Genomic DNA, 57,671 nt, shown 5'->3' with positions numbered 1-57,671 from the left:
ATTTAAGTGGAAAAGTTTAATTCCAGCGGTTTCTGCTTACGTAGGTATGAATTATGTAAATACAGATAACGCTTTTACTTTTCCAACGGATGCCACTATAAGTCCGAAAATTGTAATAATGACTCAAAACAACTGGTGGACGAGCAATGCCGGTAGTTGGGTATTAGTTACAAATCTTATTGTAGATAAAATTACTACGGATAACCCTGCTTATGGGTGGATTATCACGAGTACCCATACCCTAAATGACAAATGGGCCATATTTGGTGAATATCAAGGACAAAAGAGTGATTTCTATAGTGATAACATTATAAGACTTGGTGGTGCCTATTTATGGAACCAAGATTTGCAAATAGATGCTAACATCGCCACCAATTTTAAAGATACTCCATCCATATTTAGAGTAAGTCTTGGTGCTTCCTACCGGTTTGATTGGCATCGCAAAGATGAAATTATTGAAAAACCAGGATTCGAAAGCGGTATCAAAAAGGATGAAAACGAAGAAGAGGAAGAAGATAAAGAAAAAGATAAAGATGGACTGGAGTTAGATGAAGAAATAGAAGAAATTGAAAACGACAGTTTAAAACAAGAGCAAACTCCATTCATTAATGATTTTGAAGATGGTAGTCATCGTGATGCGATGGAGAAAGATCTAGATGAAAGAAGAACGGCGCAACGTTTAGAACGTGAACGAATTGAAAAAGAGAAGCAGGATAAAAAAGACGAAAAGAAATTTAAGAAAGAAGAAAGAAGACGTCTAAAACGTGAAGCTAAAGCTGCTAAACAAGCCGAAAAGGCAAAATTAAAGGCAGAAAAAGAAAAGCAAAAAATGATTGAGGACATCGATGCCGAATTGGATAAGATGGAGCAAGATGAAGGTGTGGATGATGAGCTGAAACAGATAGACGAAGAACTCAAGAAGCTGGAAGAAATGGAAAAAGAGCTTGGTTCTGATACAAAACCTGATGCTAAAGAAGATAAAGCAGATGACAAAAAAGACGCAGAGGACGAAGAAGATATAGATGCTGCTTACGAGAAATTACAGAAAGAACAGGAAAAGGCTAGAAAGGAAGAAGAGAAGCGTAAAAAAGCAGAAGAAAAAAGAAGAAAGAAAGAAGAAAAGAAAAGAAAAAAGGAAGAAGAAAAGCGTAAAAAAGCTGAAGAAAAGAAGAGAAAAAAAGAAGAAAAGGAAAAAGAGGAAAATGATAATAATGATAATTAATCATTAATACATTCCAGAAATAAAATCCGAGTTTGTATACCATATAAAAAAGGCTGAGTGCTATTGTACTCAGCCTTTTTTAATTCCATAATTTCCTTAATTAATGATTAAAACATTTACGCAACAAAATGATAATTCCTAATAAAATGATGTACTAAATTAGTATTTCCATCATTTTTTAACATAAAAAATACGCAGGTTAAAATAATTACCTTATATTTGGTTAACCAATTTGGTTGACCAATTATAAACTATGAAAACTAACTTGAAACCAGAATCATTATCTCCTAGAGATGAAATAGAAACGGTTATTTCTAAAATAAGAGAATTAATTATAAACCGTCAACTCGAACCAGGAGACAAATTACCTTCAGAAAGAACCTTATCGGAAAAATTTGGCGTTAGTAGAAGTCAATTAAGACTAGCAATTCAAAAATTAGAGTTTTACGGACTTGTAAAAAAATATCCTAAAAGTGGAACTTTTGTTTCCAAAATAGGTGTAGGTGCATTGAATTCTATGATGGCCAATATCCTACATTTACAAACACCTGATTTTAAATCATTAGTAGAAACCAGATTGATCTTAGAAACAAAGGCTGTTAAACTAGCTGCTGTTCGCAGAACAGAGCAACAACTTTATCAAATAGAGCTTGCTCATGAAGCTTACATAAATAAATCTATTAATGGAGAGAATGCTATCGATGAAGATCTACTATTTCATCTAAAATTAGCAGAAGCTAGTTGTAATAGTGTCATTAACTCATTAATGCTCGTTATAACACCTGAAATAATAACAAATTTCGTTACAAATAAAATTTGCGATAAAACCAACTTTTCTACGCTAATTAAAGAACACCAAGATATCGTAAATGCAATAAAAAATAATGATCCGGATCAAGCTACAGAAAGCTTGAAAATACATTTTAATGATTTATACCAATACTGTAGAACCTAATAATCCTTGCCTATGTAAATTAAAACATTAAATGAAAAAAGGACAGGTGAAACCTATCCTCTTAAATTATTCTATTTATCACTTCAAGTTTCGAGAGAGAAGTCTGTTAAAATGAATAATACGCTTTATTACTTAAACAAATACGCATTGACAAAGGTAACAAATAATATAGAGTTAAACCTTTACTCTTGTTAATGTTTAGTTAAGTAATAGCAATACACACAAATTAAAAATAGCCGGTAATGGCTATGTGCTTATTTCTAAAATAAACTAAACAATGAAACGATTACTTGTAAAATTTAAAAGCTTTTTAATGTTTACGCTATTGTTATTGTATCATTTTAACTCCTATGCTCAACAAGGTTATGAGTTAACTGGTATTGTAACATCCGTAGAAACAAATACGCCTATACCGGGCGTCAGTGTTCTGGTTAAAGGGACCTCTAACGGTACAGTTACAGATTTTGATGGAAAATATACAATTCAGGTATCCTCAGGAGATGTACTTCAGTTTACCTACATAGGACTTACCACCCAAACTATTACAATATCCAACCAAACAACTTTAAATGTGAAAATGGAAGAAGATTCCGAAGCATTAGAAGAAATAGTTGTTGTAGGATATGGAACTAGAAAGAAATCGCACAATACAGGCGCTATTGCTCAAGTTAAAGGGAGCGATGTTGCAGCAATACAAGCAACCCGTGTGGATGAAGCCTTGGCGGGTAAATTATCTGGTGTACTTATACAAAATCAAAATCCTGAGCCAGGTGCCAATCCAAAAATTCAAGTACGTGCGGCTTCTTCTCTTTCCGGAGATTCTGGACCATTAATCATCGTAGATGGTTATCAAATCTCAGGAAATTTGGCTACTGTAAATCCTAGCGACATTGAAAGTTTGGAAGTATTAAAAGATGCAGCTTCTGCTGCTATTTACGGAGCAAATGGTGCGAACGGAGTTATTTTGGTAACAACAAAAAAGGGTAAATCTGGAAGACCACAATTTAGTTATAATTCATTTATTAGTATTTCCAATAAATACCGCAAAAACATCTTAAAATCAGGACCTGAATGGGCTGCATTTTCAAGACAGGAAATTGCTGCTGGTAATTGGGATTTATCACAAATTGACCCAGCTTTCGTAGAATACCGATTAAGAGCATATGAAAATTCTCCTGGAGCCATTAGTCCAGAAGACTGGTTGTTCAGAACTGGTGTTACCACTAATCATGATTTTAGTATGTCCGGTGGTTCCGAAAACTCGAAGTTTTTCGGATCTGTAGGATATCAAAATGCAGAAGGGGTAGCAATAACCCAAGGGTTTGAAAGATTTAATGCACGATTAAATATCGACACCCAATCTGGTGAAAAATTTAAGGCTGGATTAAGCTTTAACGGTTTTGCATCTAGAAGAGACATCTTAGCGCACGATATGAGAGATCTATTAAGAGCGTATGGTGTTCATCCTGTTTATCATACAGCAGAATCTATAGCATTCGTGCAAGCATTAGATGCAGAGGCACAAGGATTAGGTTTATCACCTTTTGATGACGGCTATAGAGGTGGTATTGGTCCAACAAGTATCTATGAATTACAACCAGGAGATAGAGTTGATGATTGGCATTACGGTAGAGATAATAATGGAATTGGGGGTTCAGGTGATGCTGGACCTGCTCAAAAATTAGATAATGCAGATGCTTGGCAAAAAGTTTATTTCGCAAATCTTTCATCCTATATACAGTATGAAATCATGGATGGTTTATTTTTAAAGACCGCCTTAGGAGGAGATTTTAATAATACCCAAAACTACTATTATCAAGGTTTAGGAGCAGATTCCAGAGCTCGTACCGATCAAACGGATTTAGACGAAAGTACTAGAAACGCCTCATCTATTTTAAGCACCACCACATTAAACTATAATAAACTTATAGGCAAACATGATATTGATGCAGTGATTGGTTACGAATTTTTAAATAACTACATTACTGGCACTTCACTTGTAGGTACTAATGTTCCCAATAGTGATATTATCAACTACAATCTATTAAATCCAGAAGATATTACTACAACGGAAACTGAAATCACGAGAGCACGAAAAAGTGTTTTTGGTAGAGTACAATATGCATATGACAATCGTTATTTAGTATCCGCTTCACTTAGAAGAGATGGAGATTCTCGTTTCGGAGCCAATAAACAGTATGGAGTTTTTCCTGCTATGTCCTTAGGTTGGAATGTTCATAACGAGAACTTTTGGAAATCAAATGCTTTAAGTCTTCTAAAATTAAGATTTAGCACAGGTTCTCTAGGAACCAGTTCATTCTTAAATGATTTTGATGCGCAAAGTCTTTTAAATCCTATTCCTACTGTTTTCGGTACTGGATTTGGAATTTCTGGAAATGTAAATAACCCTGATTTAACCTGGCAAACGAATACAGAAACAAATTATGGTATTGATTTAGGGTTTGTTAATAATCGTTTTAGACTAAGCGTAGACTATTATAATTCTGACATCGAAGACATGCTAATAGGGAGCACTGTGTCCTACACTACTGTTGGTCAACCTTCTATAATAGTAAACAACGGTGATATGACGAGCTCCGGACTAGAGCTTGAACTTTCAGCTAGTCTTATTCAAAATGAAAATTTTACATGGGATATTAATGCAAACCTAGCTACGGTGAATACAGAAATTACTGATCTAGACAATGTTGATGAACTACCTCAAATTCAATATGGTCAAAGTGGTAGAGGTCCTATATTTAGAAATTATGTAGGTGGAGAAATTGGTGAAATGTGGGGCTTAGAAACTATTGGTGAAGTAGAAATGAGGTTTTTAGAAGATCCTACAAGACACCCTAATAATACTTCGGGAGAATCCTATGTAGTTGATCAAAATGGAGATGGAGTTATCGATAGCGATGATTATGTAAAAATAGGTCAAGCAACACCCGATTTTTATTGGGGATTAAATTCCTCTATAAGCTATAAGGCTTTTGATTTCTCTATGCAATGGCAGGGATCCCACGGAGCAGAAGTCTATAATATTGATCCTCTTTACTATGAATCACAATGGTCTGGTAGGTTGGTAGATACTTTTGATGCAAATGATGATGGGATCGCAGATCATAATGGAGAGCACTATATAGGTAATAGAAGGCAAACCGATCATGGTATTCAAGATGCTTCGTACATAGCGTTAAGAAATTTAACTATAGGCTATACTTTAAATAGAGAATTAATAAGCAAAATAGGTTTGAATTCTCTTAGAATTTATGCAGCCTCTACCAACCTATTATACATCTGGGGAGATGATTACACTTCATATAATCCAGAAGGTATTGAAACCGGAAATAGCGGTTACGCAGGTCCGACGACATATGGAGTTCAGGTTGGTGCAAGCCCTATCATAAGAAGTTTTACGTTTGGCTTGAATGTTAATTTTTAAAAAAGAAAAAAATGAAAAAAATCATTTTATTATTGGCAATGTCCTTATTCATCACTGCTTGTGAAGATTTAGACCAGGTGCCATCAAATATCGCAAATTCAGACTCATTAACTGATTTTGAAGGTGTCCTAAATGCAGCATACTTTTATCAATTAGGTTCAGTAACTCCAATGGCAGTAATGGGAGATTTTAGAGCTGATAATGCATTAATGATAGAAGAACCTTTCCCATCTTTTGATAGATTTAATAGTGATCTCATTGTTATGGAAGATCAGTTCTTTGAACCGTTTTATATTGCCTTGTATAGATCAATTTTAAGTGCAAACAATGTTATTGAAAATTCAGCAAATACAACAGATGTTGGTGAAGCAAAGTTTTTAAGAGCTTTATCATACTTTAAGCTAGTGCGTGTTTTTGGAGATGTTACTGTAAATCTAAGTTCTGGAGATCTTAGCTTAGATTTAACAAGACAGCCAGCTGCGGACATTTACAATAATATTATTATCCCAGACTTACAAGATGCCATATCAGTTCTAAATAATTCTGGCTTATCAAACGGTAGAGCTACCCAAATAGCTGCTCAAGGTTTATTAGGGAAAGTTTACATGCAAATAGGCGACTTTACTAGTGCAGAATCTCATCTCGCAGCTGTGGTAAATGGTGCAGCAGATGCAGGCGTAACTTTACAGGCTAACTTTGCTGATATTTTTGGGGATGCCAATGATTTAAACTCTGAGATTCTTTTTGCTACTCAAGTATCAAGCTCAATTCCAGATGAATATGGTTTTACAGAGTTTACAGGTTGGTATATTGGTAATGATTCAAAATCTTTTGAACCATTGGACTTAGATTTAGTCGCTGCATTTGATGCGGCAGGTGATGTTAATAGAAAAGCTCTCACGGTGGATGAAGATGCAGTTAGAGGAATAAAGTATCTATCCGAAAATCCAGATCAAGATTGGATCGAATTGAGATTAGCAGATGTTATTTTATTGTATGCAGAAGCACTTAATGAAAATAATAATGGAGATGGATCTCAATCAGCAACTATTTTAAGTCTACTAGATGATATTAGAACTAGAGCTGGTTTAGCCAGTTTAAGCGGTACCGCAAATACACAAATAGAAGTTAGACAAGCTATCGCAGATGAAAGAAGATTAGAATTAGCCTTTGAAGGACAACGATGGTTTGATCTTGTTAGAACAGGTACCGTGGATGTGGAAATGGGAGAAACTGTTAATCCTAACTATTATGTGTTCCCAATTCCCGATTCCGAAATACTTGCTAGTAATGGTATCATTACTCAAAATCCTGGATACTAAAGTTGTGTGTGTTAAAAAACAATAGGTGAAATTATTGTTTGTTCAGTATCCTATACTCCATTAATCATTAATTTGATTAATGGAGTTTTTTTTTAAAAACATTTAAATTTCTAAATACAATAAACTTATTCTGTAATTTATTAAAATGATACAAATACGTTAAGATGTTTGACAAAAGCGTTATATATTTGCTATGAACTAGCGAAGTTGTATGATTACCATAAAAGAAATTACCTCCAAAGCAGATTTGACCACATTTGTTAAGTTTCCCTTTGAATTATATAAAGACTCTCCTTATTACGTTCCTTCGATTATTAAGGAAGAATTGGATGTAATGAACCCAAAAAAGAATCCTGTTTTTAAAAATGCAATAGCAAAATACTTTTTAGCATATCGCGACAATAAAATTGTAGGTAGAATAGCAGCTATTATCAATTGGATTGAGGTAAAGGAACAAAAAAAGGCAAAAGTACGTTTTGGTTGGTTTGATGTAATTGATGATATCGAAGTTACAAAAGCACTTTTGGAAAAAGTTACTGAATTTGGAAAACAACATTCTTTAGAATATATGGAAGGGCCAGTAGGTTTTTCTAATATGGATAAAGCAGGTATCCTTATTAAGGGGTATGAAGAGCTTAATACCATGATCACTTGGTATAATTATCCATATTATAAAGAACATATGGAACAACTTGGTTTTGAAGATGCTGCAACTTGGGTTGAATATAAAATTAAAGTTCCAAAAGAAACTAAAGAAAAGGTTATTAAGTTTGCGAAAATAATTAAGGAGCGTTATCAACTTCAACTATTAAAGTTCAGGAAGAGTAAAGAGCTATTAAAATATGCTGATGATATGTTTGATCTACTTAATAAAACATATAGCAGTCTGCAGACCTTTGTGCCTATACAACAATATCAGGTAGAAATGTACAAGAAAAAGTACCTACCCTACTTAAATCCAGAATACATTACCTGTATTGCGGATAACACTGGAAAACTCATCGCTTTCTCCATTGTAATGCCTTCTTTTTCCAAAGCTTTAAAGAAAATGAATGGTAAAATCTATCCCTTAAAGTTTTTACATATCCTTAAAGCGCAACGCAGAAATGATACCGCTGCTTTCTACTTAATAGGGGTTGATCCAGAATATCAAAACAAAGGTGTTACTGCTTTGATATTTAAGGAAATGAACGAAACCTTTATTCGTAACGGAATTGAAATGGTAGAAACCAATCCCGAATTAGAAGAAAACAAGGCTATTCAGGCTCTTTGGAATGACTACGAACATGAGCAGCATAAAATGAGAAGGACTTACAGAAAATATTTTTCTTAACAAATCTTCAGTTATTTTAATAGATTTTTAATACAAAAAGTTTAAAATTTCCCCATTTATAGACTATTTTGGAAAGAAATATTATCTCTTTAAACCAAATAGTTATGATCAAAAACATTTTAAACTTAAACGGAGTTAAAGAACTCCAAAAACAACAACAATTATCTATTAACGGTGGTAGCAGTCCATATTGTGATTTTGGACCTTTAACCTTAGACTGTTCTATTAATACAGATGGTCGTTGTACTTGTATTAATGGAAGATGTGTACAAGGTCCAGAATATCACTGCCGATAAGAAATAGGTAGATCACTATTGTTTCATTACAAATCATTTTTAAACTTAAAATTCTCAATTATGTTACTCAACATTCTAAAAATTCAAGGTGTACAAAAATTAAATAAAACGGTACAAGAAAATATTAAAGGAGGTGATCATCTAAACACAGGCCGTTCCTTATGTTATAACGACTCTGATTGTATTACAAACCATATTTGTTGTACTGGAGTTTGTTTTAATCCCTTGATCGCATTTGAATTACCAAACTGTTAATTTCATTTGCATCGCTATCAGAAAACAAACATTTTGATAGACTTTCTATAAATAACTCTTAATCATTTTTTAAAATCAATATTATTGATTCGAAAACCTTTTAATAATGTTCAAAAAATATTTTAAAAATTGAAAATACGAGAATAAAAAAATAGGAGTTACAAAAAATTAAATGTGGAGATGGAGAAGTCATCTCTAATAGTTTGTTATGTTCTAGAACTTATATTCGTTATTGAGGAGGTTTTATTGATACATTGTATGTGATTTTAAGCTATCCATAACGAAACTAAAAAGCGCTATTTTATTAAATAGCGCTTTTTTTTGTTATATAATTGGTTATACGTTATTCTCCCATTGCTTCTGCAAGAGCAGCTGACATCTTTTTATAGGTTCCATTTTCTAAAGATTCTCGAATAGCCGAAAAAGCATTCAATGTATCTTCTACATCTTCTAAGGTATGAGAAGCGGTAGGTATCAATCTTAATAAAATCATTCCTTTAGGGATCACTGGATATACAACTATAGAGCAAAAGATTCCATGATTCTCTCTAAGATCTTTAACCAATGCCATTGCTTCAGGTATACTACCTTTCAAGTATACTGGTGTTACGCAACTTTGTGTAGTTCCTAAATCAAAACCTCTATCTCGTAGTCCGTTTTGTAAAGCGTTTACATTTCTCCATAACTTTGCTTTTAGTTCTGGCATAGTTCTAAGCATATCTAAACGCTTAAGTGCACCAACAACTAATTGCATCTGTAATGATTTTGCAAACATTTGAGATCTTAGATTATACTTTAAATAATCTATAATTTCCTGATCTGCAGCGATGAATGCTCCTGTACTAGCCATAGATTTCGCGAAAGTTGCAAAATACACATCGATATCGTCTTGTACCCCTTGTTCTTCACCTGTACCGGCTCCTGTAGCACCTAAGGTTCCAAAACCATGAGCATCATCTACAAATAATCTAAAGTTATATTTCTCTTTTAGAGCTACAATTTCTTTTAATCGTCCTTGCTCACCACGCATTCCAAAAACACCTTCAGAGATTAATAATATCCCTCCTCCTGTTTTCTGAGCCATTCTAGTAGCTCTCATAAGGTTTTTTTCGATACTTTCTATATCGTTATGCCTGTACGTATATCGCTGTCCTTGATGCAATCTAACTCCATCAATAATACAAGCATGAGCATCTACATCATAAACAATAATATCATCTTTACTAACCAATGCATCAATGGTAGACACCATTCCCTGATATCCAAAATTTAACAAATAAGCAGCCTCTTTATGTACAAATTCTGCAAGTTCATTCTGTAATTGTTCATGAAGATCTGTGTGACCACTCATCATTCTAGCGCCCATTGGATATGCCGATCCATAAGCAGCAGCGGCCTCAGCATCAATTTTACGGACTTCCTCCATATTTGCCAGTCCTAAATAGTCATTGATACTCCAGGTAACTACTTCTCTACCCTGAAACTTCATTCTATTTGATATTGGACCTTCTAATTTAGGAAATACAAAATATCCCTCTGCTTGATCCGCCCATTTCCCTAGAGGCCCTTTGTCTTTGTATATTTTATCAAATAAATCTCTCATCTACCGTAAATTTGATTTCTTTAAGTGTGCGAAAATACAGAAAATTGACGTGATACCATAATAATATACCAATTCACTACAATATCTATTTTTCACAAAAAAAGCATCTGTAAACTATCAGATGCTCTAGTTTATTTTTTATTAAATTTTATTTCACAAACTGGACTTTCGTAGCATCTTCTTCATGTACACTATCAAAAAATCCTTGTTCCATCATCCAATCATCGCTAAATACTTTACTCATATAACGAGATCCATGATCAGGCAATATTACAATTACATTACTATTTTCGTCAAACTCGCCTTGTTTAGCTAATTGCTTTATACCCTGTATTGCCGCACCACTGGTATATCCCAGAAACATCCCCTCTTTTCTAACCAATTCTCTGGCAGTATGCGCACTATCCTCATCACTTACCTTTTCGAATTTATCAATAATATCAAAATCCGTAGCGGTAGGTATTAGGTTTTTCCCTAAACCTTCTATTCGATAAGGATAAATCTCGTCTTCATCAAACTCCTTAGTTTCGTGATATTTTTTTAATACTGATCCATAAGCATCAATACCTAGAACACGTATGTCACTATTTTGTTCTTTTAAATATCTTGCAGTTCCAGAAATAGTACCTCCTGTCCCACAGCAAGCAACAAAATGAGTAACATTACCTCCAGTTTGTTTCCATATTTCAGGCCCCGTAGAATTATAATGAGCATCAATATTTAACTCATTAAAATACTGATTGATATAAACAGAACCTTTTATTTCTTCATGTAACCTTTTTGCAACTTGGTAATAAGATCGAGGATCATCCGCGCTAACATGTGCTGGGCAAACATAGACCTTTGCTCCCATGTTTTTAAGCATAGCGATTTTATCTTTTGAAGATTTGGAACTAACTGCAAGAATACAATCATATCCTTTAATCACGCTTACCATTGCCAGACTAAATCCAGTATTACCGCTTGTAGTTTCAATAATGGTATCACCTGGTTTCAGTATACCTTTTCTTTCTGCTTGTTCTATAATGTATAATGCTATCCTGTCTTTAGTAGAATGCCCTGGATTAAATGATTCTATTTTCGCATAGAAATTCCCAGGATAGCCTTTCATAACTCTGTTTAATTTTACAAGTGGTGTGTCACCTATAAGCTCTAAAACATTATTATAAGCTTGTATATTTTCTTTCATAAGGGTTGTGTTTTAACAAGTAAATAGAACTTAGTGAGGGGAGTCTATATACTGCTAGAAAAACATTACGAAGTTACGTTAATTTTTTTAATTAATGATTTATACCTTCTAAATCTAATAAAAAAGCATATTCCTCAGCTACCTCTTTTAAAGCTTCAAATCTTCCCGAAGCTCCACCATGACCTGCTTCCATATTTGTATGTAATAACAATAAGTTTTCGTCTATTTTTAATTCCCGAAGTTTAGCAACCCATTTTGCAGGTTCCCAATATTGAACCTGAGAATCATGTAAACCTGTCGTAACCAGCATATTAGGATAACTTTGAGCTACAACATTGTCATACGGAGAATACGATTTCATATATTCATAATATTCTTTTTCATTAGGGTTTCCCCACTCATCGTACTCGCCAGTAGTTAACGGAATTGTATCATCTAGCATAGTAGTCACTACATCTACAAAAGGAACTGCTGCTACAACTCCATTATATAACTCAGGAGCCATATTCACGATAGCTCCCATTAATAGGCCTCCTGCAGAACCTCCCATAGCATAGAGATGTTTTGTAGAAGTATATCCTTCATCTATTAAAAACCTCGAACAATCTATAAAATCAGTAAATGTATTCTTCTTTTTAAATAGTTTACCATCTTCATACCACGAACGACCAAGATACTCTCCGCCTCTAATATGAGCGATTGCATAGATAAATCCTCTATCTAATAAACTTAATCTCACTGTAGAAAAATACGGATCTATCGTAGAGCCATAAGATCCATAAGCATATTGTAACAAAGGATTACTCCCATCTTTTTTAATTCCTTTTTTATAAACTAATGAAATCGGAATCCGAGTTCCATCTTTGGCATTTGCCCATACACGTTCGGAAACATAATTAGCTTTATCAAATTTTCCACCTAAAACTTCTTGTTCTTTTTTGACATGTTTTTCTTTTGATTCCATATCAAAATCAATTACAGAATTTGGCGTAGTCAAAGAATTGTAAGCGTATCTAAGGATTTTAGTATCAAAATCGACATTTGTGCTAACGTAAGCGGTATAAGTTTCATTATCAAAAGGAAGATAATAATCTTCTTTACCATCCCATCTTTTAATATTTATCTTATTTAAACCATTATGTCGCTCACTGATTACCAAATACTCCTTGAAAATATCTACATCTTCTAGCAATACATCTTTGCGATGAGGAATAAGATCCTTCCAATACTTTTTTGAAGTATTTTCTTCGGAAACTTGCATCAATTTAAAATTCTTAGCTTCATCTGCATTCGTAAGCACATAAAAGTTACCTTCATAATGTGCTATTCCATATTCTAAACCTCTAATACGCTCCTGAAACACCTTAAAATCACCTGTAGGGTCATCTGCCTTGAGAATATGATATTCTGATGTTAAAGTGCTACTGGAACCGATTACCAAATATTGTTTAGATTTGGTTTTGTACACAAAAGTATTAAAGGTGTCGTCAGACTCATGATACACTTCTATATCCTTAGATGAATCTGTATTAAGAATATGCCTATATATTTTATGTGACCTTAAGGTCTCATCGTCTTTCTTTGTATAGAATAAGGTTTTACTATCTGCAGCCCAAGTACTTCCCCCTGTTGTGGTTTCAATTATTTCAGGATATATCTCTCCAGTAATCAGATTTTTAATTCTAATAGTATATTTCCTTCTACTTAAAGTATCTACACCAAATGCGATTAAAGTATTATCTGGACTTACATTTAGACCTACCATTTTAAAATAGGAATGTCCTTCAGCCTCTTTATTACAATCAAATAAAATTTCTTCTTTTGCATCGAGACTTCCTTTTTTTCTTGCATAAATAGGATAATCCTTTCCAGTTTCATAACGAGTTATATACCAATAACCATTTAGTTTGTATGGTACCGAGGAATCATCTTCTTTGATACGACTTTTCATTTCTTCAAAAAGGTTTTTTTGAAAATCATTGGTATGCCCCATCATCTTTTCGTTATACTCATTCTCTTGCTCTAGATACTTAATTACTTCAGGATTTTCCTTATCATTTAACCAAAAATAATTATCAATACGAACATCACCATGTTTTTCTAAATGAGTAGCTTTCTTTTCTGCAACGGGATTCTTAATTTTTATCTGCAATTTCTTGATATTTATTTGAACTATACGAAGATGCAAAAGTAAGAGTTACCATTTATATAACCCTTAGACTTTTAGCATAAATCTCTTAGTTTATTAACAGGTAAAATACTAATTTTGTTCTTAATAAATTCTAAAAAAATAAAATCGATGTTTGGAGATATGATGGGAATGATGGGTAAGTTAAAGGAAACCCAGAAAAAAGTTGAAGAAACTAAAAAAAGATTAGATACTGTTATGGTAGATGAATCTAGTTCTGATAATCTACTTAAAATTACTATTACAGCAAATAGAGAAGTTAAAAGCATTTCTATTGCAGATGAGCTGTTAAATGACAAAGAACAATTAGAGGATTATCTAATTCTAACAATGAATAAGGCAATAGCCAAAGCTACATCTGTTAATGAGACAGAATTAGCTGCAGTTGCTAAAGAAGGAATGCCTAATATACCAGGGTTAGATCTTTTTAAATAAACTGAATCTATACAAATAAAAAAAGGAAGCAAATTGCTTCCTTTTTTTATTCCTTTAACCGTAAATTAGTTGTTAATCAATCTAAATTCAGTTCTACGGTTAGCCGCATGCTGACGCTCAGTACAAGAAACACCATCAGAACATCTGTTCTTTAATCTTGTTTCTCCATATCCGTTAGCTACTAATCTACTTCCGTTTATTCCTTTAGACAATAAATAAGTTACAACTGCTTGCGCTCTTCTTTCAGAAAGACTTTTGTTACTAGACTTTGATCCTCTAGCATCCGTATGCGATGCAATCTCCATTTTAGCTCCTGGATTATTTGCTAATACTGGCATTAATCTAGTATCGATTATACTTTTTGCCTGAGAAGTAAGCGTAGCACTACCTAAATTCCAGTTGATTGGTAAAGCAGAATATTCTACTAATGAACACTCAACTTCTTTCCAAGTAGTTAAACCTCCTTTTTGAGTAAGTACTTCTTTGCTTACTGATTTAAAAGTAGCTGGAACTACTACTTCTTCGCTATATGCATCTTTTACCATTACTGTTTTAGTAATTGTTGCATACTCTGCAGGAATAACTTCTTCAATCACTTTTGCAGGCTCAGCAATTACTCTTTTAGTATAAGTACTTGTTAGTTCATCTATTGGAGTACTACTTGTAGATGCATCTGAAGTCAATGTTTGTACTGCAACTGTAGTAAATTCTGCAGGATACCCTTTATAACACCAGTAACGACAATCATCTGGGTTACTAGATGCACAATCAGGTGCAGGAGAACCAAGTTCCCATTGAGCATAGGCAGGCTTAATTTCTAAAGTTTCTGAACCTTTTCCAAATTTTGCAGGAATCACAGATAACTTAGATGCTTTTTGCTTCTTAATAAAAGTTACTGTTTCATTTTTATATTTTGCAGGCACGTAAGTAAACTTCTTAGTTTCCTCTTTTACTAGAACTCTTTCAGTTACCTTTTCGAATGTAGCAGGAAATGTTTTTAATTTTCTGTACTCAGGTGTTAGTTGTACTTGTACTGTTTGATTTTCATAAATATCAGGAGTGGTACAACGTACATAACATTTTCCAGGTTCTGGATTTGCAGGAAGGTCTTGAGCCTGTGCAGCTACACCTACGAATGCAAGGAAAATAAGTAAAATACGATTTTTCATGTTTGATGATTTTTGTGGTTATTATTATGTTACACTTAAAGGTACAAATTTATCCACATCAAAAAGAAATGTTAAAATTAAGATTCCAAAAAAAGAAAGCATTTTCGACGTATTGTTTTTTTACTCGATAAAATGCTCAAAAAGGTACTTTTTTGAAGTTTTAATCATTTTTGTTTTTCCTTTTATTTCTATACTTTTATAGAAATCAGTTAACATTTTAAAAAACAACTATAATATGTTTGAACTCAAAAATAAAGAGGGATCTAATTTTCATTTTACGCTTAAAGCTAAAAACGGACAGGTAATTCTGAGCAGCGAAGTATATAATAGCAAGGCGGCGGCTGTTAATGGAATTGCTTCTGTACAGAAAAACTCATCTGAAGATGGTAGATATGAAAGAAAAACTTCAAAAGACGGTAAGTTTTATTTTAATCTAAAAGCAGGAAATGGTCAAATAATTGGAAGTAGTCAAATGTATACTTCTGAATCAGGAATGGAAAACGGAATAAATTCTGTAAAAGAAAATGCTCCTGGAGCGGACACAAAAGAGATATAAAATTCTTAATTAGAATTAAAAGGCTGTTTGAGATCATCAAACAGCCTTTTTTATTTTAAACTTTCGTCAACACATCGTTTACAAAATATTCATGCATTTGGGTAGTGTAATCTAAATGAGTAACGAACCTAAGCTTTCCTTGCCCCATCCCATAAAAATGAATGTTTTTTTCTGCCATCTGTGCTATAAATTCTTCTTCATTTCTATCTATAGTGAATATAATTATATTCGTATCTATTGGTTCCACACTTTTCACAAAGGATAACTTTTCCAACACTTCACCTATTTCTGTAGCTTTTTTATGATCTTCAATTAATCGATCCATATGATTATCTAAGGCATAAATCCCAGCTGCAGCCATGTACCCTACTTGCCTCATTCCTCCACCTAATACCTTTCTAACTCTTATAGCGTTTTGCATATATTCTTTTTTCCCGACTAGTACAGAACCCATAGGAGCTCCTAAACCTTTGCTTAAACATACAGATATCGTATCAAACACTTCTCCATACTGTTGAAAACGCTGATTTTTAGCAATAATCGCATTCCATAATCTTGCTCCATCCAAATGATATCCCAAGTTATGTTCTTTACAAACACTTTTTATCCTTAAAATTTCATCAAAATCGTAACACGCTCCTCCTCCTTTATTAGTAGTATTTTCTATACACACCAAACTTGTTAGTGGACTATGGTAAAAATCTGGTGGGTTGATAGATGATTCCACTTGATCTGCAGTAATCATTCCTCTATGCCCATCAATCAACTTACAGGACACACCACTATTAAACGAAACACCTCCACCTTCATAATTATATACATGAGCATATTTATCTGCAATAAGTTGTTCACCAGGTTGTGTATGTAATTTAATTGCCGCTTGGTTAGCCATACTACCAGAAGGAAAGAACAAAGCCATATCCATACCGAACATGGTCGCTATTTTTTCTTCTAATAAATTTACTGTTGGGTCCTCTTTATATACATCATCTCCTACTTTGGCATTCATTATTGCTTCAAGCATTTGAGAAGTTGGTTTAGTGACAGTATCACTTCTGAGATCAATAATCATATTTTAGAATAAGTAATTTAGTTCTTAGATTTATTTTGGTAATACGCGAATACTATTAAAAATTACATTGGAAACTTCCTATAGGAGAACCATCAGGAATCTTAGGTGATGACATTGGTTTAAAATCTTTAGGATTAGCTATAAAATTCTCTATCTGTTTCACATAGTAGGCATTATAAACTCTATTTAATACGTTTGCATTTTGAGATTTTAATAGAGAACTTATTTTTTGCAACGAATTATAAGCGATAGCCTGTACTTGTGGATATGCGTTTTTATCATTACTTAATTTCATTAAATGTTTTAACGTATTATTTTTTACTACGTTCTGTATTTCATTATAATAATCACTTTTTGATTCCGAATTAAATACTTGTTGTATCAATCTATCAATCACTTCAGATGCCCCCAATGCATTTTTATTTAAACTTCTCTGTTGTACTAGTCTAGACACTCTTTGGTTATTTAACAACAAAGATAAACTCATATCACTTGCTGTAGATGCAGCGCTTAAGGCATCAAACCCTACTCCTGTTTTACTTTTAAAAGACTCTCTAGTACGATTATAACCAAAAGCGCGAGGTGGAAATAACCCTAGTTTACTTTCTGGAATTGCTAAAACTTCAGGAGATATAGTACGCAAAATCTGATCTAGTGCTTTCTTTTGTTCTTTTGCAGGAATTACTTCTACAATCGTTTGTCCATCACCTTTTGTTGCATAATTATAATTAAGCCCTCCTATTAATTTTACTGCAGCCTCCGTTTGATATCTGTGAAAAAAATACAATGGGACAAACACATCTTCCAAAACAGAATATGGCTCTCCTGTTCTAATGTTATCAACAGAAAAGTTATTAATCGCATGATTTCTTACTTCTAAAACACTCTTTAATTCTTCAGAAGCATTACTCCCATTATCCCATAAATGAGCTAAGCCGTGAGCTCCTCCTTGCGGTCTTGCATCACTATCAGATATAAAACGTAAACCCGAAGCATATGCCTTATCTAAAATCTTATTTAATTCCTTTTTCTCGTCGGCTTTATTAAACTCAGCATAGCTATAAGCTACAGTTACTTTATCCCAAACTCCTATCTTAGTATCGTAAGCATCAGAAAAATCAATCTGATTATCTTTTAATCTAATGGTAGGATGCGGATAATCCATAACGGATGCTCTATCACTAGTACTGGCTGCAAAATTATGAGCAAAACCTATAGTATGCCCCACTTCGTGAGCAGATAGCTGTCTTATTCTTGCTAAAGCCATTTCTAACATAGGCTTGTAATTATCATCATTATTAGCAAAAGGTTTATTAGATAATGCTTGCGCTATTAAGAAATCCTGACGAATTCTTAAACTTCCCAAGCTTACATGCCCTTTTAAAATTTCTCCTGTTCTTGGGTCTACCACACTTGCTCCATAACTCCAACCACGTGTAGAACGATGCACCCATTGAATTACGTTATATCGTAAATCCATCGGATCAGCATCCGACGGAAGCATTTTTACCTGAAAAGCATTTTTAAAACCAATCGCTTCATACGCCTGATTCCACCATCTAGCACCATCTAATAATGCAGACCTTACAGGTTCTGGTGTCCCAGGATCTAAATAATAAATGATAGGCTCTTTAGCTTCACTCATCTTTAGTTCTGGATTTTTCTTTTCTAATCGATGTCTTTTAATATATCTCTTAACGATAGGTGCTTGTATCGGAGTGGCATAATCCAAATAGGATATAGAAAGTGCTCCACTTCTAGGATCAAATTCACGTTTTCTATAATTATCATCTGGTAACTGCACAAAAGAGTGGTGTTGAGTAACCGTAAGAAATTTAGCATCGGGAGCAACTGACCAAATATTACCTCTTTTGGGAGTTCCTTTATAGGTCAAAAGTGCTTCAAATTCTACATTTTTTGGAAATGCCTTAGTTCTTCCCAAACTTAATGCACTTTTGCTCTTGTCTATACTATAATTACCTTCATTTTGATTTTTTAATCTATTAATTACTCCATGTGTGTCTTGCATCAAAAATGGAGTTAAATTAATTACATAAGAACCATTTTTATTTTCTTCTATTTTAAAACCGTATAAGACTGATTTCGCAAAGGCCTGTTCAACACTTTTCTTTTCTAATTTATTATTTGTTATTGCTCTATATCTTTGATTCGGTTGAACCAAGAGTAGTTTATTTCCTGCTTTAATAAATTTTACAATAACACCATTACCTATTTGCCCTCTATCCAATCCAATATCATTAGAGCCAAGCCCCGAAGCTAACGAGTGAACATATAAAAACTCTTTATCCAGTTTATTTACTTCTAAATATATAGCATCTTTACCCTCGCTATAATGAAAATCAAAGAAACCTTTGTATAACTTTAAATCTTTATGTGAATCTAAAAACTGAGCTGAAAGCGATTGTGCAACTATTAAGAAGAAGCAAGAAAAATATAGTCTCATTTAAAAATGATTAATGTGAATTACAAAAGAATTAAAACTATAAAATAATAGCAAAATTATTTCCTACTGAATTGTTAAATCCTATTTTTGTCAAAAATATAATCAAAATATGATCAATACTGAGACTTTACAAGATCTTAGAGAGCGCCTGGTTGCGTTAAGGAGGTATCTTTGACATTGATGCCAAACTAATCCAAATAGCCAACGAAGAAGAAAAAACGTATGCTCCAGATTTTTGGGATGATGCCCAAGAAGCAGAAAAAATAATGCGTGCTTTAAACTCTGAAAAGAAATGGGTTTCTGAGTATGAAAAAGGTGCAAGCCTTATCGATGATCTCGAAATATTGTTTGAGTTTTATAAAGAAGGGGATGCTACAGAAGAAGAAGTAAACAACAATCATCAAAAAGCTCTTGATTTAATTGAGAATCTAGAGTTTAAGAATATGCTTAGTGATGAAGGTGATAGCATGAGCGCTGTTCTTCAAATTACAGCGGGTGCTGGTGGAACCGAGAGTTGTGACTGGGCAAGTATGCTCATGCGCATGTATTTAATGTGGGCAGAGAAACAAGGTTTTAAAGTAAAAGAGTTAAACTATCAAGAAGGTGATGTTGCCGGTATTAAAACAGTGACTTTAGAAATCGAAGGAGAATATGCTTTTGGTTGGTTAAAAGGAGAAAATGGTGTACACCGTTTAGTACGTATTTCTCCATTTGATAGCAATGCAAAAAGACATACTTCATTTGCTTCAATATACGTTTACCCTCTAGCGGATGACAGTATTGAAATAGAGATCAATTCTTCGGACTACGAAATCATTACATCTAGATCCAGTGGAGCTGGTGGACAAAACGTTAATAAAGTAGAAACTAAAGTTCAACTTACTCATTTCCCTACCGGAATTCAAATATCATGTTCTGACTCCAGATCTCAACATGATAATAGAGAAAAAGCATTACAAATGCTAAAATCTCAACTTTTTGAACTGGAACTTAAAAAAAGACAGGCCCAAAGAGATGAGATTGAAGCCTCCAAAATGAAAATTGAATGGGGATCTCAAATTCGTAATTATGTCATGCACCCATACAAATTAGTTAAAGATGTAAGAACATCGGAAGAAACTGGAAATGTAGATGCTGTTATGGATGGTAATATTGACGCTTTTCTGAAAGCATACCTTATGATGATGGGACAAAAAAATGAAGACTAAAAGATAATTATGACAACAATATATCACAATCCTAGATGTAGTAAATCTAGACAGTGCTTAGCAATTCTTGAAGACAAAAAGGAAGATTTAGAAATTATAAAATATTTAGAAACACCTCTTACTAAAGATAAGCTTGAAGGTATTATTAACTTATTAGGTATAAAACCAATGGAATTAGTAAGAACTAATGAAGCCATATGGAAGCAAGAATTTAAAGGGAAAGATCTCCTAGATGATGAACTGATACAAATTATGGTAAGCCATCCTAAATTAATCGAAAGACCTATTGTAATAAAAAACAAGAGAGCTATTATCGGAAGACCACCAGAAAAAGTACTGGATATTTTATAATAAAAAACCTCGGAAATTATTTCCGAGGTTTTTTTATAAGATTATTTAGAATTTTATACTAACGCGGTATACCATTTCCAGCGGTCATATTATCCTGAAAAATCAAATTTCCGTTTACTGTAATAGTAAAACTTGTTCCGTTACCTGTTGAGCCCGCATCTGGATTATGAGATCCTGTAAAATTAGCTATACCGTCAGAAGGCATTGAGAAAGTAAAACCACTAGTTTCGTCTTGGCCATCTCCATCAGCATCTAAACACTGTGTTCCATTTGGTAATCCCCAACAAGTAATACCAATACCTAAACTAGCTCCAGCAGAATTTTCAGCTCTAATATTAGCATTTCCACTGGTATCTCCTCCAGATGTCATTGTTAACTCAACTGTAGCCCCAGAAGGTGCTGTAAGAACTCCGGTGGATAGATTAAAGTTTATATTAGATTCTACAATTACGGATCTTACAACTTCTGCTGCACTATTTCCGGCAGCATCCTGCACATTATATTGTACTGTATATGATCCAGGTACATTTACATTTACATTATCTGTAGTTTGAATAGACGCTGTAATATTACCGTCTACATTATCCGATGCAGTTGCTCCAGGATCATTATAGCTTGCACCCTGCAGTACTGTTATTGTAGATGCACCAATTAATGTAATAACCGGTGGCACATTATCTATTACCCTAACAGTTCTTGTTATTGTAGCAGTATTGTTTGAAGAATCTGTAACACTATAAGTTAATATATAATCTCCTGGTGTATTTACATCCACACTTCCTGATACTGTGATGTCCGCTGTTATATTACCATCTACATTATCACTAGCATTAGCGCCAGGATCTGTAAAAGTATTTCCAATATTCAGAATAAAAGGATTGGCACCCTCTAAGGTAATAACAGGACTAGTATTATCAATAACGTTAACAGTTCTAGTCACTTCTACATTATTTCCAGACGAGTCGGTAACGCTATACACAAGTGTATAAGAACCAAGTATAGTTACATCCACTGCCCCACTTACTTGTATCTGATCAGTTAAATCTCCATCAAGATCATCTGAAGCTGTTGCACCAGGATCAGTAAAAGTAGCACCAAAACTAACCTCTAAAGGATTATCTCCTACTAAGGTAATAACTGGTGGGTTATCATTAATAACATTAACCGTTCTAGAGGCTGAAACCTGATTACCGGCAGTATCACTTACCGTGTAAGTTAATTCATAAGTTCCAACTGTATTAGTATCAACCGACCCGGTTACCTGAATCTGCGAAGTAATATCTCCATCAACATTATCTGTAGCTGTAGCACCGGGATCATTAAAAGGGTTTCCTTGTAATACAATCAATGGATTATCTCCTGTTATTGTAATTACTGGGGCAACATTATCAATAACAATTACAATACGATTCACCGTTGAAGTGTTTCCTGAAGAATCTTGAACACTGTACACCAAGGTGTAAGTACCAGGAACATTAACATCTACAGAACCAGCAACTGTAATACTAGCTGAAATATCTCCGTCTATATCATCTGTAGCTGTTGCACCAGGATCAACAAATGTCTCTCCTACGTTTATAGTAATTTCAGCTGCACCTATTAATTCGATCATTGGTGGAGTTCCGTCCGGATCTCTATATGTCAAAGTTAAAGAAGCTTCTCTTGATACAGTAACTGTATTTGAATTATCTACCTGAAAACCTAAAATATGTTCCCCTTCAATAGTACCCACATAAGTACCAATACTTTCTCCTACCTGAATAGGAATATTATCCCCAGGTTCAAAAGTTTCTCCATTATACATTAAGCTTCCCGTATTAGAAGTACTATAATTCATAACATAGTTAGACATTCCGGTTGTTTCCGTTATATTAAAATTAATAGCAGCATCTGAATTTGTTGTAAATACAGTAGCATTTATATCAACTAAAGTTGCTGTAAATGTAAAATCAGGAGTTTCACCGACAACGATATTTAATAATTTAGATTTAGATACACCTAAACTACTCGTAACCGTGAATTCAACATCTACTGTTCCTAAAGTAACTCCTGTAAAGCGCCATCTAGAATCCCCAACTGCAATCTCCCTCAGGGTATCAGGCTCCAAATCCGTGTTATCAACACTAATCGTACCTGTTCCTTCTGTAGTTATATCAGTAGGTGAAATGAATGTATACTCTATTTCATAAGTCGCACTGCTAATTTCTTCAATAGACAAATCTAAATCAATCTCACCACTCACATAAGTCGTTTCCGAGCTAGGCACTACATCGAAAGTAAAATCTGTATCATTCACATTATATGTTAAAACAAATTCTTCTTCTCTTTCCTGCGCATCTCTTAATGTTACTGTAACTTTATTAACACCAACTAAAGTCCCAACATACTCTATGGTAAATTCAGGTCCGGCTGGTAGATCAACAAATTCATTTTCAGATATCTCTATTTCATTTAAGAAATAAGAGCCTGCCCCCTCTGTAACATCATATTTTATTTGATAATCTCCTGCCGCGATGTCATCAACACCTGAAATGGTAAATGTAGTTTCTTCTTCTGTGTCAACAAAGGCTTCAAAAGTTGTTTCGTTGAACTCTACCCTAAAAAAAACTAGTAAATCTTCTGTAATTTCTTTGTTACAAGCAATTAGTATGAAAACAAATACTAGTGCTGTTATTGTGTATTGAAAAGTTTTTTTCATTGATTTTATTTATAATTATAAAATTTTGATAATAAAATATATCTTAATCTATTTTAATATCAGTTTTACCCCAACACCAAAATAAGGAGTCAATTCTCCTATCTCGCTATTGAAATGATATATTTCTTGTGCCTTTATATTAATAGCAACGGTAGGAATTAAAAAGATGTCTGCATCCAAACCTGCATAAGCTCCAAAAACGATTTGACTTGGTTCTATCTCTAATGTTTGACCATTTTCAAGTCTTTCATCTCCACTATTTATAACCTCACTTCCAACGGTTCCTCCTGCACCTAGAGAAAGCGCAAAAGTTCTTTTATTATTTCTAAGAATATCAAAAAAGAATCCGGCATTAAATGAATATAAGTTTACAGGCACCTTTATTTCACCAACTTCTAATTTTGTAAAATTCCCTTGAAGACCAAACTGTAAATAATCAAATTCATTTACTTTATAATCCAAAGTTGCCAAACCACCAAATCCACCATCTACATAACCTCCAGTGATTGACAATGCTGTTTTATGACTTTGACTATGCATAGAAACTGAAGATCCGATAAACAATATTATTATAAAAAGTAATTTATTTGTAAGAAGTTTTTTCATAAACCCTATTTTATCTATTTTGTGAAACTTTTTTAAAGCTTTTTTCCGCCAAATTATGTGCAAAACTAAAAAACGCTAACGGATTTTACACTATTATTATTGTAACTAAATTCTTTCAAATCCTAATAAAATTTACAATTATTACATTTTTGTTAATTCTATTTAACAGTTATCAATAATTAAACTATTGGTTTTAAACATCTTATATTATTTAACAGTGCTTTAACCGATATCCAACTGACCTAAGCATATTTTTGGTCACCTAACACAAAAACATGAGGTATATAATTTCGTTAGTATTAGTTTTTATTGCACTAGCATCTTTTGGACAACAAAAAACAATAAAAGTTACAGGAAGGGTAATTGACAAAGAAACAAATGATCCTTTAGAATATGCTACTATTTCTTTTATAAACCCCACAGAAAATAAGGTGATTACTGGAGGAATTACCGAAACTAATGGAAATTTTAGTATTGAAATTCCTGCAAGTGTATACAATGTTTCTATTGAATATATCTCATTCAAAACCGTAACACTTACTAAACGAAAACTTTTTACTAATACGAACTTAGGAACTATATCATTAGGATTGGATACAGAGTCTTTAGATGATGTTGTTGTTATTGCGGAAAAAACAACTGTAGAGATAAAACTTGACAAAAAAATCTATAACGTTGGGAAAGATCTTACTGTTAGCGGTGGTACTGTTAGTGATGTTTTAGATAATGTGCCTTCTGTTTCTGTGGATGTAGAAGGAAATGTTGCATTGCGTGGAAATGATAACGTAAGAATATTAATTAATGGTAAACCATCCGGATTGGTCGGACTCAATAGTACGGATGCGTTACGTCAATTACCAGCTGAATCTATTGAAAGAGTTGAAGTAATCACCTCTCCATCGGCTCGCTATGATGCCGAAGGAACTGCCGGAATATTAAACATTATCTTAAGAAGAAGTAAACTACAAGGATTAAATGGAGCTCTTACTGTTAATACTGGATTTCCATTACAAGCAGGAGTATCCGGTAATATTAATTATCGTACAGGAGATCTAAACTTTTTTACTACTTCAGGGTATAATTACAGGGAAGTTCCAGGTAATTCTTTATCAGAGACACGTTTTTTTAATATCGATAGAGACACAAACATAGATGAACCTGATACTTTTCTTAATGAAGAAAGAGATTTCGACAGAATTAGAAAAGGATTAAACACAAACGTAGGTGTAGAATGGTATATTAATGATTCGTCTTCTCTTACCACTTCTTTTCTTTACCGATCTAGTGATAACGAAAGTAATACCACCAATTTAATAACAGAACCAGACGAAAATGGAAACCTTTTAAGCAGTAATCTTCGTTTTGACCCCGAAGTTGAAGATGACGAAACAAAACAGTACTCCATTAACTATAATAAAGATTTTAATGATAGTGGTCATAAGCTTACTTTCGATTTTCAGATAGAGAATAGTGAGGAAATAGAAGATTCGAGAATTACTCAGGAAAATATTTCTACTATAGAACTAGTAAATACTTTGGAAAAGCAAGATCGTATTTTAATACAATCCGATTATGTACTACCTATCGGAGAAAAAACACAATTTGAACTTGGTTATAGAGGAACCTTTAATGAATTAGACACCAATTTCTTAGTAGAATTTGATGACAATGGAAACATAACTACAGACACTGATTTATCAAACAACCTTTTATTTAAAGAACAAGTAAATGCAGCTTATACTCAGTTAGGAAGTAAGACCGGAAAATTATCTTATCTTTTAGGATTACGAGTAGAAGGCACAAGAATAACAATAGACCAAAAAACAAGTAATGATTTTAACAAAAAGATTTATACAGATATATTTCCTACGATCAATCTAGGATATCAATTAACGGATAAACAAAGTTTAACACTTGGTTACAATAGAAGAATAAGAAGACCACGTTCTAGATTCATTAATCCTTTTCCATCTAGATCTAGCGCCACAAACATATTTCAAGGAAATTCAGATTTAAACCCAAGTTATTCTAATGTTTTTGATCTTGGATATCTCAATAGACTAGGAAAACTTACTTTAAATTCTTCAATCTATTATAATAGATCTACGCAAATTTTTACATTCATTGCTGAAGATACTGGAGATACCGCAATTATCGGAGATGGAACAGAAGTATCAGTGATTAGAAGGAGACCCATTAATTTATCAAGCTCTGATCGTTATGGTTTTGAATTTACATTGACCTATAGCCCAAATAGAAAATGGAGAATCAACGGTAATTTCAATGCGTTTCAAAATAGTATAAGAGGAGATTTTGATGGTCAAAATTTTGATGCAGATAACTTTAGTTGGTTCGCAAGATTAAACAATAAAATTACGTTACCTGCCAAAATAGATTGGCAAACTACAGCTTTTTATGCAGGTCCTAATGAAAATGCACAAACAAAAAGTGAAGGTTTGTTAAGTGTGAACTTAGCTTTTAGTAAAGATTTGTTTAAAGAAAAGGCTTCATTAACCTTTAATGTAAGTGATCTTTTTAACAGTAGAAAACGAAGAAGTGTTTCAACAACCGAAACCTTTGTTACAGATAGTGAATTTCAATGGAGAGAACGTAGTTTTACGTTATCATTCACCTACAGGTTTAATCAGAAAAAGAAAAGACAACGTACAAGAAATAATTTTGGCGGTGGAGATGAAGAATTCGAAGGTTAAAAATAGCGTCTTATTTAACAACTAGATATACACTAAATAAAAAAGGAAGATCAATTGATCCTCCTTTTTTACTATATAACTAATACTTTCATTATGCTTCTCCTCTAGCCTGACGCTTCGCTTCCTGTTTTAATTTGAAGTTTTCAATAGTAGCCCCAAAAATCCAATAAGGAACAACAAATGTTAATAAAAATATCATTAACCAAAATCCAATAGTTAGGATTGTTAGGAATGCTAAAAAACCAAGGTATTGATCAAATTCGAACATAATAGTAATGTAATTTCAATTTTTGCCAAAGATACTAACTCTTATATTTATCTCATAGCATAAATATGATTTATTTTTAAATCGAAATTTTAGATCAATTTCGGTAACCATTATTCCCAAAAAGCTATTCAAATTCTTAAATTTGCCGTTCGAAAAACAAATCATCATAGCTATGGAATATAGAATAGAGAAAGATACGATGGGCGAAGTAAAGGTGCCTGCTGATAAACTATGGGGAGCACAAACAGAACGTTCCAGAAATAATTTTAGAATAGGAGCACCAGGTTCAATGCCATTAGAAATTGTATATGGATTTGCCTATTTAAAAAAGGCCGCTGCATTTACAAACTGTGAATTAGGAGTATTACCAATAGAAAAAAGAGATCTTATTGCACAGGTATGTGATGAAATTTTAGAAGGAAAACATGATGATCAATTTCCATTAGTAATTTGGCAAACTGGTTCGGGTACGCAAAGTAACATGAATGTAAATGAAGTTATTGCGAATCGTGCTCATCAAATAGCTGGAAAAACAATCGGAGAAGGAGAAAAAACTATTCAACCTAATGATGATGTAAACAAATCGCAATCATCTAATGACACCTTCCCTACTGGAATGCATATTGCCGCTTACAAGAAGATATTGGAAGTTACTATTCCTGGGATTACTCAACTAAGAGATACTTTAAAAAAGAAATCAGAAGCTTTTAAAGATGTAGTAAAAATCGGTAGAACACATTTTATGGATGCTACTCCTCTTACTATTGGTCAGGAATTATCTGGATACGTTTCTCAATTAGATCACGGGCTTAAGGCTTTAGAAAATACCTTACCTCATTTAGCCGAAATTGCTTTAGGAGGAACTGCTGTTGGTACAGGTTTAAATACACCAAAAGGATATGCAAAAAGAGTATCAGAATTTATCGCTCAGTTTACTGGTCTTCCTTTTGTAACTGCAGAAAATAAATTTGAAGCACTTGCAGCTCACGACGCTTTTGTAGAAACTCATGGTGCATTAAAACAAATCGCAGTATCACTTAATAAAATAGGAAACGACATTCGTATGTTAGCTTCTGGACCAAGAAGTGGAATTGGAGAACTAATTATTCCTGCCAACGAACCAGGAAGTTCTATTATGCCAGGAAAAGTAAACCCTACACAATGTGAAGCATTAACAATGGTATGTGCACAAGTAATGGGTAACGATGTTGCTATTAATGTTGGAGGAATGCAAGGTCATTTCGAACTTAATGTGTTTAAACCTGTAATGGCTGCCAATTTGTTACAAAGTGCTCAATTAATAGGAGATGCTTGCGTTTCTTTTGAAGAACACTGTGCTCAAGGTATCGAGCCTAATCAGGCAAGAATTACTGAATTATTAAATAATTCATTGATGTTAGTAACAGCATTAAATACCAAGATTGGATATTATAAAGCTGCAGAAATTGCCAATACAGCACATAAAAATGGAACTACACTAAAACAAGAAGCCATTGCTTTAGGATATGTTACCGAAACTGAATTTGATGAATGGGTAAAACCTGAAGATATGGTAGGTGCTATGAAATAATTAATTTCTTATCCTAAAGAATTAAAAAAACCGAATGTAAAAACATTCGGTTTTTTTGTCCCCACTATTATAACTAACTATTAGAATTTCCCCCAAAATTCTAATAAATTGTTTCTTCCTTTTTTAAATACCAGATTTATCTGTGTATTGCGTGGCTACAAGCCTTAGGAAGTTCTCTTAAAAATTTTTTTAAAAACTTGAAATTAATACGAAATGGTTTCATAATATCTTGTGTAAAGTTGTTTAATAGAATTTGGATTTTTAATTGGTGTAAAACTAACTGCTCTAATGATCCTGCGAAATACGTGAAAACACTTGAATTTCGTCTTTACTTATAATTTGCCTCTTATTATCTATGAATAGCGTGGCTGCTAGCTTTAGGAAGTTCTTGTAAAAAATCTAAAATAAAACGAAAGTTAATGCCTAATAAGTTCATAATATTATCTGTGTAAATGGTGAATATCTCTTTATTTATATTTCTGGTACAAATATACTTCAGGAAAACACACAGCACAATGGGGGAAAACACCCGAAATTCATAGTGAGAATCCCCCTAACTAAATTAAAATACTGAAAATCAAACTGTTAAAAATATTTTGTGATTATAAAAAAACAAGATTTATTATCTAAACTTTAATACTATCTTTAAAGTAACAATCATATCAACCAAAGTGAACTACTAAAACTAAGATCTAAAAAATGAAGCAGTTATTTCTTCTATTACTTTTAGCATTGTTATTAATCGGATGTAATCAGAATAAATCAGAAGAAGCCAAAACTGATTTAGAAAACCCTAACTATATAAGTCATCGTAATTTATTAAACACTGAATTCTCAAAACATAATTTCAAAACCGAAAAACAGTGGGATAGTTTACAGAATATATCAATTAAAAAGAAAAATCATCCCAAGAGTAAACTGCTTCCAGGTGTACGAACCTTTGGATGGCATATCTATCCAAATGGATCAGTGTACAAAAATTATAATTTCTCCTTGTTATGGGGTGTCTCCTATTTTTCTTATGAAATACAACCCAAAACTGGAAGTTATAAGAACATTCATCAGTGGAAAACTACTGCTCTTATAGATAGTGCGAAAACGAAAGGGTGTAAAGTTTTTTTATCTGTTTCGAACTTTGGAGCTAGAAACAATCGTATTTTCTTAGAAAACAAAAAAGCTCAAAAAGTATTAGGTGACAGTTTAGCGGTTCTATTGAATCAACGATCTGCAAATGGAATAAATATTGATTTTGAAGGCGTTTCTAGAAAAAATAGAAAGCAATTCTCTCAATTTATTATCAATATTTCTAAACATTTGAAAGAAGTAGATCCAAACTACCAAGTTTCTTTATGTCTTTATGCAAAAGATTGGAATGATATTTTTGATATCAATACAATAGATGAATCCATTGATTTTTATACTTTAATGGGATATGACTACTTTGGCAGTTTTAGCAAAATTACGGGTCCTGTTACTCCATTTACAAAAACTAAAAAATTTGGCAAAGGATTACAATCTTCTATTGATTATTATCATAACAAAGGGGTACGTTTTGACAAACTCATTGTAGGATTGCCTTATTATGGTGCAGAATGGTATACGAAAAAACAAAAAATAGGAAGTCCAGTTAATACATTTAAATCGCATCCGCGCTATCATACTATTAAAAGTACCTATATAGATTCATTACAGATTCCTGTACAATTTGATCCTAAAAGCTCTTCTAGTTATATCGTTATGAAAGATTTTAATAATGAAGAATACAGACAGCTCTTTTTTGAGGATGTAAAATCTTTATCCATAAAATATGATTGGATTAAAGAAAAAAAGATTTCTGGTATTGGAATTTGGGCTTTGGGGTATGATGACGGATACGAGGAATTGTGGGATTTGATAGCAGAAAAATTTTCTGAAAAATAAATCTGAATTAAATTAAAAATGCTCAGATGATTCATCTGAGCATTCTCTATATAGTAATATCGAATTATATGTTATGCTGTTTCTACGGCTAATGCTGTATTTTCTTCTACTTTTTCTAATGCTTGTTCAAGATCCCAGATTAAATCATCTGCGCTCTCTACACCAATAGATAATCGCACCAACTGATCTGTAATATTCATTTGTTGTCGTTGTTGCTCATCCACTCCTGCATGTGTCATTGTTTTAGGATGTTCTGCCAAGCTCTCTGTACTTCCTAAACTTACTGCAAGTTTCATCAATTTCAGATTGTTCAGGAACATAAAAGCTTCTTTTTCTCCACCTACGATATCAAAAGATACCATAGCACCAGGAGCAGAACATTGTTTCTTATAAGTACCATGCGCTTCGGTTCCTTCTTCTAACAAACCTAAATAATAAACTTTCTTAACTTTGGGATGCATGTTTAGATAATTTGCTACAACTTGTGCATTCTTAGTCTGTTGATCCATTCGTACTTTTAAAGTCTCCAAACTTCTTAGCATCAGCCAAGCTGTATGAGGGCTAACCATATTACCTAAAAACGTTCTTAGTGTTTTTACACGAACCATTAATTCAGCATTTCCCAACACCGCACCTGCAATTAAATCACTATGCCCTCCAATATATTTAGTTGCTGAATACAATACTAAATCTGCACCACATTGCAAAGGATGCTGCCATAACGGTCCCATATAGGTATTATCCACAGCTACTAATGCTTTTTTATCTTCTGAACTATATTTAGAAGCGATTTGACTAAACTTACTAATATCTACAATATCATTTGTAGGATTGGCAGGTGTTTCTAAATAAATCATCGCCAACCTATCAGCCTTACCAGATGCATCGATCATCTTTTCTACTTCTTCAATACTCTGATTGGGCATAACACCAATCGTATGCACTCCTATTTTATCTAAGAAATGATGTATAAAATGATCTGTTCCTCCATATACTGGATTGCTATATACTAATAAGTCACCAGGTTTTAAAAACTCTAACAAAACAGTGCTTATCGCAGACATACCACTTTCGAAAACAGCACAGTCGTCTGCTTTATCCCAAAGACATAATCTATTTTCTAATATTTCTAAGTTTGGATTATTAATTCGACTATAAATTAAACCCAATTCTTCTTTTTCAGATTTTTCTCTTAAGCCATAAGCTAATTCGAAAAAAGCTTTTCCCTCTTCTGCCGTTTTAAAAACAAAAGTGGACGTTTGAAAAATTGGACACTTTATTGCTCCTTCAGATAATTCAGGTTTATAACCATATGTCATCATTAAGCTTTCCGGACTAAAATCATGTTCGTTCATCTGTAGATACCTTTTCTATTATTGATACATCTATTAAAAAGAAATATTACTACTTCTTAGCTGTATAAAATTATCAAATAAAGAAATAAAACCCATAAATACACATATATTTAGAATTAAAAATAAATTAAATATAATTTAAAGGAATAATATTCTATTTTTAACACAAAAAACATCTCTTACTAGAAAAAAAATATGGATAAAATAGATCGATCAATCCTGAACTTATTACAGAAAAATGGTAAAATTACCATCAAGGAGATTGCTGAGCGACTAAACCTTACTACTACTCCAATATTCGAACGAGTAAAAAAACTAGAAAAAGAAGGTTATATAAAATCGTATAAAGCGATACTCGATAGAAAAAAGGCAGGGTTACAACTTATGGTATTCTGTAATGTTACCTTAAACCTGCATCAAACAGATTATCTTAAAAAATTTGAGAAGGATATTCAACAATTTCCTGAAGTTGTAGAGTGTTATCATGTTGCTGGAATGTTTGACTACCTTATTAAAATCTATGCAAAGGATATGGAAAGTTACCAACACTTCCTTTCTAACAAATTAGCATCTTTAGAGAATATTTCTAAGGTACAGAGCTCCTTCGTAATGACAGAGGTAAAAGACTTTTCTTTTCTCCCAATTCCTTAAACTATTATATAAACGTTAAAATACAAACTCAAAAATAGAATGATTTATACCTTTGTTTGCTAGATACACCTTTTATTACAATGAATTCAAAAGTTCCTTTTCTTTTACTTTTTACTTTTATTAATATTTTATCTGCTCAAGATGATACAGAACCTCAAAAAATGACTTTTCATTCCGAAACAAAAGTCGTTATTGACAATGATATCTTCGCAGTTTTCAGAGATTCTGACAGATATTATTCTTATGGAATTGGATTAGAATACGCTTTCAAAAAGGAAAAATTCTTAGGCTTACAAAAATTATTTAAAACCAAAAAAAACGTTTTCTATTCAATAGGCTTAAAAATAGAAGGTTACACACCTTCTGGAGTTCGCGAATTTGCTTTAACACCTGAAATTGAAGATCGAGATGATTTTGATCGTCCATTTGCAGGATTATTATATGCAACCCTTGGCGCTACTTATGTTTTTGAAAGATCTTTCGTGAAATCAGAAGTTTTAACAGGTATCATTGGACCTTCATCGCAGGTGGGAGCAATACAAGATTGGTTCCATGAAAATATCACTGGAGATCCTATCTATGATGGTTGGCAATTTCAATTAGAAAATCAATTTATCTTAAATTTTAAAAGTTCTTTACTATATGATTTCAATCCTTCTGCCAAATGGTTTCATATCTATGCAGGAGGAACAGCACATCTAGGGAATTTATACATAAGGGCTGCACCTATTGCAGGTTTTAGAATCGGTAAATACAGAAGTATTACAGAGTCTAGCGGTTTTCATAATTCTATATTACTACCGAAGAAAAATTCCGAACTATTTTTCAAATTTAATGTAGAAACTCGTTTTGTAGCTTATAATGCAACCATACAAGGAAATATATTCGACGACAAAGCATATGGAGTGGATGAGCTTAACAATATTTCATGGCATCTTAGTAGTGGATTATTCTATTCTTTGAATAGATTCTCAATCAACTTCATCTATTTATGGTCAACAGGAGTATTAAATGATACTGAAAATCATGGATATGGAACATTTAACGTAGCATACAGATTTTAAGAGCATAAAAGAAACTATCCCATGATTTTTACCAAAAGTTCTTTTAGAATATCTCCTGGAGGAAGACTTGCTGCCCCTACTCCTTTACTCTTTACATCAGCTTCTCTAAGAAGTGCGATAATCTGACTCACTTTTTTCATTGGATAATTTCTACTAGCATCAGAATAGTCACTAACAAAATAAGGGTTTATTTTTAATGCACTGGCTACACTACGCTGTGATTTATCTGCTAAACCATGATATTGTAGCACCTGGGAGAAAAAACTATACAGTAACGAAATAGTAACTACCAGTGGATTATCCTTTGGGTTCTGAGCAAAATAATTGATAATTCTATGTGCTTTAACAATATCTCGGGTTCCTATCGCCTTTCGAAGTTCGAAATTATTGAACTCCTTACTAATCCCAATATTCTCCTCTATTTGATCCGCCGTAATGGGTTGACCTTTAGGGATGATTAATTTTAACTTCTCTAATTCATTATTGATCTTGTTGAGATCAGTTCCTAAAAACTCTACTAACATTTGTGATGCTTTAGGGTCTATGGTATATTTAGATCCCGATAACACTCTTCTAATCCAATCTGCAACCTGATTTTCGTACAATTTCTTGCTTTCGTAGATCACACCATTTTTAGCAACAATTTTATATAACTTCTTTCTCTTATCTATCTTCTTGTACTTATAACAAACGACTAAAACCGTTGTCATTTGGGGATTCTCAGCATAGTCTGCTAATTTTTCTATTGTTCTTGACAGATCTTGAGCTTCCTTTACAATAACTACCTGTCGTTCTGCCATCATAGGATATCGTTTTGCATTAGAAACGATATCATCAATGGTAACATCGCGGCCATATAAAACCATTTGATTAAATCCTTTCTCTTCTTCTGCTAAAACATTTTTATCGATATACTCAGAAATCTTATCTATGTAATAAGGTTCCTCTCCCATTAGAAAATAGATAGGTTTAATGTTTCCACTTTTTATATCGCTTACGATCTGTTTTACTTCATCCATTCAGAAAAAATCATCAAATTTGTGGTATGCAAAAGCTTAATTTTCCAGCATATCAATTTCGATTCAAAAGTAGCGAAAATAAAATTTCTATTTTCGACAGAATTCGCAAAAAATTCATCATTCTTAATCCTGAAGAATGGGTTCGACAGCATACTATTCAGTATCTAATAGAAAACAAAAAATACCCGGAAAGCTTGATTAATGTAGAGAAACTAATTAAGGTAAATGATTTAAATAAGCGTTATGATATTATCATTTTTAATCCAGATGGTAGTATTTATTTAATCATAGAATGTAAATCCCCAACTGTAAAAATTACACAGCAAGTTTTTGATCAAATCGCTCGTTACAATCTGGCGCTTAATGCAGAATATCTGATGATCACGAATGGGATGAATCATTATTATTGTCAGATGGATTATACGGAAAAACAGTATAGTTTCTTAAAGGATATTCCTGATTATAAATAGTTATTTAGTATTATTTCTTTTTAATTTGCACCTGTGAAAATAGCTATCGTCATATTAAATTGGAATGGACGCTCCTTATTAGAGCAATTTCTACCTTCGGTTTTAAAATATTCTAAAGAAGCAAAAGTCTATGTCGCTGACAATGCATCTACTGATGATTCAGTAAACTACTTGCATACTTCTTTTCCAGAAGTCACCGTTGTACAAAACGAAGTAAATGGAGGTTATGCTAAAGGTTATAATGACGCGTTAACAAAAATTGATGCAGATATCTACTGTTTATTAAATAGTGATGTAGAAGTTTCCGAGGGTTGGCTTACTCCAGTTATTAATACCTTTAAAGCTTCTGAAAAGGTTGCAGCAGTTCAACCTAAAATTCTTGATTACAAGAAGAAAAATTACTTTGAATATGCAGGGGCCGCTGGTGGATTTATTGATCAATTTGGATATCCATACTGTCGCGGAAGAATTTTTGACACCCTAGAAGAAGATAAAGGACAATATGATGATGATCTGGAAATATTTTGGGCTAGCGGAGCTTGTCTTTTTATTAGGCGAAATGTTTTCGAAGAAATGGAAGGTTTAGATGAAGATTTTTTTGCACATCAAGAAGAGATAGATCTCTGTTGGCGAATACAAAATAGTGGTTATCAGATCAAATATGTAGGACAGTCTAAAGTATTCCATTTAGGTGGCGCTACACTCGATGTCATGAATCCACGAAAAACATTTCTTAATTTCAGAAATAATTTATTAATGATTCTAAAAAATACTTCTGGAATGTATGGCTGGTTCATTATATTTGCAAGACTTTTGTTAGATGGAATCGCAGCTTTAAAATTTGTATTTGAAGGAAAAACCTCTCATTGCCTAGCAATTCTTAAAGCACATTTCAGCTTTTACAAAAAACTGCCAACTTTTGTTAAAAAACGCAAAAAATCAGGGGCTAAAAGGAAATATTATACTATTTCTTCCGTTGTATGGCAGTATTATATCTTGAATAAAAAACTATTTAACCATTTGTAAGGTTATATTGATTAAATAATTGTTAATACAATGACATTACGTCACAATTTTAATAATTTTGAGTCTCTATAACCAGAATAAGACTAAAAACACGTTTTCTAATGAAAAAAGCAATGATTATCGGAGCTTCTATGGCTGTTTTATTATCTTCTTGTGTATCACAGAAGAAATTTGCAGATCTAGAGGCTAAACAAAAAGAAACACAAGATTTATTAAATACAGCCACAGTAAAATTAAATAGCTGTTTAGAAGAAAAAGCTAGCGAGAGTTCTGAACTTAAGGTTTTAAGAGATCAAGTAAACAATCTTAAAAACCAAAATTCTGCTTTATTAAATAATGTTGGTAATCTTGCAACTTTATCAACGAAAGAAGCAGAAAACTTAGAAAGATCTTTAGAAAGCATTAAAGAAAAAGATCTTCAGATCAAGACTATGAACGACGCTTTAAATAAGAAAGATTCTGTTACACTTGCCTTGGTTACAAGTTTAAAAGGAGCACTTGGAAATTTAGCAGATGAAGATATTGAGGTAAATGTAGAAAAAGGTGTAGTATATGTTTCTATTTCTGATAAACTTTTATTTAAGAGTGGAAGCTACAACGTTTCTACCAGAGCGAAAGAAGTATTAGGAAAAGTAGCTAAAGTAGTTAATGACAAACCAGACATCGAATTTTTAGTAGAAGGACATACTGATAATGTACCTATTAAAAACAAAGTTTTATTAGATAACTGGGATCTAAGTGTAAAAAGAGCTACATCTGTTGTAAGAGTTTTACAAAATGAATTTGGTGTAGATCCAAAGAGAATGACTGCTGCAGGACGTAGTTATTACATTCCAGTAGCTGATAACTCTTCGGCTGCTAACAGATCTAAAAACAGACGTACTAGAATAGTTGTACTACCTAAGCTTGATCAATTCTACAATATGATAGAAGATGGTATGAAAAAAGCTACTGAAGGTGGTAACTAAGAAATAATAAAATATTTTTGAAAAAGGGTTAATCGTTACGTTAACCCTTTTTTTAATTTTGTAGAAAACAAATTGGTATAAAAATTGAATCTAAATCAACTAAAAATCTAATTATTTAGAGATCAATTCATATATATAAAATATAATGAGAAAATTATCTATCCTCGTACTTTTTCTTTCTTTTATTACGGCAAATGCACAAAATAAATCCAATACTTCTATTGGAGAAAATGAAAAATTAGTATATACCGCTTCTTATAATATGTCTGGCTTATTAACCAACTTAGCTCAGGTAACCATGCAAACAACGAGAGTAAATACTGGAAAGAGTAATTACCTGCGTTTAAAATGTAATGCTGCTACATATTCTAAGTGGGATTCTTTTTTTAAGATCAGAGATGTATATGAAGCTTATGTAAATCCAAGCAACTTGAAACCTTATTTATACAAAAGGGATATCAATGAAGGTGGTTACATCAAAAAAGAGAAATATGTTTATAGTTATAAGAAAAAAACTATAAAAGCTACCATGCAAAAGAAAAAGGAACCTAATACCAAAACACTAAAAATGGGTTCTAACACCTATGATGTGGTTTCTACTTTATATCATATCCGTAACATGGATATTGAAAAGGCTCCTGTTGATACGAATCAAAAAATAACCATATTGTTTGATAGAAAACCTCAAACTGCATATCTAAAACTGCTTGGTAAAGAAACCATCAATACCAAAACAATGGGTAGTAAAGAATGTTATAAAATAGCTGTAAATAATAACACGCTTAAAGGAACGAATAAAAATATTGTATATCTTACCGCAGATGCGAATAAGGTTCCCGTACTAATTAAATTTAGTATTCCGGCTGGTACAGGTCAACTAACCTTAACTCAGGCTTCTGGTTTAAAAAATTAATCATGAGAATTATATTATTATCAGTTGCAGCAATTGCAGCTTTTCTAGGTATTATTATGGCAATACTTCCTTTTGGAACTATTGGAGTTTTACCAGGAGTTGTTGCTCTTATCGCTGGATTTGGAGCTTATTATTTCTCTAAAAAAAATGATAAGCCTCAAAAATTATCAATACTCTTTCTAACAATAGGAGTATTAGTAGCTGTAGCTAGTGGTTCTAAATCCTTTTGGGTAAAAGATGAAGTTGCTGTGGATACTGAGTTTCAACAGAAGGAAGAACAAAGTAAAGAAGAGGCTATCGAAGACCTCAAGGAAATTGAAAGCGAGTTAGAAGAAATTGAAGGAGATCTCGAGGAAATAGAATCTGAATAAATCATCGTCATGATAATGAAGATACATTTGCATTACCTCTTCTTATGCTAGATATTTTGTTATATCATCTATAATTATTTAATGATTGCATATATGAATTCAACTTCTGAAAATTTTGTTTAGGATTTTCAGAAGCTGACTTTATACATATAAAGATTCGTTTTTAAAACTCTCACATACTTCTCTAATAGAATTTACTATTTCGTAAGTTCTATAATCAACGCAGAATTTTTGGATATTGCTATGTGATCAAGATTATCAATCAACTTATCATTTATGATATCCTTTCCACCGTTATAGCCCTTTAAGGACTTTTCAAAACGTTTTAAATCAAAATCATTATAATTTTTGTTGCTATTATTTATGATGATCATGGTGTTTTCGGTTTCTGTATATCTAAAATATACATACACATTATCCCTAGGTTGATAATGAGTTAGTTTTCCATTATGTATGGAGGATGCTGTTTTTCTCCAATTTAGAATTGTTTTGATATAGTTAAATACTGCTTCTTCTTCAACTGTTCTGCCCTCTTTTGTAAAAGCATTTCTTTTATCATTTTTCCAGCCACCAGGAAAATCTTGTCTTACTTTTCCATCGGGACGTTTATTTTTCATTAAAATCTCATCTCCATAATAAATTTGAGGTATTCCTCGTGTAGTTAAAGTGAAAACCATACTAAGTTTTAGCTTGTCTACATTTTCATCCAATAGAGCTAATAAACGATCAACATCATGATTGCCATTGAAAACTTTATTATTTGCAGCATTTCCGTATACGAAATCCTCTGCTAAGGTCTTATACAACTCTGATACGTCACCATCTTTCCCAAAAGCTCTGATTATAGAATAATACAAAGCATAATCACTAATGCTACTAACATGAGGAGTATATCCATCTCTATTTGGCTTATCATTATTCCAATATGACAAATAAGAAGCTCTTTCAGCCCAAGTTTCCGCGACCATATAAAAACCTGGGTATTCTGCAGTCAACGCTTTCATCCACTTAGACATAGCATGCTTATTTGGGTACGGATAAGTATCTAATCTTATTCCATCAATACCAGCATAAGTAACCCACCAAATAGAATTTTGTATCATATAGGTTTCTAAAAACGTGTTCTCTAGATTCAGGTCTGGTAGGTTCTTATCAAACCAACCTCTAGTTAATAGTTCATAATCATCAGAAGATACATATGGATCAGAAGAAGCAATATTGGTAAAATTACTCCTTGTAAAAGTATCCCATTGATTTAACCAATCTTTAGACGGCAAATCATTCATCCACCAATGTCCAGAACCGCAATGATTAAACACCTGATCCATAATCACTTTCATTCCTTTTTTATGAGAAACATCTACAATTTTTTTATAATCTTCATTAGTTCCAAAACGCGTATCCGTTTTATAAAAATCAGAGATTCCATATCCATGATAGGAATAAGCAGGTTGATCATTTTCTAAAACTGGATTCAACCATATTGTGGTAGCTCCTAATTCTTCTATATATGCTAAGTTGTCTAAAACACCTTGTAAATCTCCTCCATGTCTTCCGTTTTCATTATATCTATCTACTTTTTCCAAGGTATCATCTGTAGAATCATTGGTTATATCTCCATTTGCAAAACGATCTGGAGTAATAAGGTATATAACGTCTTCTGATGTAACTGCCTGACCATTTTGAGCTCTTTGAGGTTTTGGTTTTAGTTCATATACATATTTAAAACTTTCTTTTCCTTTTGTGAATTTTATAATTACATTTCCTGGTGTAGCATTCTTTGAAATCGTAAGGTTTAAAAAAAGATAATTCTTATTAGCCACCTTATTTACACTTTTTAATTCAACATTTTTATTCGGTATTAAAACATCAAAATCAGCTATATTTTTCCCGTGTATCAATAGTTGTACATCAGAATTTACCATGTCTACCCACCAAAAAGGAGGTTCTACATGATCCAGTTGTTTTACCTTTTGGGATAAAATACTTATAGAGACCAATAATAGTGTACTCAACGAAAGAAGAGTTTTCTTTGAAAAAGTTTTCATCGTTTATAAATTGTTTTAGTACTCAAAAGAAATAGATCAGTCCAGCTTCAAAACAACAGTTATGATCATTCATTTCAAGCGAAGTTTTTAATTATTTTATCTTCAATAAATGAGCTATATAAACTATTATCAATTTTGTTATACGAATGATTTTATGAGAGAGACAGAAAACTACGAATCCTATATGTATTATAAACCATATATTATTTTAGTTGAATCTTGAGAAAGAGCTGTTGTTTGTATAAGATTAAAGGTTATCCGTACTGATTTTTATTAAATCTTTGATTTTTTTTAGATTTTAGTTTATAAGTTCAAATGAAATATGAGGCATATGCTGATAAAAAAAATATTTTCCAATAAGATTCTTAGACATATTCTTTATTGGATTGGTTTAATCATATTTTTTGGTATTACCTGGGGTACTTACGATAATGACTACGCAAGATCATTCACTATACAAACATTTAGCTTGCCCGCAAGAATGTTATTGGTTTATATCACCATTTATGTATTACTACCTAAGTTTTTTAAAACGAAAAGATTTGTACTATTTATTATATTCTATGTTATCACCTTATTAGTTGTTAGCACCTGTATTCAAAGACCAATCATCTACTTTTATGTACAACCAAACTACCTTCCTGGATGGCAAAGTGAAGGATACTTTACTATTACTGAACTGGTAAATACTATTTTAGATGTAAATATTGCTGTATTAGTTCCGTTAGGGATTGTTTTTTTTAGATTTTACTATAATGCACAACAAAAAACACTAGAATTAGAAAAAGAAAAAATCGAAGCCGAACTTATACAACTACGCAATCAAGTACATCCGCATTTTTTATTCAATACACTTAATAATCTCTATGCACTGATACTTAAGAAATCAAATGATGCGGAGACCGCTGTTTTAAAACTATCTAAACTAATGAGATATATGCTGTATGAGGCTAATACTCAAAAGGTTTCTCTTAGTAAAGAAATAGATTATTTAAAAAATTACGTGGATCTGGAAAAATTAAGGTTTGGTAATTTTGTAGAAATTAGTTTTCATTCTGAAATGGATAACGATTATCAAATTGTTCCTTTTTTATTAATTCCTTTTGTAGAAAACGCGTTTAAACATGGAACTTCTTCTTCAGAAAAATCATGGATTGTAATGCATCTAAATGCAAAACAAAATGAGTTGATTATGCAAATTGAGAATTCAAAATTCCCTGATCATAATACCGAAGAAGAATTTATTGGTGGGATTGGCTTCAAAAATGTAAAAAAGAGATTAGATTTACTATATGCTGACAACTATTCTTTGCACATAGAAGATAATAATCAATCCTTTGAAGTAGTCTTAAAATTAAATTTTACGTATCAATCTTAGATGAATCCAAAAATTAAATGTCTTATCGTAGATGATGAACCGCTAGCTCGAGAAATCATTGAGAATTATATTGCTAGAATAGATCAACTAGAATTAGTAAAATCTTGCGCAAATGCTTTGGAGGCATTTCATAGTATTACCAATAGCGATATAGATCTAATTTTCTTAGATATTCAAATGCCTAATCTAACCGGGATCGATTTTTTAAAAGACATCCAGCCTATACCAAACGTGATTTTTACAACTGCCTATAGTGATTATGCGGTAGATGCCTTTAATCTAGAAGCGATCGATTACCTGTTAAAACCTATCGAATTTTCTAGATTTTTAAAAGCCATTAACAAAGTACTTAAACTTTCTAAAAAAGATACTACTAAAACTAATACCTTCGAGACGAATAACGCGAATATCTTAAGTGATTACAATACTACTTTTATATATCTAAAGGTTGAAAAGCAGATGCAAAAAATTTTCCTGAAAGATATTTTATATATAGAAAGTCTGAAAAACTATATAAAAGTAAAAACACTAGAAAGAGAAATTATCGCGTACAAAAGCATTAGTCATATGGAAAGTATTCTTCCTGTTAGCAAATTTCTTAGAGTACACCGTTCTTTTATAATCGCAATAGATCATATAAACTCTTTCTCTACTAGCGAAATAGAACTTAGAGGTCTAAAAATACCTGTTGGTAGAAACTATAAATCCATAGTTAAAGAAACTCTTGGATACTTTTAAAATTATTACGCGTTTAAAAATTCGTCCGTATCTAATGAAAAATCTTTAATATCTAAGGAAATCTCTTTTAATCCATCAGAAAAAGAAACCACAAAAATTGCTACTACTACTAGATAAAATTCTGCTATTTTTTTCATAATTGTAATTTTAAAGATTATTATCCAGGTTAAATTTACACTGAATATCAATTGTTTAAAAGCTCTAAATTGACCAATATCTATTCAATATTAACCTATAAACATCTATGGCATAAAAAAAGCAGCGTGGTTAGCGCTGCTTTTTTATCAAGTGGTTGAGTTAATAAAACAATTAAATACTAACTTTCTTTATAAAGGTTCTGTCTTTTAAAGAGAAGTAGAACTCGTACTCTCCTTTTGGCATTTTAGAAAAATCATATGTTCTTTTAAATAATGAATCTTCATTACCAGTTACTTCTTCTAATAATCTAAAATCGCTATCATAAATCGTAAGATTTAATGGTGATTTTTCAGTATTATTAAACATTACCTTAATGATATTGTTATCTGTCTTTACTAACGGTTTGAAAACAGTTACCGCAGATTGGTTTACTAAAGACACTCCTTTTTGGTTCTTTAATAAAGGTGTTACCTTAATTTCATATGGAGTCTCTGTCTCTACAAAATAGATTCCATCAGAAACATTACTAAGGTTAAAATACTTTTGATAGCTTGGAGTAGCATCTAACGTAACATTAAATAATACTTCTCCGTCATAATCTTTTAAAAATAACTTTTCTCCTTTTTCTACTTCAGTCAAGGATACGTTAACCATTGACGAATTTGTGATTTCAACTGAAACTCTTCCTGCAGCATTAGCAATATTGCTTGTAATGATTACTACTGCAATCAGGCATACATTAATTACTCTTCTCATAACTTTAGGTTTTTGTTGTTGTTAATAATTTACAGTGCAAATATAAAACGCTAAACAAGTGTATAAATACATCTATATTTGCATATATATGTTCTATTTTAACCTGTATATATACTGTAAAATCACCTTAAAGTTAATTTAACATATGATTTATAATATTTTACATTTAATTAACAAAATAGATTTTTTATCTTTACAAAATAATTATAAAGAGAAAATTCCCCATTCATGAAAAAGAATATAAAACCTGCTTTAGAGAAAATAGTTCCAGAATTTGGTAGTTCTTTCTTCTATGAAAACTTCTCGCAGGAAAAAATGAATAAAGAACCTATTTGGCACTATCATCCTGAAATTGAAATTGTTTATGTAAATGGTGGAGCCGGTAAACGTCAAATTGGTAGTCATATGTCCTATTATAGAAATGGCGCATTAATGCTTATAGGGTCTAATCTACCACATTGTGGTTTTACAGATAAATTAACGCTGAATAAAAGTGAAACCATTATTCAAATGTTACCTGATTTTCTTGGAAATTCATTTTTCGACATTCCAGAAATGAGTGGAATTAGTCAATTATTAGAACAAGCGAAAAAAGGAATTGTTTTTCATGGTGATACCAAAAGAAGAATAGGTGCACGTATAGAGGCTTTAGGATTATTAGATCCTTTTGATAGATTATTAGGCATACTTCAGGTGTTTAAAGAAATGCAACAGACAAAGGATTATTCCATTTTAAATGCGGAAGGCTTTATAATTGAAACTTCATTACAAGATAATAACCGTATCAATATGATCTTTAACTTCGTGCAAGAAGAATTTACGAGACAAATTCCGTTAGAAGAGATAGCAGATAAAGTAAGTATGAGTGTTCCCGGTTTCTGTAGGTATTTTAAAAAAAATACAGGCAAAACGTTTATTCAGTTTGTGAATGAATATAGACTAGTACACGCAGCAAAGCTACTTCATGAAAAACAAACGAGTATTACGGATATATGTTTCGAAAGTGGTTTTAGTAATTTTTCACACTTCAATAAACTGTTTAAACAATTTACGGGCAAAACACCAAGTACTTATAGGAATGAATTAAAATATGTGATTTCTTAAATCACTTAGATAATATCTATGGTACCTTTTCCTTCTCTAACTAAAACAGGCTCGAATCCAGTAAGATCAATTATGGTAGAAGCAATATTGCCACCATACCCACCATCGATAACCATATCCACTGAATTATCCCATTTTTCTAATATGAGCTCTGGATCTGTGGTATACTCTATAACCTCATCCTCATCATAAATAGAAGTAGATACAATAGGATTACCTAACGTTTCTACAATAACTTTACAAATATTATTGTCCGGCACCCTAATTCCTACGGTCTTCTTCTTTTTAAAAACGGTGGGTAAGTTATTACTACCTGGAAGAATAAAAGTATAAGGCCCAGGAAGTGTTCTTTTTAGAAGTTTGAATGTCCTGTTGTCTATTTGTTTCACATAATCTGATAAATTGCTAAGATCACTACAGATAAATGAAAAATTAGCTTTGGCTAGTTTAACACCTTTAATTTTAGCCACTTTTTCTAAAGCTCTATTATTGGTAATATCACATCCTAACCCATATACCGTATCTGTAGGGTAAATTACCAAACCTCCATCCCTAAGACAATCAACTACCTTTTTAATTTCTCGTGGATTTGGATTTTCGTTATATAGTTTTACTAGCTCTGCCATACCTATTTTCAGTGGGATAAAGATAGTGCTTTATCGTAAACTTTATTAGCTATTACTGCTGTATTTATGATCTTTTTGGGGGTTTTTTGGGGATATGCACAAAAATATTATAGCTACTAATTTTATTTTTTTTTGAATTTAAAATACTATATTCATCAAGGAATCATATTTTTTTGGAACCAAATAAACTACTTTCGCACAAAAAATGATATAGCAGTGACTTTTAAAGATTTAAACTTAAGTACACAACTCCTTAATGCTCTTGATGACATAGGGTTCGAAACCCCTACTCCTATTCAAGAACAGGCATTCTCTGTGGTAATGTCTGGTAAAGATGTGGTTGGTATTGCACAGACAGGAACTGGTAAAACGTACGCTTATATGTTACCAATTCTAAGAATGCTAAAATATTCTGTTCAGCAAAACCCTAGAGTTTTGGTCTTGGTTCCGACTAGAGAGTTGGTAGTACAGGTCGTAGACGAAATTGAAAAACTATCTAAATATATCAATGTACGAATTGCTGGAGTTTACGGAGGAACGAATATCAATACTCAAAAACAGATCGTATCCGAAGGACTAGATATTATTGTTGCTACACCAGGACGTCTATATGATCTTGCGGTGAGTAGAGCATTACAATTAAAATCTATTCAAAAAGTAGTTATTGATGAAGTAGATGTGATGTTAGATTTAGGATTCAGACATCAATTAATGAATATTTTTGATGTACTCCCGCAACAACGTCAAAATATTATGTTTTCTGCAACCATGACCGAGGATGTAGACAAATTGATTACAGATTTCTTTAGAAAACCTATAAAAGTATCCATTGCTAAAAGCGGTACTCCACTAGAAAATATAAAACAACATGGTTATAAAGTTCCTAATTTTTACACCAAAGTAAACCTCTTGGAACATCTACTATCGGATACAGAAGTTTTTCATAAAACGATCATTTTTGTGGGTTACAAGAAAATAGCCGATCGACTATTTGAAGCATTAGACCAAAAATTCCATGATGAAGTTTGTGTCATTCACTCTAATAAAACACAAAATTATCGATTAAGAAGTATTGAACAATTTAGGGAAGGTAAAAATAGAATTCTGATTGCCACAGATGTAATGGCCAGAGGATTGGATATCGAAAATGTAAGCCAAGTAATAAATCTTGATACTCCTGAATATCCAGAAAATTATATGCACAGAATTGGAAGAACTGGACGTGCCGAAAAAAAAGGAGTTTCTTTTGTGCTTACTACAGAAAAAGAGGAAGAATATCTAGAATCTATTGAAACACTAATGGATATGAAGATTGAACAATTAGATCTTCCTGATAGTATTGAAATTTCGGACCAATTAACTCCAGAAGAACAACCTAAAGTAAAGGAAATATATAATCCTCATAAACGTCCTAATGATGAAGTTGGAGCTGCTTTTCATGAAAAGAAAGACAAAAACAAAAAAATAAATCTAGGAGGTAAATATAAAAGGGAAATTAAAAAGAAATACAAGAAACCAAAGACCAAAGGAGATAAGACTTTTAACCTAAAACATAAGAAAAAGAAGAAGTAATACTAAAATGGCTTCAGTTTTTGGACATGCGCTAACGGCTTATGCACTTGGAACAAGTTTCAGTGAAGAATTAAGAACAAAAAAACTCTGGATCTTAGGAATACTTTGTTCTATACTTCCAGATGCTGATGTTCTAAGTTTCAAATTCGGTATTGCCTATGAAGATTTCTGGGGACATCGAGGATTTACCCATTCATTTATCTTTGCAATCCTATTTGGTTTTTTAATTACCGTTATCTTCTATGGCAAAAAACTAACTTCTAAAACAGGATTATTTCTTATTCTCTATTTTAGTTTATGTACCGCCTCTCATGGAATTTTAGATGCCATGACTTCAGGAGGTCTAGGAATTGCTTTCTTTTCTCCTTTTGATAATAATCGTTACTTCTTTCCATGGCGACCTATCCAAGTTTCTCCCATAGGTACCAGTAGATTTTTTAGTATCTGGGGAATTAAAGTATTGTTAAGCGAACTTTTATGGATCGGTATTCCATCAGGTTGTTATATATTAGCTATGAATATTTTGAAAAGAAAAAAGTCCTACTAATTCATGACTAAACAGCGACTAAGATTTATTTTACCTATTTTATTCGTTCTTTTTTTATGTTGTAAATCCAAAGAAGAAGGAAAACATATAGTGGTTTCTCCAAACCTAGAACTTTCAAAAATAAATGATAATGGCTATGTCCATATTTCTAAAATTTTCTTGGATAATGGTAAACAGTATAATTGTAATGGGTTTGTATATATAAATGATGACAAAGCTTTTATTTTTGATACACCTGCCAATGATATTGCCACCGAACATTTGATCAAATGGCTTCAAGACGACAAGAATATTACTATCAAGGGAGTTGTTTTTAATCACTTTCATAGAGATTGTCATGAAGGAATGGACGTCTTTAAAAAATATAATATTCCTTCTATTGCTTCTAAACGTACATCCGAATTAATGAATCAAAAGGAATATGAAAGTCCAGATCAAGTATTTGAAGATTCTATAGTATTACATTTAGGTAATAAAAAAATAGTGAATACTTTTTTTGGAGAAGCACATAGTGAAGATAATATTGTCTCTTATTTCCCGGATGATCAAATTCTATTTGGAGGTTGTATGGTTAAGAGCCTTAAAGCTTCTAAGGGAAATCTAGAAGATGCCAATACCGATGAATGGTCGCATACTGTAAAAAGGGTAAAATCGAAGTATCCAGAAGTACAAACGGTGATTCCTGGTCATGGAAAAATTGGAGACATTACGTTATTAGATTATACTATTTCCTTATTTCAGAAATAATTACCCCGTTGAAATAAGCTATAAAAGCAAACAGATGAAATCCACAACAAGCAAAACATCCAAACGAAAACCAAAAGTAACCATGTTTCAAGCCTTTAAAACCATTATTTGGCCAAGAAGAGGTTTGGTTCTTATTGGATTAATCTTAATCTTTCTAAATCGGGTTGCTGGTTTAATCTTGCCTTGGAAAAGTAAAACACTATTAGACGATGTTGTCCCTAGTAAAGATATGTCATTATTATATGAATTATTACTGGTTGTTGGAACAGCCATATTGGTGCAAGCCACCACCTCTTTTCTTTTGACAAGAGTATTAAGTGTGCAAGCTCAATATCTAATTTCTGAATTAAGAGCACAAGTACAGAAAAAAGTTCTTACCCTACCCATAAGTTTCTTTGATAATACAAAATCTGGTGCATTAGTATCTAGAATTATGAGCGATGTAGAAGGTGTAAGAAACCTTATTGGAACAGGACTCGTACAACTTGTAGGCGGAATATTCACCGCTATTGTATCTGTGGTGTTGCTAATTGATATTAATTTATGGATGACATTGTTTGTTTTGATTCCGATCACTCTATTTGGTATTGTTGCCCTTAAAGCATTTAAATATATACGCCCTATTTTTAGAAAAAGAGGAGAGATTAATGCCGAAGTAAAAGGAAGACTTACAGAAACACTTTCTGGGGTTAGAGTAATTAAGGGATTTGGTGCAGAAGAACAAGAACATAAAATTTTTGAAAACGGTGTTGATCGCCTATTTCAAAACGTAAAAAAGAGCTTAACCGCTACTGCCTTAATGACTAGTTCCTCAACATTTTTGTTAGCAGGTATTGCCTCCACTGGTATTATGGGAATTGGTGGGTATTATATGATGGAAGGTAGTATGACAGCCGGACAATTTCTTTCTTTTACTATGTATCTCGCATTTATGATCGCTCCTATTGTTCAGATGAGTAATATTGGTTCTCAATTAACAGAAGCTTTAGCTGGTTTAGATAGAACGGAAGAGCTAATGAATATGGATCCGGAAGAAGATCCTAAAAGACGTGTAATACAATTAGAGTCTATAAAAGGAGACATCATTTTTGATAATGTATCCTTTTCTTATGAGAAAGGTAAAGAAGTATTACATAATATTAGTTTTAAGGCACCTTCGGGATCCGTAACTGCATTAGTAGGAAGTTCTGGTTCAGGGAAATCTACTATAGCTGGTTTATCCGCAACCTTTTTAAATCCAGAAACTGGTCTGATCACCATCGACGGTAATGATATCTCTAAAGTGAATTTAGGAAGCTACAGGCGTAACCTAGGAGTAGTATTACAAGATGAGTTTTTATTCGAAGGCACTATTAGAGATAATATTCTTTTTCCGAGGCCCAATGCTAGTGAAGATCAGTTACAGCAAGCCGTAAAAGCAGCGTATGTAAATGAATTCACCGATCGATTTGATGATGGTTTAGACACCTTAATTGGTGAACGAGGAGTAAAACTATCTGGTGGTCAGCGACAACGGATTGCTATAGCCCGAGCTATTCTTGCAGATCCAAAAATCATTATTTTAGATGAAGCTACTTCTAATCTCGATACAGAAAGTGAAGCATTAATTCAGAAGAGCCTTAATGAATTAATGAAAGGTCGCACTACCTTTGTAATTGCACATCGATTAAGCACTATCAAAAAAGCAGATCAAATTTTGGTAATAGAAGCCGGTAATATTGCAGAAAGAGGGAATCATGATGAACTTATTGCTGCAGAAGGAAGATATTTTGATCTATATACATATCAGGCAAGGATCTAAAATTATTAAAACTTTCCTAAATCTGTTAAAAATCAGGTAATCATTCGACCAACTTAAAAAAGTTGAATGAAAAATATTCTGATATTATGTATTGTACTTTTTAGTATTAAGGAAATAAGTGCTCAGAAAGTTGTACAAAAAGAAGCATATGAGTACTTCTTAGATTTTTTTAGTTCTTCTGATCCAAATATCCGAAATATTGCACACTCCTATATAAAAAATAATTGGAATGAGAGTTTCGAGATCTTGGCCGTTGAGACATTATATTTTATAAAAAACCCGAAAGATTCTATCAAGATTCTAGCATTACTTCAAAAAAAAACAGACAAAAACTACGGTTACAATTATAACTCATGGTATGAATATATTTGGAACAAAACTGCGGCATATAATTCTAATTATTATAAATTTAAAGCTACATTACATCACTATATCGATTACAAATTTTCAAGATATTTTTTAAACAGAGAACAACAATCAACGATTCGATTAGATGAAGTTCGTTGGGGAGGTGTTGTACAAGACGGTATTCCTCCTCTTAGAAATCCTCAAATGATTACTGCAAAACAAGCTACGTATTTAAAAGATGATCATATTGTTTTTGGCATCGCTGTCAATGGTGATGTTAGAGCATATCCTAAACGTATTTTAGCTTGGCATGAAATGTTTACAGATACTGTTGGAGGAATTCCATTAGCTGGAGTTTATTGTACACTATGTGGAACCGTAATAGTATATAAAACAAATAAAGACGGAGTACAATACGAATTAGGAACTAGTGGATTTTTGTATCGTTCTAACAAACTGATGTACGACAAGGAAACTCAATCTCTTTGGAATACCTTATGGGGAAAACCGGTAATAGGTCCACTGGTAGGAAAAAATATTGAATTAGAATATCTAAGTGTGGTTACTACCACTTGGGGAGAATGGAAAAAGAGACATCCAGAAACATCTGTACTATCATTACAAACAGGACATCAAAGAGATTATAATGAAGGTGTAGCGTATAAAGATTATTTTGCTACAGATAATTTAATGTTTAACATTCCTAAAAATGATAAAAGACTTAAAAATAAACAACAAATACTCGCCATTAGACTTCCTGATCAAACGGAAGAAAACTTGGCAATCTCTTCCAAATACTTAAGAAGAAAAAGAATATTTAAACATAAGATTGATAATCATAACTTTACAATTTTCACTGACAAATCAGGAGCACATAGAGTATACTTTACTGAAGATATTGAATTCTCAGATTATGATAAAGGTGTTGAAGCGACTGATAATAATGGTAATACTTGGCAACTCACAGAAGATGCTTTGATACATACAACTACTAAACAAAAATTAGCACGCTGCCCGGCCTACAATGCCTTTTGGTTTGGTTATCAAGCTGCTTTTCCAAATGTAACCCTAATTAAATAGGTTACTTAAGATCTTCACTTAGTAGTATTAGATCCGTATCTACAAACTCCCTAAAATTATCTTCGGAGGGATGACCTACAAAAGGCGCATGGAAAAAAGAAGATGTATCATTTCTCCAAATCATAGCATAGGTTATACTGCTACTTCTAATGGCCTTATAAAGGCTGTTTGTCCACCAATCTATTTGTGTAACATTTTCCAATCCCGTTTCAGTAAGTGCAAATAGCATATTTTTTTCGGTGGCAATATTCTCTACAATTTGTAAATTTCTTAATGCGCTCTGTAAGAAATTACCATTTTTAAAATCATATACATCTACGCCCAACATATCTACATATTCATCTCCTGGATAGTTTCTCATATACTCTTCCGCACTAGAAACCCAATTTGGCGCATAGATATAAATCAAGTTATGCACATCTAGATCTTCAGACAAAATCCTTACTGTATCTTTATATAATTGTATGTATTCTTCTGTAGTTCTAAAACCTTCTCCCCAGTAGAAAAAATCTCCATTCATTTCATGCCAAGGTCTAAATAATACAGGAATTGGATTTCCTTCTGAATCTTTAATATTTTTGAAAACTCTTGCTGCTTTTGCTAGGTTATCTAAAAATTTATTTCTGTATTTTCCTCCTTCTAACATATCAGGAACTACTGTTGTTAAAACACCTGCGGAGTTGTTAGGATTCACCATATGCCAACTCATAGTAATAATACTTCCATTATTATGAGCTTCTATAACAGCATTTGTAAATCTCTCAATAAAATCATCTATAATAAATTCATTCTGAAGGCTTATTAACTCTAGATCAAACCCTACTACGGCAGGATAATCTTGAGCTACTTCTAAAAAATCCTCATCTAATTTATCTGGCATAGGAAAATTATTACCAGTACCGAAAGGAGCTTGTTGACCAAAAGCAATTCCTCTTTGAGTTAATTCTATAAGTCTATTATATAAATCTTTGGCTTCATCGCATAAATCATTATCAGCAAAAGAACCATTGTTAGTTATTAATGGAGGAATTCTTTCAGCGTTAGGATCGAACAAACTTTCTTCTTCTGTAGAGCAACTTAATAAAAAGAAGGAAATCATTATAAGAAAGAATCTACCCATACGAGATATAGTCGTATAAATTCTAAAAACTTACAACTAGGCATTTTACATCATTATTTAGCTATTCTATGAACCTAAACCAAATGAATAAAACCTTGACTTCTGAGTTAGCGGTCAAGGTTTTAAATTTCCAAATACAATACTTACTTTCTTATAAGAGTATACTTTTGAGTTCTTTGTTCAAATATCATTTAGCTTTCATAAAGAGATTAAAACTATCCATCTCTTAAGTCTATTTTCTTTTGAAATTCACTTTATTCCCATTCAACTCCAACACCATTTCATTCTTAGTAGGGTGAAAAAACAAAGCAGCTCCTGCTCTATCAGAAATGAACTTATGATTACTATATCCTTTTAATGGAAATGTAGGACCATCTTTTGCATCTGCTATTAGCACTGTATTTTCTTTAGTGATGGTTATCTGAAAAGGAAATGATTCGCTTACATAAACACCTAAATATTGATCTAAATCTTCCGTAGTAAATTTTAATGCTTTCTCGAACTTAGGAAGTTGATAATTATTGTTATAATAACTATCCAGCACATTAATAATGATGCTATTTGGAGACATTACTACTCCATTTCCTATATAGGAAACTGCAATCTTTTCTTCTGGTAAATATAACGTAAGCGACTGAAAACCATCAATACCACCGTTATGGCCATAAGCTTGTTTATTAAAGAAAGTTTCTCCACTGAGTCCCATCCCCATCCCTTTTGAAATATCTATCATTTTATCTAATGAAATTTTTGTAACCAATCTACCAGAAAAAAGATTCTTATAGAATACATTTAATTCTGTAGGAGTAGAAACAATAGCTCCTGCTCCGATAGGAACACTCATGTGTGTTTCATTTTTTACCACATTCCAATTATCTTCTTGTAACACATAAGATAGTGCTTCATTGTTTTTAGAGTTAATTTTTTTTCCGTAGGCAGTCCTTTTCAGGCCTAGTGGTTTGGTAATTCTAGCATATAAAATCTCTGCATATGTTTTGTCTTCTATTTCTTCAGCTATATAAGAAAGTAATAAATAATTGGTGTTAGAATATCTTGTCTTTGCACCTGGTTCGAAATTCACCTTTCTCTTCACTAATCTGCCTAACATTTGTTCTCTTGTATTGGGCAAAATCATCCAAGTTAAAAAGTCTTCATCTTCAGTTAAATTAAATAAACCACTTCTATGCCTTAGTAAATGTTCTATGGTGATCTTACTTGCATTCGGTACTTCTGGAAAATAGGTACTCAAGTATGTATCTAAACTTAATTTCTTTTCATCCACTAACTGCATAATTAACGTAGCTGTAAAAGTTTTTGTAATGGAACCGATACGATACTTCGTATTTTTATTAGATTTTATTTCATTTTCTATGTCAGCATATCCGATAGAATTGACATATACCTCTTTTCCATTTTGAAATATGGATATACTACCCATTCCTTTATTATTTTGATCGATGACCGTAAACAAACTGTCTAATTTTGTTTTATTGAAATTCTGTGCGGTTATACCAAAACCTATAAAAAGGAAAGGTATAATGATTATTTTTTTTATCATATTATATGTATTTTATTTAGAAATGAAGTAAGCAAGATCCTTCTCAAAAGATTACTTTGATAGTTACTTCATTATGTATTTGAATGAAATATTATTGCGAAAAGAATCAAACAATTAGATAGTTGTTTGATTAATACAATGAGTTACTCAGATTCTTTAGCTATCCAAGTAAAAATGATAGATGCCACTCTTGAAATTATAAAGACAAGAAAACCAAAAATTGGAGGTAATGCAGAAACCTTTAGCCCACCAGCGAAAATAGGTGTAGATATATTGCCAATTTCTTCTAATTGATCAAACATTCCTACAATACCAATAAGCTGTCCTAGCATACCCCACACTAATGTTAGAAGTCCAATAGAATTTAATAACTGAATATTTTTTTGAAATCCTTTCTGTTCATTTCTTAAAGAAATAAGCCCTCTAACGATAAGAAACAATACTAACAAAAGCATTAATAAGATTGGGAACATAAAAAACATTCCTCCTTCTTGCAATCTCGCAAAGAATGTAGTGAAGAAAGATCTATTTTCTGCTTGTAAAAGAAATAGTGATATCATAGTAAGTAATTTTGAATTAAACATATTCAAAACTAGTTTCAAAAGTTAGAAGAATATTTTTTTTGCGCTTATCTACCAAATTCGTTTCGTATTTAGCTCGATTCGTATAGTGTTCAGAAAACAACTCGGTAATTTTGTTATAATGCGTACTAATTCGGTTATTCATCCAAAAATACTACTTGAAAGGTAAAAAATACTGATATTGTACTTAAATATGATTTCTAAAGATACCATTCTAAAAAAACTAGCAACCTTATTACTACATTCTATATTTTGGACAGTAGTACTGTTTGGGTATACCTATTTTTTTGGTTACAATACCGAAGATATCAATTATGTATTTTCTTTTTCTTTATTTCTTATGCCTGTTACCATAGGAACTACGTATACAGTAACAGACATATTAATTCCAAAATATTTAATAAAAGAGCGATATGCATTATTCCTTCTTTATTGTATTTATACGTTAATCGTATCGGCTTTTTTTATTGTTATTTCCTTCTTTTATGGTCTTATCTTTTTATCCTCACTAAAATATGAAGGAATGGCTCCAATGACAAGAAGTCCATTTTTTCTATTTGTGGCTGTATATTTTGTTGTTTTCATTGCTAGTGCTTTAAATCTAGCTCAACACAATTATAAATCAACCACAGCGAATCAGGCACTAAAAAACAAAATTTTAGAAGCTCAATTAAAACTAAAAGAACAGGAACTGAATTATTTAAAAATGCAAATTCATCCACACTTTTTATTTAATACGCTAAATACCTTATATGGGTTTGCTTTAAAAAAATCTGAAGATACTCCAGAGATGATTTTAAAATTATCAAACCTTTTGGATTATCTGTTATATCAATCAGATAAACCTCTAGTACAATTACAGGATGAAATAAACCATATAGAAGATTATGTTACATTGGAAAAGATGCGTTTTAGAGATGTATTAGATATTTCCATTGATTTTCAGAATATAAACAAAAACATTCAGGTAGCGCCTATGCTATTTATTCCTTTTGTAGAAAATAGTTTTAAACATGGACAAATTATTGATCAAAAACTATCAATCCATATGAGTTTAACCTGCAAGGATCATGAGATATATTTTTCTATAAAAAACTCAATTCTTCCAGGTAATAGTAATGACCATAAAGGAATAGGATTAAGTAATATCAAAAAACGATTAGCATTAGCATATAAAGAGCATCATTTGTTAGAAATTGCTGAAAATGAGAATTGGCATATTGTAAAATTATATCTAAATACTAAAAATACAACCGCTTATGAATCCTAAAATATCTTGCATTATTGTCGATGACGAACCTACAGCAAGAGATATTATTGCTAGTCATTTAGAAAAAATTGATCGAATAGATGTTGTAGCCGTATGCGCTAGTGCCTTAGAAGCTTTTAATTGTATTAACGCTAATAAAATAGACTTAATTTTTTTAGATATCAATATGCCTGAGATATCAGGAATTTCCTTTGCAAAATCGATTAATAAAGAAATTAAAATCATTTTTACAACCGCATATCGAGAATATGCTATTGAAGGCTTTGATCTGCATGCTGTAGATTACCTTTTAAAGCCAATTTCTTTTGAAAGGTTACTAAATGCAGTGGATAATTATTTCGAAATACATTATAAAATTTCTAATGCAGTCACTGAAGAAATCCAATCAAATGATTTTATGTTTGTTAGGTCAGATAGAAGGATGAAAAAAATAGATTTTTCGGAAATTATTTATGTAGAAAGTTATAATGATTATTTAAAAATTCATTGTGATAATGCCACTATTGTAACCAGAGAAACCATCAGCAATATTGAAGCGCGATTACCTGTACAACAATTTATGAGAACGCATAGATCTTTTATCATTGCCATAAAAAAAATTGATTCTTTTTCTAATGAAGAATTGGTACTCAATAACAAATCAATTCCTATTAGTAGAAATTACAAAACTCAAGTTTTAAATAGGTTAGAAAATATTTAAAGCTACAATAAGAGTTTTTTAGTTTTATTGAGTGATTTATTATTCTGCAACATAAAATTAAGAGCATCGTCTTTTGGGGAAATTTCAAAACTTATTCTCATGAAAAAACTAATTTTACTCGTATTCACATTTTCCATCTTTTGTTCATCCTGTAGTAATGATGATGATAATGGTGTTCCACAACAGGAATATAAAATACTAGAAGTCAATGACTCTGGAGTTAGCGGTTATGCCTTTTTTGTAGGATCATCAGTTTCAGATGAAGTCTTTAATATTGCTATACAATTAATAGATGTTGATATAGATGTGCCTTACACTGCATATTTATATAGCAATTCATTATCAGAAGGTGGTGAAATAGTAACTGAACTTGATGATTTCTTAAATTTACATGAGGCAGAAGTAATGTCAAGCTGGACTAGCTTTCATTCCTCTAATCAAATCGTTATCGAAAATGAGGTTTTTGATTATCAAGATTTAATTGCTTTTGATGGACATATAAAAATTTTTAATAGTAATGATTTATCTACTCCTATTGCCCAATGTAATATTGGTAGTAATGCTCAATAGAAATACAATTATAAAAAAAGCGAGCTTAGTGCTCGCTTTTTTATCTATATTCTTAAACTTTTACACGTGTAAAGCTCTATTATCTGTAGCAGCTAATGCAGCCTCTTTGATAGCTTCGGTAAATGTTGGATGTGCATGAGACATTCTAGAAATATCTTCTGCAGACGCTCTAAACTCCATAGCAGTTACTGCTTCTGCGATAAGATCCGCACAACGCGCTCCTACCATATGTACACCTAATACCTCATCTGTTTTCTCATCTGCCAAAATCTTTACAAATCCATCAAGATCTGCACTAGCACGAGCTCTTCCTAAA

Annotated in this window: 51 protein-coding genes (2 of these 51 cut by a window edge); 32 read left to right on the top strand and 19 right to left on the bottom strand. The window is 32.3% G+C overall.

Features of this window, described 5'->3' with window-relative positions; translation table 11 throughout:
• From ABD077_RS09710 to ABD077_RS09680, 7 genes are all read left to right on the top strand, one after another.
• Positions 1–1,222, top strand: partial view of a transporter gene (locus ABD077_RS09710; protein ID WP_343912127.1) — the 3' portion only. Its footprint begins 449 nt before the window's first position; the window shows 1,222 of its 1,671 coding nt (coding positions 450–1,671); the start codon falls outside the window, past its left edge; its stop codon occupies positions 1,220–1,222.
• A gap of 253 nt (positions 1,223–1,475) precedes the next feature.
• The gene (locus ABD077_RS09705; protein ID WP_343912126.1) at positions 1,476–2,177 is read left to right on the top strand and encodes a FadR/GntR family transcriptional regulator; all 702 of its coding nucleotides are present in this window, start codon (positions 1,476–1,478) and stop codon (positions 2,175–2,177) included.
• A gap of 277 nt (positions 2,178–2,454) precedes the next feature.
• Positions 2,455–5,622, top strand: a complete 3,168-nt coding sequence (locus ABD077_RS09700; protein WP_343912125.1) for a SusC/RagA family TonB-linked outer membrane protein — start codon at positions 2,455–2,457, stop codon at positions 5,620–5,622.
• Positions 5,623–5,633: 11 nt separating this feature from the next.
• Positions 5,634–6,944 (top strand): RagB/SusD family nutrient uptake outer membrane protein, encoded by a 1,311-nt coding sequence (locus ABD077_RS09695; RefSeq protein ID WP_343912124.1) that lies wholly within the window; start codon positions 5,634–5,636, stop codon positions 6,942–6,944.
• A gap of 211 nt (positions 6,945–7,155) precedes the next feature.
• A complete protein-coding gene (locus ABD077_RS09690) occupies positions 7,156–8,277 on the top strand; it encodes a GTP cyclohydrolase (RefSeq protein WP_299602221.1) in 1,122 nt (373 codons plus the stop codon).
• A 104-nt stretch (positions 8,278–8,381) separates the two neighbouring features.
• A complete protein-coding gene (locus ABD077_RS09685) occupies positions 8,382–8,573 on the top strand; it encodes a hypothetical protein (RefSeq protein ID WP_299895914.1) in 192 nt (63 codons plus the stop codon).
• Positions 8,574–8,633: 60 nt separating this feature from the next.
• Positions 8,634–8,828, top strand: coding sequence for a hypothetical protein (locus tag ABD077_RS09680; RefSeq protein ID WP_343912123.1), 195 nt, complete (start codon positions 8,634–8,636; stop codon positions 8,826–8,828).
• Positions 8,829–9,171: 343 nt separating this feature from the next.
• Here ABD077_RS09680 and capB read toward each other — a convergent pair whose 3' ends face one another.
• The 3 genes from capB to ABD077_RS09665 all read right to left on the bottom strand — a co-directional run bounded on the left by capB (position 9,172) and on the right by ABD077_RS09665 (position 13,772).
• Positions 9,172–10,431 (bottom strand): cysteate-C-fatty acyltransferase, encoded by a 1,260-nt coding sequence (gene capB / locus ABD077_RS09675; RefSeq protein WP_343912121.1) that lies wholly within the window; start codon positions 10,429–10,431, stop codon positions 9,172–9,174.
• Between the two features lie 148 nt (positions 10,432–10,579).
• Positions 10,580–11,620 (bottom strand): cysteate synthase, encoded by a 1,041-nt coding sequence (capA, locus tag ABD077_RS09670; protein ID WP_343912120.1) that lies wholly within the window; start codon positions 11,618–11,620, stop codon positions 10,580–10,582.
• Between the two features lie 91 nt (positions 11,621–11,711).
• Entirely contained in the window at positions 11,712–13,772 is a 2,061-nt protein-coding gene (locus ABD077_RS09665; protein ID WP_343912119.1) for a S9 family peptidase, read from the bottom strand.
• 147 nt (positions 13,773–13,919) lie between these two features.
• Here ABD077_RS09665 and ABD077_RS09660 point away from each other — a divergent pair, with 147 nt between their 5' ends.
• Positions 13,920–14,243 (top strand): YbaB/EbfC family nucleoid-associated protein, encoded by a 324-nt coding sequence (locus ABD077_RS09660; RefSeq protein ID WP_343912118.1) that lies wholly within the window; start codon positions 13,920–13,922, stop codon positions 14,241–14,243.
• A 65-nt stretch (positions 14,244–14,308) separates the two neighbouring features.
• Here ABD077_RS09660 and ABD077_RS09655 read toward each other — a convergent pair whose 3' ends face one another.
• On the bottom strand, positions 14,309–15,412 hold the full coding sequence (locus ABD077_RS09655) for an OmpA family protein (protein ID WP_343912117.1): 1,104 nt from the start codon (positions 15,410–15,412) through the stop codon (positions 14,309–14,311).
• Positions 15,413–15,647: 235 nt separating this feature from the next.
• Here ABD077_RS09655 and ABD077_RS09650 point away from each other — a divergent pair, with 235 nt between their 5' ends.
• The gene (locus ABD077_RS09650; protein WP_299602241.1) at positions 15,648–15,968 is read left to right on the top strand and encodes a YegP family protein; all 321 of its coding nucleotides are present in this window, start codon (positions 15,648–15,650) and stop codon (positions 15,966–15,968) included.
• A gap of 55 nt (positions 15,969–16,023) precedes the next feature.
• On the opposite strand, the gene ABD077_RS09645 is transcribed toward ABD077_RS09650, so the two are convergent.
• Positions 16,024–17,040, bottom strand: coding sequence for a threonine aldolase family protein (locus ABD077_RS09645; protein ID WP_343912116.1), 1,017 nt, complete (start codon positions 17,038–17,040; stop codon positions 16,024–16,026).
• Positions 17,041–17,095: 55 nt separating this feature from the next.
• Entirely contained in the window at positions 17,096–19,504 is a 2,409-nt protein-coding gene (locus tag ABD077_RS09640) for a zinc-dependent metalloprotease (protein ID WP_343912115.1), read from the bottom strand.
• A 109-nt stretch (positions 19,505–19,613) separates the two neighbouring features.
• On the opposite strand from ABD077_RS09640, the gene prfB reads away from it, so the two are divergent.
• Positions 19,614–20,712 (top strand): peptide chain release factor 2 gene (prfB, locus tag ABD077_RS09635; RefSeq protein WP_343912114.1). Its coding sequence is split into 2 segments (ribosomal slippage): positions 19,614–19,676 and positions 19,678–20,712, totalling 1,098 coding nucleotides; the frame shifts between segments, so codons are not numbered across the junction.
• Positions 20,713–20,721: 9 nt separating this feature from the next.
• Complete coding sequence (gene arsC, locus ABD077_RS09630) at positions 20,722–21,063, top strand: arsenate reductase (glutaredoxin) (RefSeq protein ID WP_343912113.1); 342 nt, start codon at positions 20,722–20,724, stop codon at positions 21,061–21,063.
• 58 nt (positions 21,064–21,121) lie between these two features.
• Here arsC and ABD077_RS09625 read toward each other — a convergent pair whose 3' ends face one another.
• Positions 21,122–23,761, bottom strand: a complete 2,640-nt coding sequence (locus tag ABD077_RS09625) for a DUF5011 domain-containing protein (protein ID WP_343912112.1) — start codon at positions 23,759–23,761, stop codon at positions 21,122–21,124.
• Positions 23,762–23,809: 48 nt separating this feature from the next.
• Positions 23,810–24,367: a conjugal transfer protein TraO gene (locus ABD077_RS09620; RefSeq protein WP_343912111.1), complete on the bottom strand. Its 558-nt coding sequence runs from the start codon at positions 24,365–24,367 to the stop codon at positions 23,810–23,812.
• Between the two features lie 275 nt (positions 24,368–24,642).
• Here ABD077_RS09620 and ABD077_RS09615 point away from each other — a divergent pair, with 275 nt between their 5' ends.
• Complete coding sequence (locus ABD077_RS09615; protein WP_343912110.1) at positions 24,643–27,078, top strand: TonB-dependent receptor; 2,436 nt, start codon at positions 24,643–24,645, stop codon at positions 27,076–27,078.
• Positions 27,079–27,169: 91 nt separating this feature from the next.
• On the opposite strand, the gene ABD077_RS09610 is transcribed toward ABD077_RS09615, so the two are convergent.
• Positions 27,170–27,346 carry a hypothetical protein gene (locus ABD077_RS09610; RefSeq protein WP_343912109.1) on the bottom strand — a complete coding sequence of 59 codons (177 nt, stop codon included), beginning with the start codon at positions 27,344–27,346 and terminating at the stop codon, positions 27,170–27,172.
• A 172-nt stretch (positions 27,347–27,518) separates the two neighbouring features.
• Between ABD077_RS09610 and fumC the strand changes: the two genes are divergently transcribed.
• Both fumC and ABD077_RS09600 read left to right on the top strand, forming a co-directional pair.
• Entirely contained in the window at positions 27,519–28,916 is a 1,398-nt protein-coding gene (fumC, locus tag ABD077_RS09605; protein WP_343912108.1) for a class II fumarate hydratase, read from the top strand.
• A gap of 699 nt (positions 28,917–29,615) precedes the next feature.
• Positions 29,616–30,836 (top strand): glycosyl hydrolase family 18 protein, encoded by a 1,221-nt coding sequence (locus ABD077_RS09600; protein ID WP_343912107.1) that lies wholly within the window; start codon positions 29,616–29,618, stop codon positions 30,834–30,836.
• 71 nt (positions 30,837–30,907) lie between these two features.
• Here the strand turns inward: ABD077_RS09600 and ABD077_RS09595 are convergent, their stop codons facing one another.
• Entirely contained in the window at positions 30,908–32,191 is a 1,284-nt protein-coding gene (locus tag ABD077_RS09595; RefSeq protein WP_343912106.1) for a cystathionine gamma-synthase family protein, read from the bottom strand.
• Positions 32,192–32,386: 195 nt separating this feature from the next.
• Between ABD077_RS09595 and ABD077_RS09590 the strand changes: the two genes are divergently transcribed.
• The gene (locus ABD077_RS09590; RefSeq protein WP_299602273.1) at positions 32,387–32,842 is read left to right on the top strand and encodes an Lrp/AsnC family transcriptional regulator; all 456 of its coding nucleotides are present in this window, start codon (positions 32,387–32,389) and stop codon (positions 32,840–32,842) included.
• Positions 32,843–32,922: 80 nt separating this feature from the next.
• Entirely contained in the window at positions 32,923–33,906 is a 984-nt protein-coding gene (locus ABD077_RS09585; RefSeq protein ID WP_343912105.1) for a lipid A-modifier LpxR family protein, read from the top strand.
• A 14-nt stretch (positions 33,907–33,920) separates the two neighbouring features.
• On the opposite strand, the gene holA is transcribed toward ABD077_RS09585, so the two are convergent.
• Positions 33,921–34,925, bottom strand: a complete 1,005-nt coding sequence (gene holA, locus ABD077_RS09580; RefSeq protein ID WP_343912104.1) for a DNA polymerase III subunit delta — start codon at positions 34,923–34,925, stop codon at positions 33,921–33,923.
• Between the two features lie 26 nt (positions 34,926–34,951).
• Between holA and ABD077_RS09575 the strand changes: the two genes are divergently transcribed.
• The 5 genes from ABD077_RS09575 (at position 34,952) to ABD077_RS09555 (ending at position 38,673) form a co-directional block, all read left to right on the top strand.
• The gene (locus tag ABD077_RS09575) at positions 34,952–35,395 is read left to right on the top strand and encodes a type I restriction enzyme HsdR N-terminal domain-containing protein (protein WP_343912102.1); all 444 of its coding nucleotides are present in this window, start codon (positions 34,952–34,954) and stop codon (positions 35,393–35,395) included.
• Positions 35,396–35,428: 33 nt separating this feature from the next.
• The gene (locus ABD077_RS09570; protein ID WP_343912100.1) at positions 35,429–36,421 is read left to right on the top strand and encodes a glycosyltransferase family 2 protein; all 993 of its coding nucleotides are present in this window, start codon (positions 35,429–35,431) and stop codon (positions 36,419–36,421) included.
• A 101-nt stretch (positions 36,422–36,522) separates the two neighbouring features.
• Positions 36,523–37,389 (top strand): OmpA/MotB family protein, encoded by an 867-nt coding sequence (locus ABD077_RS09565; protein ID WP_343912098.1) that lies wholly within the window; start codon positions 36,523–36,525, stop codon positions 37,387–37,389.
• Positions 37,390–37,534: 145 nt separating this feature from the next.
• On the top strand, positions 37,535–38,302 hold the full coding sequence (locus ABD077_RS09560; protein WP_343912097.1) for a DUF3108 domain-containing protein: 768 nt from the start codon (positions 37,535–37,537) through the stop codon (positions 38,300–38,302).
• A gap of 2 nt (positions 38,303–38,304) precedes the next feature.
• The gene (locus ABD077_RS09555) at positions 38,305–38,673 is read left to right on the top strand and encodes a hypothetical protein (RefSeq protein ID WP_343912096.1); all 369 of its coding nucleotides are present in this window, start codon (positions 38,305–38,307) and stop codon (positions 38,671–38,673) included.
• Between the two features lie 197 nt (positions 38,674–38,870).
• Here the strand turns inward: ABD077_RS09555 and ABD077_RS09550 are convergent, their stop codons facing one another.
• Positions 38,871–40,721, bottom strand: a complete 1,851-nt coding sequence (locus tag ABD077_RS09550) for a glycoside hydrolase family 13 protein (RefSeq protein ID WP_343912095.1) — start codon at positions 40,719–40,721, stop codon at positions 38,871–38,873.
• Between the two features lie 331 nt (positions 40,722–41,052).
• On the opposite strand from ABD077_RS09550, the gene ABD077_RS09545 reads away from it, so the two are divergent.
• Entirely contained in the window at positions 41,053–42,099 is a 1,047-nt protein-coding gene (locus ABD077_RS09545) for a sensor histidine kinase (protein WP_343912094.1), read from the top strand.
• Positions 42,100–42,837 (top strand): LytR/AlgR family response regulator transcription factor, encoded by a 738-nt coding sequence (locus tag ABD077_RS09540; RefSeq protein ID WP_343912093.1) that lies wholly within the window; start codon positions 42,100–42,102, stop codon positions 42,835–42,837.
• Positions 42,838–42,842: 5 nt separating this feature from the next.
• On the opposite strand, the gene ABD077_RS09535 is transcribed toward ABD077_RS09540, so the two are convergent.
• Together ABD077_RS09535 and ABD077_RS09530 are read right to left on the bottom strand one after the other, a co-directional pair.
• Positions 42,843–42,974, bottom strand: a complete 132-nt coding sequence (locus ABD077_RS09535) for a hypothetical protein (protein WP_343912092.1) — start codon at positions 42,972–42,974, stop codon at positions 42,843–42,845.
• Between the two features lie 172 nt (positions 42,975–43,146).
• Positions 43,147–43,731, bottom strand: a complete 585-nt coding sequence (locus tag ABD077_RS09530) for a hypothetical protein (protein ID WP_343912091.1) — start codon at positions 43,729–43,731, stop codon at positions 43,147–43,149.
• A gap of 228 nt (positions 43,732–43,959) precedes the next feature.
• On the opposite strand from ABD077_RS09530, the gene ABD077_RS09525 reads away from it, so the two are divergent.
• Positions 43,960–44,835 carry an AraC family transcriptional regulator gene (locus tag ABD077_RS09525; protein WP_343912090.1) on the top strand — a complete coding sequence of 292 codons (876 nt, stop codon included), beginning with the start codon at positions 43,960–43,962 and terminating at the stop codon, positions 44,833–44,835.
• Between the two features lie 5 nt (positions 44,836–44,840).
• On the opposite strand, the gene ABD077_RS09520 is transcribed toward ABD077_RS09525, so the two are convergent.
• Positions 44,841–45,461 (bottom strand): L-threonylcarbamoyladenylate synthase, encoded by a 621-nt coding sequence (locus ABD077_RS09520; RefSeq protein WP_343912089.1) that lies wholly within the window; start codon positions 45,459–45,461, stop codon positions 44,841–44,843.
• A 216-nt stretch (positions 45,462–45,677) separates the two neighbouring features.
• Between ABD077_RS09520 and ABD077_RS09515 the strand changes: the two genes are divergently transcribed.
• The 5 genes from ABD077_RS09515 (at position 45,678) to ABD077_RS09495 (ending at position 51,556) form a co-directional block, all read left to right on the top strand.
• The gene (locus ABD077_RS09515; protein ID WP_343912088.1) at positions 45,678–47,033 is read left to right on the top strand and encodes a DEAD/DEAH box helicase; all 1,356 of its coding nucleotides are present in this window, start codon (positions 45,678–45,680) and stop codon (positions 47,031–47,033) included.
• Between the two features lie 7 nt (positions 47,034–47,040).
• On the top strand, positions 47,041–47,580 hold the full coding sequence (locus tag ABD077_RS09510; RefSeq protein WP_343912087.1) for a metal-dependent hydrolase: 540 nt from the start codon (positions 47,041–47,043) through the stop codon (positions 47,578–47,580).
• 3 nt (positions 47,581–47,583) lie between these two features.
• Positions 47,584–48,327, top strand: a complete 744-nt coding sequence (gene bla, locus ABD077_RS09505; RefSeq protein ID WP_343912086.1) for a subclass B1 metallo-beta-lactamase — start codon at positions 47,584–47,586, stop codon at positions 48,325–48,327.
• A gap of 34 nt (positions 48,328–48,361) precedes the next feature.
• Positions 48,362–50,128 (top strand): ABC transporter ATP-binding protein, encoded by a 1,767-nt coding sequence (locus tag ABD077_RS09500; RefSeq protein WP_343912085.1) that lies wholly within the window; start codon positions 48,362–48,364, stop codon positions 50,126–50,128.
• Between the two features lie 66 nt (positions 50,129–50,194).
• A complete protein-coding gene (locus tag ABD077_RS09495; RefSeq protein ID WP_343912084.1) occupies positions 50,195–51,556 on the top strand; it encodes a DUF3179 domain-containing protein in 1,362 nt (453 codons plus the stop codon).
• 1 nt (position 51,557) lies between these two features.
• Here ABD077_RS09495 and ABD077_RS09490 read toward each other — a convergent pair whose 3' ends face one another.
• From ABD077_RS09490 to ABD077_RS09480, 3 genes are all read right to left on the bottom strand, one after another.
• Positions 51,558–52,655, bottom strand: a complete 1,098-nt coding sequence (locus tag ABD077_RS09490; RefSeq protein WP_343912083.1) for a glycoside hydrolase family 26 protein — start codon at positions 52,653–52,655, stop codon at positions 51,558–51,560.
• A 253-nt stretch (positions 52,656–52,908) separates the two neighbouring features.
• A complete protein-coding gene (locus tag ABD077_RS09485; RefSeq protein ID WP_343912082.1) occupies positions 52,909–54,234 on the bottom strand; it encodes a serine hydrolase domain-containing protein in 1,326 nt (441 codons plus the stop codon).
• 143 nt (positions 54,235–54,377) lie between these two features.
• Positions 54,378–54,794 (bottom strand): MotA/TolQ/ExbB proton channel family protein, encoded by a 417-nt coding sequence (locus tag ABD077_RS09480; protein ID WP_343912081.1) that lies wholly within the window; start codon positions 54,792–54,794, stop codon positions 54,378–54,380.
• 214 nt (positions 54,795–55,008) lie between these two features.
• Here ABD077_RS09480 and ABD077_RS09475 point away from each other — a divergent pair, with 214 nt between their 5' ends.
• The 3 genes from ABD077_RS09475 (at position 55,009) to ABD077_RS09465 (ending at position 57,355) form a co-directional block, all read left to right on the top strand.
• A complete protein-coding gene (locus ABD077_RS09475) occupies positions 55,009–56,085 on the top strand; it encodes a sensor histidine kinase (protein WP_343912080.1) in 1,077 nt (358 codons plus the stop codon).
• On the top strand, positions 56,075–56,785 hold the full coding sequence (locus tag ABD077_RS09470) for a LytR/AlgR family response regulator transcription factor (protein WP_343912079.1): 711 nt from the start codon (positions 56,075–56,077) through the stop codon (positions 56,783–56,785). Before ABD077_RS09475 ends, ABD077_RS09470 begins: the two co-directional genes overlap by 11 nt.
• Before the next feature lie 99 nt (positions 56,786–56,884).
• Complete coding sequence (locus ABD077_RS09465; RefSeq protein ID WP_343912078.1) at positions 56,885–57,355, top strand: hypothetical protein; 471 nt, start codon at positions 56,885–56,887, stop codon at positions 57,353–57,355.
• Positions 57,356–57,415: 60 nt separating this feature from the next.
• Here the strand turns inward: ABD077_RS09465 and lpdA are convergent, their stop codons facing one another.
• Positions 57,416–57,671, bottom strand: the 3' portion of a protein-coding gene (lpdA, locus tag ABD077_RS09460; RefSeq protein ID WP_343912077.1) for a dihydrolipoyl dehydrogenase. It continues 1,151 nt past the right edge of the window; 256 of the gene's 1,407 nt are visible here — the last part of the coding sequence; its start codon lies off the right edge, out of view; the stop codon is at positions 57,416–57,418.

The organism is Aquimarina litoralis, from assembly GCF_039523995.1.
GTDB lineage: Bacteria > Bacteroidota > Bacteroidia > Flavobacteriales > Flavobacteriaceae > Aquimarina > Aquimarina litoralis.
This window is presented reverse-complemented; position numbering and strand designations above follow the sequence as displayed.

Bases quoted from the DNA above. Each gene is read 5' to 3' on its own strand.
- arsC (WP_343912113.1), top strand. From the start codon at position 20,722: ATGACAACAATATATCACAATCCTAGATGTAGTAAATCTAGACAGTGC.
- fumC (WP_343912108.1), top strand. From the start codon at position 27,519: ATGGAATATAGAATAGAGAAAGATACGATGGGCGAAGTAAAGGTGCCT.
- ABD077_RS09660 (WP_343912118.1), top strand. From the start codon at position 13,920: ATGTTTGGAGATATGATGGGAATGATGGGTAAGTTAAAGGAAACCCAG.
- ABD077_RS09520 (WP_343912089.1), bottom strand. From the start codon at position 45,461: ATGGCAGAGCTAGTAAAACTATATAACGAAAATCCAAATCCACGAGAA.
- ABD077_RS09545 (WP_343912094.1), top strand. From the start codon at position 41,053: ATGCTGATAAAAAAAATATTTTCCAATAAGATTCTTAGACATATTCTT.
- ABD077_RS09645 (WP_343912116.1), bottom strand. From the start codon at position 17,040: ATGATTATTGATCTCAGAAGTGATACTGTCACTAAACCAACTTCTCAA.
- ABD077_RS09550 (WP_343912095.1), bottom strand. From the start codon at position 40,721: ATGAAAACTTTTTCAAAGAAAACTCTTCTTTCGTTGAGTACACTATTA.
- ABD077_RS09705 (WP_343912126.1), top strand. From the start codon at position 1,476: ATGAAAACTAACTTGAAACCAGAATCATTATCTCCTAGAGATGAAATA.
- ABD077_RS09640 (WP_343912115.1), bottom strand. From the start codon at position 19,504: ATGAGACTATATTTTTCTTGCTTCTTCTTAATAGTTGCACAATCGCTT.
- ABD077_RS09650 (WP_299602241.1), top strand. From the start codon at position 15,648: ATGTTTGAACTCAAAAATAAAGAGGGATCTAATTTTCATTTTACGCTT.
- ABD077_RS09465 (WP_343912078.1), top strand. From the start codon at position 56,885: ATGAAAAAACTAATTTTACTCGTATTCACATTTTCCATCTTTTGTTCA.
- ABD077_RS09610 (WP_343912109.1), bottom strand. From the start codon at position 27,346: ATGTTCGAATTTGATCAATACCTTGGTTTTTTAGCATTCCTAACAATC.
- ABD077_RS09530 (WP_343912091.1), bottom strand. From the start codon at position 43,731: ATGAGAAGAGTAATTAATGTATGCCTGATTGCAGTAGTAATCATTACA.
- ABD077_RS09690 (WP_299602221.1), top strand. From the start codon at position 7,156: ATGATTACCATAAAAGAAATTACCTCCAAAGCAGATTTGACCACATTT.
- ABD077_RS09500 (WP_343912085.1), top strand. From the start codon at position 48,362: ATGAAATCCACAACAAGCAAAACATCCAAACGAAAACCAAAAGTAACC.
- ABD077_RS09560 (WP_343912097.1), top strand. From the start codon at position 37,535: ATGAGAAAATTATCTATCCTCGTACTTTTTCTTTCTTTTATTACGGCA.
- ABD077_RS09555 (WP_343912096.1), top strand. From the start codon at position 38,305: ATGAGAATTATATTATTATCAGTTGCAGCAATTGCAGCTTTTCTAGGT.
- holA (WP_343912104.1), bottom strand. From the start codon at position 34,925: ATGGATGAAGTAAAACAGATCGTAAGCGATATAAAAAGTGGAAACATT.
- ABD077_RS09490 (WP_343912083.1), bottom strand. From the start codon at position 52,655: ATGATTTCCTTCTTTTTATTAAGTTGCTCTACAGAAGAAGAAAGTTTG.
- ABD077_RS09565 (WP_343912098.1), top strand. From the start codon at position 36,523: ATGAAAAAAGCAATGATTATCGGAGCTTCTATGGCTGTTTTATTATCT.
- capA (WP_343912120.1), bottom strand. From the start codon at position 11,620: ATGAAAGAAAATATACAAGCTTATAATAATGTTTTAGAGCTTATAGGT.
- ABD077_RS09525 (WP_343912090.1), top strand. From the start codon at position 43,960: ATGAAAAAGAATATAAAACCTGCTTTAGAGAAAATAGTTCCAGAATTT.
- ABD077_RS09485 (WP_343912082.1), bottom strand. From the start codon at position 54,234: ATGATAAAAAAAATAATCATTATACCTTTCCTTTTTATAGGTTTTGGT.
- ABD077_RS09695 (WP_343912124.1), top strand. From the start codon at position 5,634: ATGAAAAAAATCATTTTATTATTGGCAATGTCCTTATTCATCACTGCT.
- ABD077_RS09495 (WP_343912084.1), top strand. From the start codon at position 50,195: ATGAAAAATATTCTGATATTATGTATTGTACTTTTTAGTATTAAGGAA.
- capB (WP_343912121.1), bottom strand. From the start codon at position 10,431: ATGAGAGATTTATTTGATAAAATATACAAAGACAAAGGGCCTCTAGGG.
- ABD077_RS09475 (WP_343912080.1), top strand. From the start codon at position 55,009: ATGATTTCTAAAGATACCATTCTAAAAAAACTAGCAACCTTATTACTA.
- ABD077_RS09700 (WP_343912125.1), top strand. From the start codon at position 2,455: ATGAAACGATTACTTGTAAAATTTAAAAGCTTTTTAATGTTTACGCTA.
- ABD077_RS09615 (WP_343912110.1), top strand. From the start codon at position 24,643: ATGAGGTATATAATTTCGTTAGTATTAGTTTTTATTGCACTAGCATCT.
- ABD077_RS09595 (WP_343912106.1), bottom strand. From the start codon at position 32,191: ATGAACGAACATGATTTTAGTCCGGAAAGCTTAATGATGACATATGGT.
- ABD077_RS09540 (WP_343912093.1), top strand. From the start codon at position 42,100: ATGAATCCAAAAATTAAATGTCTTATCGTAGATGATGAACCGCTAGCT.
- ABD077_RS09575 (WP_343912102.1), top strand. From the start codon at position 34,952: ATGCAAAAGCTTAATTTTCCAGCATATCAATTTCGATTCAAAAGTAGC.
- ABD077_RS09620 (WP_343912111.1), bottom strand. From the start codon at position 24,367: ATGAAAAAACTTCTTACAAATAAATTACTTTTTATAATAATATTGTTT.
- ABD077_RS09510 (WP_343912087.1), top strand. From the start codon at position 47,041: ATGGCTTCAGTTTTTGGACATGCGCTAACGGCTTATGCACTTGGAACA.
- ABD077_RS09470 (WP_343912079.1), top strand. From the start codon at position 56,075: ATGAATCCTAAAATATCTTGCATTATTGTCGATGACGAACCTACAGCA.
- ABD077_RS09625 (WP_343912112.1), bottom strand. From the start codon at position 23,761: ATGAAAAAAACTTTTCAATACACAATAACAGCACTAGTATTTGTTTTC.
- ABD077_RS09680 (WP_343912123.1), top strand. From the start codon at position 8,634: ATGTTACTCAACATTCTAAAAATTCAAGGTGTACAAAAATTAAATAAA.
- ABD077_RS09600 (WP_343912107.1), top strand. From the start codon at position 29,616: ATGAAGCAGTTATTTCTTCTATTACTTTTAGCATTGTTATTAATCGGA.
- ABD077_RS09655 (WP_343912117.1), bottom strand. From the start codon at position 15,412: ATGAAAAATCGTATTTTACTTATTTTCCTTGCATTCGTAGGTGTAGCT.
- ABD077_RS09480 (WP_343912081.1), bottom strand. From the start codon at position 54,794: ATGATATCACTATTTCTTTTACAAGCAGAAAATAGATCTTTCTTCACT.
- ABD077_RS09585 (WP_343912105.1), top strand. From the start codon at position 32,923: ATGAATTCAAAAGTTCCTTTTCTTTTACTTTTTACTTTTATTAATATT.
- ABD077_RS09535 (WP_343912092.1), bottom strand. From the start codon at position 42,974: ATGAAAAAAATAGCAGAATTTTATCTAGTAGTAGTAGCAATTTTTGTG.
- ABD077_RS09590 (WP_299602273.1), top strand. From the start codon at position 32,387: ATGGATAAAATAGATCGATCAATCCTGAACTTATTACAGAAAAATGGT.
- ABD077_RS09685 (WP_299895914.1), top strand. From the start codon at position 8,382: ATGATCAAAAACATTTTAAACTTAAACGGAGTTAAAGAACTCCAAAAA.
- bla (WP_343912086.1), top strand. From the start codon at position 47,584: ATGACTAAACAGCGACTAAGATTTATTTTACCTATTTTATTCGTTCTT.